Here is a 55,361-nt window from a genome sequence, read left to right as displayed (position 1 = left end):
CAGCAGAGCCGCTGCCCCCGATCCCAGTCGGTAAACGACCCCTCTGGCCCGTGGTCACCGCGGTGCTCGTCGTCGCGCTCATCGTCGCGTCGTCGATCACGGCGTTCATGCAGCGCGACAACATCCGCGACCTGATCACCGTGTGGAACTACGAGACGCCCGCCGAGATCGACGCCTACATCGAGCGCGCCACGATGACGGATCGAGCTGCCTTCCTGTTCAAGGCGAGCGAGCCGCAGATCACGTCATCCACAACGCTGAACGAGGCATGCTCCTCGCACGAAGAGGGCGTTGGGGTGCTCGGCTGCTACATCCCCTCGATCCGATCGATTTTGCTGTTCGATGTCACGGATGACCGGCTCGACGGCATCGAGGAGGTCGTCGCCTCGCACGAGGTGCTGCACGCGGCATGGGCCCGGATGAGCCAGGACGACAGGGATGCGGTGGCTCCCCTTCTCGAGGAGGCCGCCGCGAGCATGTCCGACGACGAGGACTTCACCACCCGGATGGCGGTCTACGCGACGCTCGAGCCGGGCCAGAAACTCAACGAGCTGCACTCGATCATCGGCACCGAGGTCGCGGGGATCCCCGCGGCGCTCGAGACCTACTACGAGGAGTACTTCAGCGACCGCGCGGCGCTCGTGGCGCTGCACCTGAAGTCGCACGCGGTGTTCGTGGACATTCAGGAGCGATCGGACGCGCTCATCGCCGAGCTCACCGAGCTGCGCGAAGGCATCGAGGCGGATGTCGTCGACTACGAGGCGGGCTACGACTCGCTCAATCGCGACATCGAGGGCTTCAACCGTCGCGCCGACAGCGGCGACTTCGGCAGCGCCGGGCAGTTCAACGCCGAACGCAATGCGATCATCGCGCGCCAGGCGGCCCTCGATAAGAACTTCGCGAGCATCAAGGCACGCGAGAAGATCTACGACAAGAAGCGGGTCGAACTCGAAGCGCTCAACGCGCAGGCGGCCGAGTTGAACGAGGGTCTGAACATCGAGCCCCGCACGGACACAGACGTCGAATAGCGCGCAACGAGAGCAACGAATGTTAACGTCGGAAAAATTTTAGTGACACGTCACCAATTTCGGGAATAACCTCCCTTTCAATGCGCTTGCATGGTGTTATGACTACTTCAATTGAAACCCGCCCCGACTTCGTTGCCGGCACCTGGAAGCTCGACCCCACGCACTCGGAGATCTCCTTCTCCGTGCGTCACCTCGCCATCAGCAAGGTGCGCGGCTTCTTCGAGAGCTTCGACGTGACCATCGTCACCAACGAAGACCCGACCAAGAACAGCATCGTCGCCTCCGTCGACGTCGCCTCGGTCAACACGAACCAGAAGGACCGTGACGGTCACCTCAAGACGAGCGACTTCTTCCTCGTCGAGGAGTTTCCCACGATGGACTTCGTCTCCACCGCCTTCGAGGCCGACGGTGACGACTTCACGCTCACCGGCGACCTGACCCTTCGCGGCGTTACCAAGAGCGTTGTGCTCAAGGGCGAGTTTGGTGGAATCACCACCGACGGCTATGGCCAGACCAAGGCCGGCGCCTCCGCGTCGACCAAGATCGACCGCACCGCGTTCGGCGTCAACTGGAACGCAGCAGTCGAGGCCGGTGGCCTCACGCTCGGCAACGACGTGAGCATCAACATCGAGCTCCAGGTCGTTCTGCAGCCCGCCGCGTAGTTCCCCGCACCCCACGGCCGGTCGGCCATCCCCGCATCTTTTCTGCGCGGGATGCCCGGCCGGCCGTTTCGCGTTGCTGCGCGTGCACCGGCAATCGCGCAAGCCCTCCCCCGCCGGGCGGCCGAGTTCTACAGTGGGAAGGGTTCTCCAGACCCCGGGAACAGGATCGAATCGAGGAGCCCTCTGATGACCACCACAGTCAACCGCCCCTCCCGAACGCGCTCCGCCCTCGTGCTCGTCGCGTTTCTTGCCATCTCGTTCGGCGTCGCCGCCTTCGGCAGCTTGTCCACGATCGAGAATGTTGACGGCTGGTACTCCACTGCCGAGAAGGCCTCGTGGAATCCGCCGAACTGGATCTTCGGCCCGGTCTGGACCCTGCTCTACACCCTGATAAGTGTTGCGGCGTGGCTGGTATGGCGCGGTGGAGCTCAGACGATCGCGCCAGCGATCGCGCGACCCCAGCGCCGAGGGAGCCTGCGACCGAGGGAAACCTCGCCCCGCCAGTCCGCTCTCGCGCTCTACGTCATCCAGCTGGTGCTGAATGCAATCTGGACGCCCGTTTTCTTCGGTGCCTATCCGTTCATCGGCGCGCCGGCCTTGTGGATCGCACTGGTCATCATCGTGCTGCTCGACGTGGCCGTGTTGCTCACGATGCTCGCGTTCTGGCCGGTGAGCAGGGTCGCATCATGGCTGCTCGTGCCGTACTGGGCCTGGGTGCTGTTCGCGACGACGCTCAATGGTGCGCTCGCGATCCTGAACTCCTAGGCGGCAGGCTGCTCCTGGGCGGCAGGCTGGAAGAGGGCGCCGATCTCGGCGACCTCCTCGGGCGTCGGAGTCCACTTCGAGGCCGCCACGGCGTTCTGCTCGATCTGCTCGGGGCGCGTTGCGCCCGCGATCACGCTCGTGAGACCGGGCTGGGCGAGCAGCCACGCGAACGTCGCGTCGAGGATCGTAATCCCGCGCGCGGCGGAGAAGGCCTCGAGCGACTCGATCGCGTCCCACGGTGCGGTGTCGAGCAGGTGGGACCGGATCATCATGATGCGGCTGTCGGCGGGGCCACCCGCGCGAGAGAATTTGCCCGTGAACAGGCCGTTGTAGAGGGGGAAGAACGGTAGGAAGCCGAGCCCATACTCGTTCACGGCAGGCAGCACCTCGCGCTCCGCGTCGCGCACGATCAGGCTGTACTCGTTCTGCGCGCTCACGAATTTCGGGTGGCCGCCGATTGCCGCGAGGTACTCGGCCTCAGCGATCTGCCAGCCGGCCAGGTTCGAGTGGCCGATGTAGCGCACCTTGCCCTCCGTGATGAGGTCGTCAAGGGTCGCGAGCGTCTCCTCGATCGGGGTCAGCGGATCGGGCTGGTGCAGCTGGTAGAGATCGATCCAGTCGGTCTGCAGGCGGGTCAGGCTCGCTTCGACGGCGAGGCGGATGTAGCGGCGCGAGCCGCGCGCTCCCCAGTCAGGCCCGTTCGTGCCGGCCATGTCCATGCCGAACTTCGTGGCGAGCACGATCCGCTCGCGCTTGCCCTTGAGCGCGTTGCCCATCAGTGACTCGCTGAGGCCGCGCTCCGAGCCGTAGATGTCGGCCGTGTCGAACAGGGTCACGCCCGCTTCGATCGCGGCGTCGATAACCGCGTTCGTGCCTTCCTGCGTCTCGCTCGCGGTGCCCGCGCGACCGAAGTTGTTGCAGCCGAGGCCGATGGTGGAAACCCGGAGTCCGGAGCGGCCGAGGTTGCGGAATTCGATCGTCATTCTTCGATCGTAGGCCGTCTTGTCCTTCACATTTCCCTTGGACGGGGCGCTCTCCCCCGATGTCCGAAAAGTGCCAGAGGGCGGTCGTGGGTCGCGGCTACAGTTCTAGCTATGTCCACTCGAACCATCACCACAGCAGCGCCGGCGCACCTCATCCGCGTCGACAGCCCGATCGGGCGCATCGAGGTACTCGCCAACCAGACCTCCATCATCTCGCTCTCCATCGAGCGCGACGGCACCCTGCCCCACGACGACCTGCCCGAGAATACGAGCCCCGTGCTCGAGGCCGCGGCCGTGCAGCTGCGCGAATATTTCGCGGGCGAGCGCCACGACTTCGACCTGCCCGTGACCCTCGTCGGCACGGCATTCCAGCAGGCCGTGTGGCAGCAGCTGCGCGAACTCGAGTTCGGCGAGGTCGCCTCCTACGGCAGCGTCGGCTTCGCGACCGGACGGCCCACCGCGGGTCGTGCCGTGGGTGGGGCCGTCGGGGCGAATCCGATCCCGATCATCGTGCCGTGCCATCGCATCCTCGCCTCGAACAATCGCATCACCGGGTACAGCGGGGGCAACGGCATCCCGACCAAGGTGTGGCTGCTCGATCATGAGGGCATCGAGCACCGTGTTTGACGGGCACAAGGTCTAACCATGGTCATCGACACTCCTGCGGTCCAGAGCGCTCCCGGCGTCGTCACCGGCGCCGACGGGCGCGCGCGTTGCGCGTGGGCGGGCGGCAGCGATCCGGAATACCTCCGCTACCACGATGAAGAGTGGGGCACTCCGCTGCACGGCGACCGGTCACTGTTCGAGAAGCTGTCGCTCGAGGGCTTCCAGTCGGGCCTCTCCTGGATCACCATCCTCAAGCGCCGCCCCGGCTTCCGCGCGGCTTTCCATGACTTCGATATCGAGGCGATCGCCGCCATGACTGAGCATGACGTCGAGCGGCTGATGCTCGACGTCGGCATCATCCGCAACCGCGCCAAGATCCTCGCCACCATCTCCAACGCCGCCATCACGCTCGAGCTGGTGCGGGACCACCCTGGCGCCCTCGACGAACTCCTCTGGAGCTTCGCGCCGTCACGGCGCACAATTCGACCCACGACCTATGCCCAGGCGCCCGCGGTCACCGCCGAATCGACGGCGATGAGCACGGCCCTGCGCACACTCGGCTATCGCTTCGTCGGGCCAACGACGCTGTACGCCCTGATGCAGTCCTCGGGAATGGTCGACGACCACTCCGCCAACTGCTGGAAGCCGCCGCCGTGGGAGCTGGGCTAGCGGTGCCGCACGCGGACTAGTCCTGGGCCGGAGGCGCGGTGGGCGCCGCCGGCTGCGTGGGTGGTGCTGGCTGCGCGGGCTGTTGCTGCGCGGGCGCCGGATACTGCGGCTGCGTGTACGCCGCCTCGGGTACCGCGCCGTGACCGATGTACGGCGGGCACAGGCCGGCCTGCGCGATGAGCTCCGGCTCGTAGCGGTCCCTACCAAAGCCGAGGATGCAGATCCAGACGATCGGCAGCAGGATGCCGAGGATCAGAAAGCCGGTGTCCTTGCGGAACGCTTTGCCGGTCGAGTGCATGCCGATGAACAGGAAGATCGACGGCACGATGCCCGCCCCGATGAGGGAGAACCAGGCCCAGTTGCCGTTCTGGCCGCCCAGCCGCAGCCACTCGTGGGTGCTGTAGATCGGCACCCAGGCCTTCCACTGCTCCACACCGGTCTTGCGGAACAGGGCGCCGAGGCTGATGCCGGTCGCCACATAGGCGACTGCAAAGGAAACGGCCAGGGCCACCAGGTAGACGACCAGGAAGATCCCGAGCATCGCGCCGACCGGTCCCGAATAGTCGGATTCGTACCCGTCGTAGTCGTAGTCGTTCATGGCAGATCCGATCTGGTGTGTGCTGCGTGGGTGGGACTGCTAAACGGTGAGCTCGAGCTCGCCGGGAGCGCCGGCGGCGAGCCGGATGCCTCGGGTGTCGGCCCAGGACAGCAGGGACGGGACATCCTCGTGAAAAAGGCCCGACAGGGCGAGGGCACGCACGAACTCGCCCTTGCCCTTCTTATTGAAGTGATTGAGCGCACGCTTCGTGCCGTCGGGGCCCTCGGTGACGACGCGCAGGTAGACGCTGTTCTCACGGACGGGCGCCGGGCCGAGGCTCGCGTACGACTCCGAGCGCAGGTCGAGAATAAGCCCGTCGTGCGCCTCGAGAGCCGCAGCAATGCTCGACGACCAGTGCCGCTTGAGGGGCAGGCCGGCGAGACGCGAATCATGCGACAGGCGATATGCCGGGATGCGGTCGCCCGCGCGCAACAACCCGAACAGCGCCGAGTGCACCACCACGTGGTTCGCGAGCCATTCGCGGGGCGCGTCCTCGAGTTCGGTGGCGGCGAGACCGTCGTAGAGCACCCCGGTGAACCGGTCCATCACCGGCATGGTCGGCGACTTCGAGATCGCGCGATTGCGGTCGATCTCGAAACGCTGCGCGGCGCTCAGGCCAAGTGCGGCTGACGCCTCGGACAGGTTGCGGGAAAGCGACTTCACGGCGCTCAGCACCGGCTTGCGCGCGGCGGTCAGCTGCGGGAAGGAGAGCGCGGCGAGGTCCAGGGACGAACCCTCGTCCCCACCGTCACGCTTCGTCTCGGACGGGGGAAGCAGAACCAGCACTGCGGCGGTGCTCGGCTACTCGGCGAGGAACGCGAGCGCCTGCTCGACGTTCACGCCGAGCGGCTCGACGGAATCCAATACGAGGCGCGGCACGAGGGCACTGGGGCCGGTCCATTCCGCGTACTCGTCGAGGCTCTGCTCCACGGCGTGCCAGGTCGGCTCGTCCATGTGCGGCAGCTCGCGGTTGCGGGCGGCCAGTCGCGACTTGTGCAACTCCACGTCGGAGCAGATGACCTCGATGAACTTGAGCGGCTCGTCGAGCGAGTTCGCCAGGTTTACCCACTGCTCGCGAGCGGGCAGCACGGCGTTCACGGCGTCGACGATGAGACCACGGCCGGATCGGATGATCGACTCGGCGAGCGTCTCGGCCACCAGGTACGCGGCGAGGCCGGTCGGCTGGTCGCCGTCGATGCCCGCGCGCAGGATCGACGACTCGATGGGGTCGACAGAGACGACCGGCTTGTGCAGCCGGGCGCCCACGAGTTCGGCAATAGTGCTCTTCCCGGTGCCGGGAAGACCCGCCATCGCAACGAGCATCTACCTAGACCAGTTCTGCGTTGCGGGCCACGATCGTCACGGTGTCGTGCTCGACCGAGAGGAAACCGTCGGTGGCGTTCGCCGTGATGACCACGCCATCCGTGCCCGTGACCCGAACTTCACCCGCGCCGAGAATGGCGAGGATCGGTTCGTGACCGGGCAGGATGCCGATCTCGCCCTCTGTGGTGCGTGCGATGATCTGCTTCGCCTGGCCGGACCACACCTCGTGGTCGGCCGAGACGACACTCACCGTAAGCGCTGAAGCGTCGGCCATGGTTAGCCGTTCTCCTTCTGGATGCGCGCCCACTGCTCTTCGACGTCGGAGATGCCACCGACGTTGAAGAAGGCCTGCTCGGCCACGTGGTCGAAGTCACCCTTGACGATCGCATCGAACGACTCGATGGTCTCCTTGAGCGGAACCGTCGAGCCCTCGACACCGGTGAACTTCTTCGCCATGTAGGTGTTCTGCGACAGGAACTGCTGGATGCGACGTGCCCGCGAGACGGTGATCTTGTCCTCTTCGGAGAGCTCGTCAACACCGAGGATCGCGATGATCTCCTGGAGTTCCTTGTTCTTCTGGAGGATCGCCTTGACGCTCGTGGCAACACGGTAGTGGTCGGCGCCCAGGTAGCGGGGGTCGAGGATACGCGAGGTCGAGGTCAGCGGGTCGACGGCCGGGTAGAGGCCCTTCGACGCGATTTCACGGGAAAGCTCGGTCGTGGCGTCGAGGTGGGCGAACGTCGTAGCCGGCGCGGGGTCGGTGTAGTCGTCGGCCGGGACGTAGATCGCCTGGAGCGACGTGATCGAGTGACCACGCGTCGAGGTGATGCGCTCCTGCAGGACACCCATCTCGTCCGCGAGGTTGGGCTGGTAGCCCACGGCGGAAGGCATACGGCCCAGAAGGGTCGACACCTCGGAACCGGCCTGCGTGAAACGGAAGATGTTGTCGATGAAGAGCAGAACGTCCTGCTTCTGCACGTCGCGGAAGTACTCGGCCATCGTGAGTGCGGAGAGGGCGACGCGGAGACGCGTTCCCGGCGGCTCATCCATCTGTCCGAAGACAAGGGCTGTCTTGTCGAAGACGCCTGCTTCGTCCATCTCGGCGATGAGGTCGTTGCCCTCACGGGTGCGCTCGCCGACACCGGCGAACACGGACACTCCACCGTGGTCCTGCGCAACGCGCTGGATCATCTCCTGGATGAGTACGGTCTTGCCGACACCGGCACCACCGAACAGTCCGATCTTTCCACCCTGGACGTACGGGGTGAGGAGGTCGATGACCTTGATGCCGGTCTCGAAGAGCTCGGTCTTCGACTCGAGCTGGTCGAAGGGCGGGGGCGTGCGGTGGATGGGCCAGCGCTCGGTGATCTCGATCTTCTCGCCGTTGATGGTTCCATCGGCGTCGGCGTTGAGGATCTCACCGATGACGTTGAAGACCTTGCCCTTGGTGACGTCACCGACGGGCACGGAGATCGCCTCGCCGGTGTCGCGCACCTCCTGGCCGCGGACGAGTCCGTCGGTCGGCTTGAGCGCGATGGCGCGGACGAGGTCGTCGCCGAGGTGCTGTGCGACCTCGAGCGTGATCTCGTTCGACTCACCGTCGATGGTGATCGTCGTCTTGAGCGCGTTGTAGATCGAGGGGATCGACTCGTGCGGGAACTCGATGTCGACAACGGGACCGGTAACCCGGGCGATGCGGCCGACTCCGGCGACAACGGCCGACTTAGCGGGTGCCTTCTTCGTTGCGGTAGCCATGTTTCTCTTCCTGTCCGTGTTACTTAGCCGAGCTCAGGGCGTCTGCGCCGCCCACGATCTCGGAAATCTGCTGGGTGATCTCCGACTGGCGAGCGTTGTTCGCGAGTCGGGTGTAGTCCTTGATGAGCTTGTCGGCGTTGTCGCTTGCCGACTTCATTGCCTTCTGGCGTGCCGCATGCTCGGACGCCGCTGACTGCAGCATCGCGTTGAAGATGCGGCTTTCGATGTAAACCGGCAGGAGTGCGTCGAGAACGTCCCCGACCTCCGGCTCGAACTCGTACAGCGGGAGGATATCCGTCGAATCCGGAGCATCGACGCCTTCGACCACCTCGAGGGGCAGCAGGCGAACGACCTCGGGAACCTGGGTCACCACGCTGACGAAGCGGTTGTAGACGATGTGGATCTCGTCCACGCCGCCCTCGCTCGCCGGCTGCAGGAACTTGGCCACTACGGCTTCACCGATCGCCTGAGCTCGCTCGAACTCGGGCTTCTCGGTGTCACCCGTCCAGATCTCCTCGGCCGCACGCTTGCGGAACGAGAAGAAGGCTGCGGCCTTGCGACCGACGATGTAGTAGACGACGTCCTTGCCTTGGCTCTTCAGCAGTGCGGCGAGCTCGTTGGCTTCCTTGAGCACGTTGCTGCTGAAGGCACCGGCGAGACCACGGTCGGACGTGAAGATGACGATCGCTGCGCGCTCGACCTTCTCCGGCTCGGTCGTGAGGATGTGGTCGACGTTCGAGAACGTCGCCACAGCCGAGACCGCGCGCGTCACAGCGCGCGAGTACGGCCCTGAAGCCGCCACCCTCTGCTGCGCCTTCTGAATGCGCGAAGCGGAGATGAGCTCCATGGCCCGAGTGATCTTCTTGGTCGTCTGGGCAGCCTTGATCTTCTGCCGGTAGACCCGAAGTTGCGCTCCCATGTTTCTCTTCCTGTGTCTTTACGAGTGTGTGATGTCGAGGGAGCGCTTAGCGCTTGCCTTTGACGATCTTTTCCTGGTTGACGTCCTCGGCCGGCAGTTCCTCGAACTGCTCGGAGCCGACGGAAGCCAGCGGCTTGCCCTCACCGGTCTGGAACTCGAGCTTAAACTGGTCGACGCCGGCATCGAGTGCCTTCGCGGTGTCGTCATCCAGAACATTCGTGTCGCGCAGGGTGTCGAGGACCTTCGTGTTACGGGCCAGGTAGTCGTGCAGCTCGGTCTCGAACCGCAGCACATCCTGAACCGGAACCTCGTCGAGCTTGCCGTTGGTACCGGCCCAGATCGAGACGACCTGCTTCTCGACGGGCATCGGCGAGTACTGCGGCTGGCGCAGCAGCTCGGTGAGGCGTGCACCGCGAGCAAGCTGGCGGCGGCTGGTCGCGTCGAGGTCGGATGCGAACATCGCGAATGCCTCCAGCGAACGGTACTGGGCCAGTTCGAGCTTCAGGGTTCCGGAGACCTTCTTGATCGACTTCACCTGGGCGTCGCCACCAACACGCGAGACCGAGATACCCACGTCGACCGCCGGGCGCTGGTTGGCGTTGAAGAGGTCGGACTGCAGGAAGATCTGGCCGTCGGTGATCGAGATCACGTTGGTCGGGATGTACGCCGAGACGTCGTTCGCCTTGGTCTCGATGATCGGAAGACCGGTCATCGAGCCGGCGCCCAGCTCGTCGGACAGCTTGGCGCAACGCTCGAGCAGACGCGAGTGCAGGTAGAACACGTCACCGGGGTACGCCTCGCGTCCCGGCGGGCGACGCAGTAGCAGGGATACCGCGCGGTAGGCCTCTGCCTGCTTGGACAGGTCATCGAAGATGATGAGAACGTGCTTGCCGCCGTACATCCAGTGCTGGCCGATGGCCGAACCGGTGTAGGGGGCGAGGTACTTGAAGCCTGCGGGGTCAGAGGCGGGCGAGGCGACGATGGTCGTGTACTCGAGTGCTCCGGCGTCTTCGAGCGCGCCCTTGACGGCGGCGATCGTGGAGCCCTTCTGGCCGATGGCGACGTAGATGCAGCGAACCTGCTTGTTCACGTCGCCCGAATCCCAGTTGGCCTTCTGGTTGATGATCGTGTCGATCGCGATGGCGGTCTTACCCGTCTGGCGGTCACCGATGATCAGCTGGCGCTGGCCGCGACCGATCGGGATCATGGCGTCGATGGCCTTGATACCGGTCTGCATGGGCTCGTGCACCGACTTGCGCGACATAACGCCGGGAGCCTGGAGCTCGAGGGCGCGGCGGCCCTCGGAGACGATCTCGCCGAGGCCGTCGATCGGGGCGCCGAGCGGGTCGACGACGCGACCGAGGTAGCCGTCGCCGACGGGCACGGAGAGGACCTCACCCGTGCGGGTGACCTCCATACCGGCGACGATTCCGCTGAACTCACCGAGGACGACAACACCGATCTCGTTCTCGTCGAGGTTCTGCGCGAGTCCGAGGGTGCCGTCGGCGAACTTGATGAGCTCGTTGGCCATCACGCCCGGGAGGCCCTCGACGTGCGCGATGCCGTCTGCGGCATCCGTCACGTAACCGACCTCGGTCTTCGAGGCCTTTCCGGGCTCGTACGCCTTGACGAAGTCTTTCAGCGCCGCGCTGATCTCAGCGGGGCTGATGGTGAGTTCTGCCATTTGTTCCTCTTTCGTGGAAAGTCTGCTGGTAAGGACTTCGCGCGCTAGCCAGCGAGCTGAAGTCGAAGTTCTTTGAGTCGCGAAGCGACGCTGCCGTCGATGATGTCGTCACCGATCTGCACGCGCACTCCACCGAGGAGGGTGGGGTCGACGACCTGGTTGATGCGCAGCTCACGGCCGTAGCTCTTGGCGAGCCCCTTGCCGAGACGGTCGAGCTGAGCGGCGTCGAGCTTCGTCGCGGTGGTGACCGTGGCGATGCTGAGTCCGGACTGGTCTGCGACGATGGATGCCGCTGTGCTCAGCAGCTCGGCGATGCGGCGGCCTCTCGGCTGCTGCACGAGGTGACCGACGATCGCGATCGTCTGCGCGCTCGCCTTGGAACCGAGCAGGGTCTCGACGAGCGCGACCTTCGCCGCGTTCGAGCCGAGTTTGCTGCTGACGGCGAGTTCGAGCTCGGGGTCCGAGCTCACCGCGGTGCCGAAGGTGAACAGCTCCGCCTCGATGGGCGCAGTGCCCGCGGACGAGGCGAGAACACGGAAACCGAGCTCCTCGATGCCGGCGAGCAGGTCGTCGTCATTCGACCAGCGGTTCTCCGCGACCGTGGACAGCAGGTCGCGAGCGCCCGTGCTGAGCGTCGAGAAGACGTTGGTGATGATCGACTTCTTCGCGTCCGCGGGTGCGGACGGGTCGGCGAGAGCCGCACGCAGGGGTGCGGAATCGCCGATGACGCGACCCGCGGCCAGCAGCTCCTGGCCCACGGCCAGTCCGCCCTTCGTACCGAGCGTGGCAAGAGCCGAGCGCGATGCGGAGAGTGCTTCTCTCGTTGCCGATCCCACTACTTGGCCGCCTTAGCCTTCTCGTCGGCTTCCAGCTCCGCGAGGAACCGGTCCACGATGCCCGCAGCCTTCTTGTCGTCGGTGAGGCTCTCACCGATGACACCGGAGGCGAGGTCGATCGCGAGCGATCCGACCTCGGCACGCAGCGAGACGACAACGCTCTGGCGCTCCGCCTCGATCTGGGCCTGTGCGTTGGCGACGATGCGAGCGGAGTCGACCGTGGCCTGCTCCTTGAGCTCGTTGAGGATCGCTGTTCCGTCGAGACGTGCCTGCTCGCGAATCTTCGCGGCCTCGGCACGCGCGTCGGCGAGCTGCTTCTTGTACTCCTCGAGAGCAGCGTCGGCCTCGGCCTGGGCGTTCTCGGCCTTCTTGATGCCACCCTCGATGAGGTCGGCACGGGCGTCGAGCGTCTTGTTGACGTTCGGCAGCACCTTCCAGATGAAGAAACCGACGATGACGACGAAGCACACCGCCGACCACAGGATGTCGTAGCTGGCGGGGAGCAGCGGGTTGACCGCTTCGGTCTCCGCAGCGGCGATCAGGATTGCGTTAAGCATTCCTGCCTCCTAATTTCTGTGGGGTGCTTACGGGAACGGGATGAACGCGACGGCGATGGCGATGAACGCGAGCGCCTCGGTGAATGCAATACCGAGGAACATCAGGCCGGTGAGGCGACCCTGCAGTTCGGGCTGGCGGGCGACCGACTCGACGGTCTTTCCGACGACCAGGCCTACGCCGATCGCGGGGCCGATGGTTGCGACGCCGAATGCGAGGGGTGCGATGTTGCCGGTGAGTTCAGCAACTGTCGTAATGGGGTCCACGTGTGGGTTCCTTCCGTGATGGTCGACTGGCGGATGCCGAGTCGGATTAGTGCTCTTCAGCCAGCGCGAGCTGGATGTAGGTTGCGGTGAGAAATGTGAAGACGTAAGCCTGCAGCACGGCGACGAGAATCTCGAAGATCGTGAAGGCGAAGCCGAAGGCGAGGGTTCCGATGCTGAAGAAGCCGAAGATGCCGCCAGCGGTGAAGAGGAAGAACGAGGTGGCCGAGAAGCACAGCACGAGCAGCATGTGGCCGGCGACCATGTTCATCAGAAGACGAATGGCGAGCGTGACCGGGCGCAGGATGAAGGTCGAGAGGAACTCGATCGGCGTCACGATCAGGTACAGGTACCAGGGAACGTTCGGCGGGAAGAGCGAGGACTTGAAGAAGGTGCCCGGGTGCTTCTTGATTCCCGCGTAGAGGAAGGCTCCGTAGGACACGAGCGCGAGCACGATCGGCATACCGATGACGGAGGTGCCGGCCAGGTTGAGGCCGGGTATCACGCCGGTGATATTCATGAATGTGATGAAGAAAAACATGCTGATGAGCAGCCCCGCGTAGCGGGCGCCATCCTTCTTGCCGAGTGCCTGCTCGACCACGTTCACGCGCACGAAGTCGATGGCCATCTCGAGCACAGACTGGCCGCGACCGGGAACGACACGCATGTTGCGGGTGGCGAGCCAGAACAGCAGCACGATCACGACGACGACCAGGAACCTGATCAGCATGAGGCGGTTGATCTCGAGCGGCGTACCTTCGAGAATTCCGAACAGCGACGGGGGCGTGAATTCTTCTAGTGAGGGACCGTGGAATCCCCCTTCGCCGGACTCGTCGTCAGTGGCGAAAGGGAGAAGCAGGCCGAAAGCGTGGTGTAGCAGCGCGATCTCCAAGATCGGGGCGTGGGGAACACGCGGCGATGAAAACTGGGGGTGTTGTGCAGGTCAACCCTATCAAGAGTTAGGCCGACCTTTGTACCTCAGGGGTGGTCTGAGCGGCTGGATTGCGGACCCGGCAGGGTGATTTCGCCGACATACGGCTCGCGAGCGCGCACAAAGGCGAGAACATCCACGGTCAGGCTCCCGATCACCGCGGCGAGGATCGAGACGAACATCACGATGGGGTCGATGAACGGCTGGTTGCGCAGCAGCACGAGGATGGTGATGAAGACCACGAACTTGAGCAACCAGGCTCCGAGCACCACGCCGAAGAACAGAGCGCTCGAATCCTCGTCCTTCGCGAGGCGGCCTGCCAGAAGGATGCTCGCGGCGGTGAGCCCCATAAAGAATGCCGTCAGGCCCGCCCCGACGAGAGCGCTGACCAGGCCGGGGGTTCCGGCCACGAGGGATCCGACGAGCGAGCCCGCCAGGGCGATGAACAGGGTGAGCACTCCCCCGTACTTGAGAGCGCGCGACAGAACGGGGGACGACATCATGATGCTGTGCCTTTCGGGGCGGGGGTGGTGTTCGGGGAATCCAGGGTGCTGTCCACGGCGTCGAGCTCGACCGCGGACGACTTCTCCTCGGCGAGCTCGGTGATCGCTTCATCCGTCAGTCCATCGATCGGACGCGGCTTGCCACCACGGCGCAGCGGCCCGAAGGTGACGACGGCACAGGCCACGACCCCGACGAGCGTGAGGCTGATGGCCCAGACGGCGGGCACGAACATAAACGACAGGCAGCCGAGGGCGACGACAGCGGTCCAGGCGTAGAAGATGAGCACCGACTGCAGGTGGCTGTGGCCCATGTCCATCAGGCGGTGGTGCAGGTGCAGCCGGTCGGCGGCGAACGGCGATTTGCCTGCCCGCAGGCGCCGGATGACGGCGAGGCCGAAATCGAGTAACGGCACGACGAGCACCGCGAACGGCAGCAGGATCGGGATGAACGCGGGCAGCAGCGACGCGCTGAACACGTCGGGGCGGTCGAGGAACGCGGGGTCGACATCGCCGGTGACCGAGATGGCGGAGACAGCCATGAGCAGGCCGACGAGCAGAGCGCCCGCGTCGCCCATGAACATCTTCGCCGGATGGAAGTTGAGCGGCAGGAAGCCGATGCACGCGCCGATGAGCAGCGCGGTGATGAGCGAGGCGAGGTTGAAGTACTGCGACTGGCCGGTCTCGAAGGCGAGCTTGTAGCTGTAGATGAAGAACACGCCGTTGGCGATGAGGGCGACGCCGGCTACGAGGCCGTCGAGGCCGTCGATGAAGTTGATCGCATTCATCACGAGCACAACGGCGAGAACCGTGATGATGAGCGAGATCGTCGGCGAGAGGATGATCACTCCCCCGATCGGGAGCGTGAAGATCTGGATTCCGGAGGCGGCGAGCACCCATCCGGCGATGACCTGGCCGGCGAGCTTCGTCATCCAGTCCAGGTCCCAGATGTCGTCGGCGACACCGATCAGCACGATGATGAGCGAGGCGGCGAGGATGCCCCAGATCTTCGGGGGGTCCGAGAAGATGAGGCTCAGCTGCGGCAGCTGCCAGGCGACCGCGAGGGCCACGAGAATACCGAGGTACATCGCGATGCCGCCGAGGCGCGGGGTGGGGCGCGAGTGCATGTCGCGCTCGCGGATCTTCGGGTAGAGCCGGTAGCGGTGGCTGAGCTTGAGCACGACCCAGGCCAGCGCGTAGGTGACGACCGCCGCGATGACCGTGATGAGGACGTAGAAGATTATGCGCACTTCTCCTCCCCCACGATCCTGATGATCTCCGAGTCCGGAATGACGCCGTGGCGCACGATCCTGAGCTTCCCCTCGGGCGTGAGCAGGCCGGTCGCGTCGACGATCGTTGATCCGGTGCCGGGCTCTGCGCCGCCGTAGTTCACACCGGCGGGGCCGTCGTCGAGGTAGACGGTGACACTGGCGCCGAGCATCCTCTCTGCGTCCTGTGCGGTCATCGCGGCGGGTTCACCGGTGAGATTCGCGCTCGACACGGCGAGGGGGCCGGTTTCGGAGAGGATCTCCAGGGCGATGCGGTTGGACGGCATGCGCAGTGCGACGGTGCCGCGGGTCTCGCCGAGGTCCCAGGCGAGGGAGGAGCGGGCGGGCAGGATGACGGTCAGCCCGCCGGGCCAGAACACGTCGACGAGTGCGCGCACCTCGTCGGGTACCGTCTCGGCGAGGGCGTCGAGGGTCGGGATTCCGGGGATCAGCACGGGCGGCGGCGACTGGCGGCCGCGGCCCTTGGCAGCGAGGAGGCGCGCAACGGCCTCCGGGTTGAAGGCGTCGGCGGCAATGCCGTAGACCGTGTCGGTCGGGATGACGATGAGCCCGCCCTTGCCGATGGTGAGACGCGCGAGCCGGGTGCCGGTCAGCAGCTCGGCGTCGTTCGAGCAGTCGTAGATGGTCGCCATGTCCCGTTTATGATACCGGCCCGGGCGGGGAGAACTCCCTGAGCGCTGTAGCGTTGAAGTGCCGTGAACCTCTACCTCTTTGACTTCGACAAGACCCTGTACCAGTACGACTTCCGCCGACGACTCCCCGAGTTCGCCCGCCTGACCGGTGTCTCGCAGTACCGCCTCGCGAGTTCGTGGTGGGCTGCCGGCTACGAGCGCCGCGCCGAGAGCGGGGAATGGCCGACCGCCGACGAGTACCTCGACGAGTTCGCGAGGGTGACTGGTGGACGCCGGTTGAGCCTCGACGAATGGGCCGACGCCCGGTCTCTTGCGATGACCCGCATCGACGGAAGTGTCGCGGCCGTGGCTCGAGCCGCCTCGCTCGGCACCGTCTCGCTGATGTCGAACAACCCCGCACCGTTCGCCGAGGCACTCCCCCGCCTGGCCCCCGACGTCTGCGCGCTGGTCGGCGACAACCGACTGGTCAGCTGCCAGCTCGGGGTGCGCAAGCCCGACCCGCTCGCGTTCGAACGCGCCCTCGACCGCTACGGATTCGCGGCTGCGGATACCTTCTTCGCCGACGACTCGCTCGAGAACGTGCTCGGTGCGCGCTCGATCGGCATCCACGCGCACCACTTCACCTCGGTCGACGGCCTCGACGCCGCCATGGCCGCCTTCGCGGAGAGAACCCGATGACCCTGCTGTTCATTTTCGACATGGATGACGTTCTCTACGACTACGACTGGCGTACCCGCATGACCGGCATGACGGCCATGACCGGACTCTCGCTCGACCAGCTGCGCCAGCGCTGGTGGCACGACAAGGGTGAGTGGGCCGCCGAGGCCGGCGTGTACCGCACGGGTGAGGAGTACCTCGAGGCCGTCGAGACCGCGCTCGGCCAGCCCATCGACGAGCACGAGTGGGTGCGCGTTCGGGCAGCGGCGATGACCGCACGGCCCGAGGCCCTGGCCGCGGTGCGCCGCGCCTCCGAGCTCGGACAGGTCACGCTCCTCACCAACAACGGCGCCCTCGCGCACAAGCACCTGCGCACCCTGGCCCCCGAGCTCGTCGAGCTGTTCGGCGACGAGCACCTGTTCACCTCGAGCTACTACGGGGCGCGCAAGCCGAACCCGGCCGTCTTCCAATCGGTGCTCGACGCTTACGGTGTCGACGCGGACGACGCCTTCTTCGCCGACGACATGACAGTCAATGTCGAGGGCGCCCGCAGCATCGGCATCACGGCGTACCACTACGGGTCGGCTGCGGGCATGCTCGCCGCTATCGAGTCGTTCGCGGCAACGCGGGCGCGGGTCTAGCCGCTCCCCGCCCCTCACCCAACCAGCGAAAAATGCTCCAACCTCGCGCCTGTGGAGCACTTTTCACGGGTTGAGCGCACCCGCCAGCTCGTCAACCAGCAGAAAGTGCTCCAACGCGAGAGTTTTGGAGCATTTTCTACCGGTGGGCTACGGACGCCAGCCAGCCGCGATCAGACCCTCGCGGATAAGGGCTAGGGCAGGCGCCCCGTCACCGGCGAGATGCAATCGGTGTATCTGGATGACGCGCCACTCTGCTCGACGAAAGCGGTCGACCCGGTCGAGGTCGTGCACCCGCTGCGCATCCAGGCCGAAGTGGTGCTCGCCGTCATACTCCACGATTGTGCGGTACTCGAGGTAGGTCAGATCGCCGAATCCCAGAAATGCTCCGCGCGCGTCGGTGATTGCTGCATTGACGACCGGCTCCGGGAGGCCGCCATGGGCGATGAGCAGTCGAAGCTCGCTCTCCCTGGGCGAGTCAGTGCGCGGTCGGATCTGTGCAAGCGCCTGTCGTGCCGATCGAGCTCCGGGACGCGAGCCGCGGGCCCGTACTGCGGCGGCGAGACGGTCCGACGTGGTCAAGGGGTTCTTTCGCCGCAGGAGGGCATCGCCCAGGACCACCAGTTCGGGTATCGGGAGCGAGACGCAGCATTGCAACCAGGCCTGGACGGGCGAACACGCGGGCACCCCCGCAACTCGATGGATGTCCAATCCCGAGTAATAGTGCGGACGAGTGCCGCGGGCTTGTGGTGGACAGGCAGGCTCGTTTGCTCCCACGTGCAGTGCCGACTCATTGCGGCGGGAGTAGGCCACCAGTCCGGTCCACAACACAAGAGCCGTGAGCTCACAAAAGAATTGCCCGGGGCGCAGACGGGGAGCGTAATCCGACACACGCCGGAGCGCGGCGGCTTCGGGGGAACCCACGGGCTCGCGATCGGCCGGCACGCGCACACCGTGGAACGGAGCGCCCAGATCAGAGCTCCGCGTGCGGCCGTACCCGACCCCGCCCATACGCGCCTGGGCGGTAACGAACGGGAGTCCCAGGAGCTGAGTGGGGAGATCGACGCGACGGGGCATCCCACGACCATGTCGAGAACGGGAGCCTTACGTGCGGCCAGCGTGCCGAACTGTGGAAAAGTGCGCCAACCGGAGTGTTGTGGAGCAATTCTTGTTGGTTGGGTGAAGAAGGAGGGAGCTAGGGCCGCAGGGCGGTCGTCGCGCGGTCGCGGCCGAGGAGGTCGCGGTGTGAGGCGACGGCGAGCCAGCCGTCCTCGCGGAGCAGGGCGGTGATCGCGGCGGACTGAAGTTCGCCGTGCTCGAGCACCAGGGTGCCGCCCGCGTGCAGCAGGCGCAGGGCGGTCGTCGAGACCTGGCGCACCACGTCGAGACCGTCCGGTCCGCCGTAGAGTGCGATCTCGGGGTCGTGCAGGCGAACCTCGGGGTCACGAGGAATCGCACCGAGCGGAATGTACGGCGGATTCGAGATCACGACGTCGGCCGTGCCATCCAGTTCGGGCAGTGCGATGGCGAGATCGGTGAAGATCGGCGTCGCGTTCGTGGCGCCGCTCTCGCGGAAGTTCTGCTTCGTCCAGATGAACGCGCGCGGCGATACCTCGACACCCCATACGCGAGAGTGAGGCACCTCAGTTGCCATGGCCAGGGCGATGGCTCCGCTACCGGTCCCGAGGTCGATACCGATCGGCGACCCGGGCACGGCGCGTAGGGCGTCGATCGCGAACTGCACAACGGTCTCGGTCTCGGGTCGTGGCACGAAGACTCCGGGGCCGACGGCGAGCTCCATCGACCGGAACGGCGCCCGACCGGTGATGTGCTGCAGCGGTTCGCGCGCGGCTCGCCGCTCGACGAGCTCCGAGACGGTGATCACGTCGTCGACACTCAGGGGCGAGGATGTCGCGACCCGCGCCTGCACACCACCCCTGCTGAGGCCGAGCACGTGCCCGATCAACAGTTCGGCGTCGACCTGGGCTCCGAAGATCCCGGCGCGCTGAAGGGACTCGGTAGAACGCTCGAGTACCTCGGTGATCGTGGTCTGGGTCATGGCGGCGGGCAGCGCGCGGTCAGTTGTCCGAACCGAGGTCGGCAAGCTGGGCTTCCTCGTCGGACGTGATGCACGACTGGATGACAGCCTCGAGCGCGCCGTTCATCACGGCGTCGAGGTTGTAGGCCTTGTAGCCGGTGCGGTGATCGGCGACGCGGTTCTCGGGGAAGTTGTAGGTGCGAATGCGCTCGGAGCGGTCCATGGTGCGGATCTGCGTCTTGCGGTAGGCCGATGCCTCGGCGTCCGCCTCCTCCTGGTACCGGGCGAGGATGCGGGCGCGCAGCACGCGCATTCCTGCCTCACGGTTCTGCAGCTGCGATTTCTCGTTCTGCATGGCCACGACGATTCCGGTCGGAAGGTGGGTGATGCGCACGGCGGAGTCGGTCGTGTTGACCGACTGGCCACCGGGGCCGCTCGAACGGTAGACGTCGATCTTGAGATCGTTCTGGCTGATCTCGACCTCTTCGGGCTCGTCGACCTCGGGGAACACGAGCACGCCGGCCGCCGAGGTGTGGATGCGTCCCTGCGACTCGGTCGCCGGCACACGCTGGACACGGTGCACACCGCCCTCGTACTTGAGGTGCGCCCACACACCTTCGGCGGGATCGCTCGAGTTGCCCTTGATGGCGAGCTGCACGTCCTTGATGCCGCCGAGGTCGCTCGAGGTCTGCTCGATGATCTCGGTCTTCCACTTCTTCGACTCCGCGTAGTGCAGGTACATGCGCAGGAGGTCGCCGGCGAAGAGCGCCGACTCGGCGCCACCCTCACCCATCTTGATCTCCATGATGATGTCGCGGGCGTCGTTGGGGTCGCGCGGGATGAGCAGGCGGCGGAGGATCTCCTCCGCCTTCGCGAGATCCTCGACGAGCGAGGGCAGCTCGGCAGCGAAGGACTCGTCGTCGGCGGCCATCTCGGTCGCGGCCTCGACGTCATCCGTCAGCTGGCGCCACTCGTGGTACGCGGCCACGATCCGGCTCAGCTCGGCATAGCGCCGGTTGACCTTCTTGGAGCGCGCCGGATCCGAGTGCAGCTCGGGGTCGGCGAGTTGCTCCTGGAGGGCTTCATGCTCCTCCAGGAGCCCCTGCACGGACTCGAACATGCTTAGTCTTCCTTGGTCGCACCCGTGCTGGGCATCGACTTCTGGATCTGCATGAGGAACTCGACGTTGGAGGAGGTCTCCTTGAGCTTGCCAAGAACGATCTCGAGGGCCTGCTGCTGGTCGAGACCGGCGAGGGCGCGACGCAGCTTCCAGGTGACCTTGACCTCGTCGGCGCCGAGGAGCATCTCCTCGCGACGCGTGCCGGAGGCGTTGACGTCGACGGCCGGGAAGATGCGCTTGTCGGCGAGCGAACGCGAGAGGCGCAGCTCCATGTTGCCGGTGCCCTTGAACTCCTCGAAGATGACTTCGTCCATCTTGGAGCCGGTCTCGACGAGAGCGGTCGCGATGATGGTGAGCGATCCACCCTCTTCGATGTTGCGTGCGGCTCCGAAGAAGCGCTTCGGCGGGTAGAGGGCCGAAGAATCGACACCACCCGAGAGGATGCGCCCCGAGGCCGGCGCCGCGAGGTTGTACGCGCGGCCGAGTCGGGTGATCGAGTCGAGCAGCACAACGACGTCGTGACCAAGCTCGACGAGGCGCTTCGCGCGCTCGATGGCGAGTTCGGCGACCGTCGTGTGGTCCTCGGCGGGACGGTCGAAGGTAGATGCGATGACCTCACCCTTGACCGTGCGCTGCATGTCGGTGACCTCTTCGGGGCGCTCGTCGACGAGAACGACCATGAGGTGGACCTCGGGGTTGTTCTTCGCGATCGAGTTCGCGATGGCCTGCAGCACGAGCGTCTTGCCGGCCTTGGGCGGCGAGACGATAAGGCCGCGCTGGCCCTTGCCGATCGGGGCGACGAGGTCGATTATGCGGGTGGAGAGCTTCGACGACTCGGTCTCGAGACGCAGGCGCTCGGTCGGGTACAGCGGCGTCAGCTTGCCGAACTCAACGCGGTTGGCCGCATCCTCGATCGACAGGCCGTTGATGGAGTCGATGCGCACGATGGCGTTGTACTTCTGGCGGCCCTGGCCCTGGTCGCCTTCGCGGGGCTGGCGGATCGCGCCGACGACGGCGTCACCCTTGCGCAGGTTGTACTTCTTGACCTGGCCGAGCGAGACATAGACGTCGTTGTTGCCGGGCAGGTAGCCCGAGGTGCGCACGAAGGCGTAGTTGTCGAGTACGTCGAGGATTCCGGCGACGGGGATGAGCACGTCGTCTTCGGTGATCTCGGGCTCGAAGTCGTCGCCGACCGGGCCACGGCCGCGCTTGCGGTCGCGGTAGCGGTTGCGACCATTGCGGTCGTCGTCCTCGAGCATGCGGTCCTGCTCGCGACCCTGGTCGCGGCCGTTGTTGTTCGCCTGCTCGCGGTTGCCCTGCTCGCGGTTGCCCGCTGCACGGTCGTTCTCGCCGCGTGCGGGCTGGTTGCCCTGTCCACGGTTGCCGCGCTGCTGGCCCTCCCGCTGCTGGCCCTCGGCCTGCGGCTGGCGGTCGCCACGCTCGTTGCGGTTGCGGTTGCGGTTGCGTCCGCGGGACTGGCCTTCGCGGCCCTCACCCTCGGACTGCTCGCCGTTCTGGTCGGATCCGCTCTGCTCGGAGCCGCTCTGGTCTGAGCTGGCCTGGTCAGCGTTGCCCTGGTCAGCGTTGCGCTGGTCGCTGTTCGCCTCGGCCGGAGCCTCGGTCGGTGCGTCTGCGGAAACCTCGGCGGGAGCGGCGTCGGCGCTGCTCGCGCGGCGGCTGCGCGTGGCGCGTCCCTTGGCGGGAGCCTTTGCAGCGGGTGCCTCGGTGTCGGATGTATCGGTGGCCGCAGCGTCAGAGGGTGCGGGCGCCTCAGTCGAAGTTGCCTCGGACAGGCCGGACTCGGCACCGTTCACGTGGCTGACAGCCGACTTGGGGGCGAAGGACTCGGCGGGAGCGGCGGGGGCGTCGGCCTGGGCTGCTGCTGCTGCAGCTGCGGCCTTCGCCTCGGCGTCTGCCGTGGTCGCGCGACGCGGTGCGCGCTTCTTGGGGGGTGCGACAGCGGTCTCCGCTGCGGCGGCTGGGGCCTCGGTCGGTGCGGCTACTGCCGCGTCGGGTGAAGCCGGGCTCTGGATCTCGTTGATAGCGTCCACGAGTTCTCCTTTACGAAGTTTGGATGCGCCCTTGACGCCCAGTTCGCTCGCCAGAGCAAGAAGCTCGGGAAGACGAAGGGCGCTTAGGGAAGCGTGTGAGCCCACACTCGTTGCGTGGGCGTTGACATCAGTCACTACTGGGGTTCCTTTCCCCTACCGAAAAATAACGTGATTCCGGTGGAGAGCTGATCGGCCTGTCCGTGTCTGAGAGGTTGCTGTATGTTCAACCGCACAGGAATCGACGGGACAATACCGATTGCTGGGTGAAGTGCAACCCGGGCCTGATGATTCGGCCGGACGATTCAGGCTGGGCCTGGACTCATCGGGCGTGGCGCTGGTTAGGCCAGTGCTTCTGCCGGGTGCGCAATCACTGTAGCACCTTTGAAGTCGACGGCCAGCATGAGCGATTGCCAGGGTGTCGTGGCGTGCTCGGCCACGAGTTCCGCGGCCTCCGCGCGCTGTCCGGGGTCGCTGCCGAGCACGAGGATCGACGGACCCGCTCCCGAGACGACTGCCGCGTGGCCGTGAGACCGCAGCAGCTCGATGAGGTCGCCGGTCTCCTGCATGGCGCTCGCACGGTAGCTCTGGTGCAGTTTGTCCTCGGTTGCGTCGAGCAGCAGTTCAGGGCTCTGGATGAGTGCCGCGATGAGCAGCGACGACCGCGAGACATTGAAGATCGCGTCGGCGCGCGACACGTTCTCGGGCTGGAGGCTGCGCGCGAGCTCGGTCGACATGGTGCTCTGCGGCACACAGACGAGCGGCGAGACACCGCGGTGCACCATGAGCTTCTTGTGCCGCGGGCCGGTGACACCGGTCCACGCGATAGTCAGTCCGCCGAAGAGGGCGGGAGCCACGTTGTCGGGGTGACCCTCGAGATCGGTCGCGATACGCAGCAGGTCGTCGGAGTCGATGTCGACGATGCCGTCGAGGAGCCCCTTCGCGGCCATGATGCCCGCGACGATCGCGGCGCCGGATGACCCCATCCCGCGCCCGTGGGGAATCGCGTTGCGCGCTACGAGGTGCAGTCCGGGTACCGGCTGGCCGAAGACGCCGAAGGTGTGGGCGATGGTGCGCACCACGAGGTTGGACGCGTCGGTCGGCACCTCGCCCTGGCCGACGCCGATGACGTCGACGAAGGCTCCGGGCTCGTCGCGAACGGTGACCTCGAGGTCGTCATAGAGCGAGAGGGCGAGTCCGAGGGTGTCGAATCCTGGTCCCAGGTTGGCAGAGGTCGCCGGAACCTTGACCTGGACCGAGCGCCCCGCAGGCAGACCGGTCATGCCCGGACGAGACCCAGCACGGAAGCGATCTCGGCGGTGTCGACGGGAACGACGGTCGGGGTGACGTCGGAGCCGTCCGCGGCGCGCAGGGCCCAGCTCGGGTCCTTGAGGCCGTGGCCGGTGACGGTCAGCACGATGGTCGCGCCTTTCGGGATAAGTCCCGCGTCTGCACGCTCGAGCAGGCCGGCGACGCTGATCGCGGAGGCGGGCTCGACGAAGATGCCGACCTCGGCGGAGAGGATGCGGTGCGCCTCGAGGATCTTCTCGTCGCTGATCGCTCCGAAGTAGCCGTCGCTCGTCTCCCGGGCGGCGAGGGCGAGCTCCCACGAAGCGGGGTTCCCGATGCGGATTGCGCTCGCGATGGTGTCGGGGTTCTTGACGACGTGACCGAGCACGATCGGCGCGGAGCCCGCGGCCTGGAAGCCGAACATGCGCGGCAGCTTCGTGGTCTCGCCGCGGGAGAGTTCCTCGCTGTAGCCCCGGAAGTACGCGGTGTAGTTGCCGGCGTTGCCGACCGGGACGATGTGGATGTCGGGGGCGTCACCGAGAACCTCGACGACCTCGAAGGCCGCGGTCTTCTGGCCCTCGATGCGGTCGTTGTTGACCGAGTTCACGAGGTGCACGGGGTAGTTGGCGGCGAGGTCACGCGCGATGTCGAGGCAGTCGTCGAAGTTGCCCTGCACCTGCAGCAGCTCGGCGCCGTGGGCGATGGCCTGGGCGAGCTTGCCCATGGCGATCTTGCCCTCGGGCACCAGCACGGCGGCCGTGATGCCGGCGTGGGTCGCGTAGGCGGCAGCGGAGGCCGAGGTGTTGCCGGTCGAGGCGCAGATGATGGCCTTGGCGCCGGCCTCGACGGCCTTGGAGACAGCCATGGTCATGCCGCGGTCCTTGAACGAGCCGGTCGGGTTCATACCCTCGAACTTGACCCAGACCTTCGCGCCGGTGCGCGCGGAGAGCGCGGCAGCGGGGATCAGCGGGGTGCCGCCCTCACCGAGGCTGATGATCGGGGTGGCATCCGTCACGTTCAGACGGTCGCGGTATTCGTGGAGAACTCCACGCCACTGGTGTGCCATTACAGACCCTCAACTCTCAGAACGGAAACAACTGCGGTAACTACGTCGTTCGCAGCGAGGGCCTCGACCGTGGTGGCGAGGCTCGACTCGGTGGCGACGTGTGTGACGATTACAAGGGTAGCGGCGGGCTGGGTGTCATCCTTACCGTCGCGAACGGTCTGCGAGACGGCTTCGACGGAGACGCCGTGGTCGCTGAACAGGGTGGCGATGGTGGCGAGCACGCCCGGCTGGTCGACGACCGTGAGCTCGATCTGGTAGCGGGTGAGCACACTCGCCATCGGCAGGATCGGCAGGTTGGCGTGCGTCGACTCGGCAACACCGGGCCCGCCGATGACATGGCGTCGGGCTGCCGAGACGAGATCTCCCAGAACAGCGGATGCCGTCTCCGGCCCGCCCGCTCCCGCGCCGTAGAACATCAGGCTGCCGGCAGCCTCGGCCTCGATGAACACCGCGTTGTTCGCGCCGTGAACGGCGGCCAGCGGGTGCGCGAGTGGAATGAGTGCGGGGTGCACGCGCGCGCTCACGCCGTACTCGCCCGTTCCGTCGATCTCGATGCGCTCGCAGATTGCAAGTATTTTGATGACGTAGCCGGCCTTGCGCGCAGCCTTCACCTGGCTGTCGGTGATCTCGGTGATGCCCTCGCGGTAGACGGCGTCGAGCGGCACGGTCGTGTGGAAGGCGAGGCTCGCGAGGATCGCAGCCTTTTGCGCGGCGTCGTATCCCCCGACGTCTGCGGTGGGGTCGGCCTCGGCGTAACCGAGGCGAGTGGCCTCGGCGAGAGCGTTCTCGAACGTGTCGCCCGTGGCATCCATCGCATCGAGAATGTAGTTCGTCGTTCCGTTGACGATGCCGAGGATGCGGGTGACGCGGTCGCCGGCAAGGCTCTCGCGCAGCGGGCGGATGATGGGGATCGCGCCGCCGACCGCCGCCTCGTAGTAGAGCTGAGCGCCGACCTGCTCGGCCGCCTCGAACAGCTCGGGGCCGTGGGTCGCGAGCAGCGCCTTATTGGCGGTGATCACGTCGGCGCCCGAGTTGATGGCCTGCAGCACGTAGGTGCGGGCCGGCTCGAGCCCGCCCATGAGTTCGACGACGATGTCGGCATTCACGATGAGGGCTTCGGCGTCCGTCGTGAGCAGGTGCTTCGGGATCGCGGGCGTGCGCTCGGCGTCGATGTCGCGCACGGCGACCCCGACCAGTTCGAGGCCGGCGCCGGCGCGGTTGGCGAGCTCCTCCCCGTGGGTCAGCAGCAGGTCGACGACGTTCGCGCCGACGGTGCCGCCGCCGAGGAGGGCGACGCGGAGGTTGCGGTACTCGATCATTCAGTGTCCAATCCGGCGTCCCTGGAGAGCAGGTCCGCTTCGGTCTCGCCGCGCACGATGACTCGTGTACGGCCGGTCTTCACGGCGACGACGGGTGGTCGCGCGAGGTAGTTGTAGTTGCTGGCCATCGCCCAGCCGTAGGCACCCGTCGCGGGTATCGCGAGCAGGTCGCCGGGTTGCACGTCGCCCGGCAGGTAGTCGGCGTGTACGAGGATGTCCCCGCTCTCGCAGTGCTTGCCCGCAACCCGCACGAGCGCCGGGGCTGCGGTCGAGGAACGGTTCGCGATGCGCGCTGAGTAGTCTGCGGCGTACAGAGCCGGGCGGATGTTGTCGCTCATCCCGCCGTCAACGCTGACGTACTTGCGCACGGCGGTCGCTGAGCCTGTCGAAGCGTCCGAGACCACCACGTCCTTGATCGTGCCGACCGTGTACAGCGTGGTCATCGACGGGCCGATGATGGAACGGCCGGGCTCGATCGCGATGACCGGAACGGGGATCCCGCGCTCGGCGGCCGCCGTCGCCACGATGGCGGCGAGCCTGCGCGCGAGCTCCGGGATGGGCAGCGCGTCATCCACCGATGTATAGGCGATGCCGAACCCGCCGCCGAGGTTTAACTCGGGAACCGGGCCACCGGCCAGCAGTTCGGCGTGCACGGCGAAGAGGCGCGAGGTGGCCTCGGCGAATCCGTCGGACTCGAAGATCTGGGAACCGATGTGGGAGTGCAGGCCGAGGAACTCGAGCGAGTCGTGCGAGCGGATGCTGGCCACCGTCGCGGCGACCTCGGCGAGCGGGATGCCGAACTTCTGGTCCTCGCGGGCCGTGGCGAGGTACTCGTGAGTGTGCGCGTGCACGCCGCTGTTGACCCGCAGGCGCACGGGCTGCACACGACCGTGCCGCGCCGCCGCCTCGGCCACGCGTTCGATCTCGATGAGGCTGTCGAGCACGATCGCCCCGATGCCGACGCCGACGGCACGGTCGATCTCGGCGACGCTCTTGTTGTTGCCGTGCAGGCCGAGACGCTCGGGCGGCGCTCCCCCGGCGAGGGCGACGGCGAGCTCGCCTCCGCTGCAGACGTCGATATTGAGGCCGTCCTCGATCATCCACGCCGCGACCTGGGTGGAGAGGAACGCCTTTCCGGCGTAGTAGACCTTGACGCTCGAGCCGATCGCGGCGAACTCCGCGTCGAATGAGTCGCGGATGCCCCGGGCGCGAGTCCTGACATCCGCCTCATCGATCACGTACACGGGTGTGCCGTACTCGGCCGCGATAGCTATCGCCGAGGCGCCCGCGATGAGCAGCTCACCGTCGGCTGCGCGCTCCGCGTTCTGCGACCAGACGCTCGGCGCGAGCGCGTTGGCGTCGTGCGGGCGGACCAGCCACGACGGGGCGAGCGGATTGTCAGACACGTGCGGACCTCTGAACGAAGGATCGGATAACAGGATCGAAGGAACGAAAGCGGGACGCCGGGGAGGCTCCCGAAGCCGATCCAATCGTATCGGTAGCGCGAGGAGGGGGTGATCAGGCCGCCGGAGCGCAGGTGCCGCGCGAGGACAGCCCGCCACCCGCGAGGGGAACCTTCTTGCCGTCCGCCGTGAGGATCACCGTCGCGGGCGTGACGGTGAGGCCGGTGAGGGTGAGCTTCTCGGGCAGGAAGGTCGCGACGCACAGCGTGCGTGGGTTGAGCAGCACCTTACCGACCTTGCCGTACTTGCTGGCCGCGAACTCCTCAGTGGTCATCGGTGTCTCGCCCACGGTGATGGTCTGCGGGGTGAGCACGAGCGCGCCCTCGACGACGCTCGGCACGAATGCGACGAGCAGGGGCACCCGCTTGCCGCCGGCCTTGACGGCGGAGCTGAGGGTCATGGTCCCGTCGCCGAGGGTGACGGGTGTTGTGGCCGCACCCTGCAGGGCGGTCGCGAAGGCGAGCGCGCCCTCTTCATCGAGCGTCAGCGCGATGGCCACGCTGTCAGAGGGAACGGAGGGGCTCGTCGGCACACCCTTCGCCTCGAGCGCGAGTGCACCGGTGAGGCCGCCGAAGCTCGCCTTCGAGACGTCCACGCTCACGTTGTCGATCGAGCCGCTCGCGGCCTGGGCGAGGAACAGCCCGCCGCCGAGGTCCACGTCGACCTTCGCGTCGTCCTCGACCTTGAGAGCACTGCCGACCAGGTCGCCGATGAGGTTGGATGCCGAGTCACGCAGGAATCCGTCGACCGCGATCGTACCGCCGACGACGATACCGCCGAGGATCGCGAGCGTGACCACGACAGGGAGGAGGCGGCGCAGGAAGCCCTTCGGGGCGATCTCGACCTCCTGGAAGCCGAGGTCCACCGGGTTGTAGCTCACCGAGGGGTCGTAGTAGCGGTCGACCTTCTTGACCGTCTCCCGCTGGCGCTCAACGGGAGGATTCTGCACGAGCTGGGCGCGGGCCGCGGCATTTGCGCGAACAATGGCTGCCTCGCGGGCTATGGCCGCCTCGCGGGCGGCCGCACCATCACGAGCGAGGGACTCGTCAGAGGTCGGCTGGGCGGGGTTCGATGCGCCGAGGCCCCAGTTGAACGGTTCTGGTTCGCGGTCCATGAGCCCATACTGGCCTGTCTACCGTGCGATACGCGCGCGGCGTGCCGGTTGATACCGTGCTGTTACCCGGTCCGTCGCTATGCGGCGGGGCAGGTGCCGACCTCGGAGAGCCCGGCTCCGCCGAGCGCAGCGCCGTCTCCGCTGAGCTTCACCACGAGGCTTCCCGATACGACGTCGACATCGGTCAGGGTGAGGGCGGCGGGCAAGTACTCGCCGACGCAGAAGGAGCGCTGGCCGAGCAGGTCGCGCGCGATTCCGGCGAACGGACCCTCGCGCAGCGCCTCGACCGAGATGTCGGCGCCATTGACGGTGATGACGCTGGGGTCGAAGGCGATCTCGCCGTTGACAACCGCGGGCAGCAGCTCCACGCCGACCGGCACCGCGAACCCGAAGACCTGGAACTCGGTCGCGATGGCAACACGATCCTCGACGAGGGAGATGTCCGTGAGCTCTGCGCCGCTCAGGTACGACGAGAGGGCCGAGAGGTTCGCTTCCGGAACCGCAAGGGCGACCCGCATCGTGTCGACGGGAAGGGCCGTGTCAAGCGGGATGCCGGTGAGCGCCAGGTCGAGATCGCCGGAGATGGCACCGAAGGAGACGTCGGGAACAGAGACATCCACCGAATCGATACTGCCGGTGAGCGCTTGCGCGAGCAGGGATCCCGGGCCGATGGTGACATCCATGTCGGCGCCGGGCTCGAGGTTGAACACCTCGGTGACCTTCTCGCGCACGAAGTTCTGCGCGAAGTCGCGGGCCACGATGTCGCCGACGATCCAGCCGACCACCCCGAGCACGATGACCACGCCGAGGGCGATGAGCCAGCCGAGGCCGCGACGGCGCTTCTTCTCCTTCTTGGGCACGGTGAGTACGTCGCCCTCGCGCACGATCGGCAGCTCGCCGAGCTCGACGGTCTTCGCGAGGTCGTTGTTCTGTTCGTCGGCCATTACATGCGCTCCGGCGCGCTCACGCCGAGCAAGCCGAGGCCGTTGCGCAGCACCTGGCCGGTCGCGTCGTTCAGCCACAGGCGGGTGCGGTGCACGTCGCCGACCGGCTCTTCGCCGAGCGGAGTGACACGGCAGTTGTCGTACCAGCGGTGGTAGGCGCCGGCGACTTCCTCGACATAACGGGCGACGCGGTGCGGCTCGCGCAGCTCGGCGGCCTGGCGCACGATGCGCGGGAACTCGGCGAGGATGCCGAGCAGGATGCTCTCGGTCTCGTGGGTGAGCAGCGAGGCGTCGAACACGTCGCGCGTGACACCCGAGGCGGCGGCATTGCGTGCCACCTGATGCGTGCGGGCGTGGCCGTACTGCACGTAGAAGACGGGGTTGTCGCTCGTCTTGCGGCTCCACAGGTCGAGGTCGATGTCGATGGTCGAGTCGATCGAGCTGCGCACGAGAGCGTAGCGTCCCGCGTCCACCCCGACCGCCTCGACGAGGTCTTCGAGGGACACAACGGTGCCGGCGCGCTTCGACATGCGCAGCGGTTCGCCATCCCGAAGCAGGTTGACCATCTGGCCGATGAGGATCTCGAGGTTGTAGTAAGGCTTGTCACCGAAGGCCTCGGTCATGGCCATCAGGCGCTTGAGGTAGCCGTGGTGGTCGGCGCCGAGCATGATGAAGTTGCGCTCGAAACCCCGCTCGCGCTTGTTGAGGTAGTAGGCGAGGTCGCCCGAGATGTAGGCGCCCTCCCCGTCGCTCTTGATGACAACGCGGTCGCGGTCGTCGCCGAAGGTCGTGGTGCGCAACCAGGTGGCGCCGTCCTCCTCGAAGATGTGACCGAGCTCGCGAAGGCGGGCGACGGCGCGGTCGACCGCGCCCGACTCGTGCACCTCGTTCTCGTGGAAGTAGACATCGAAGTCGACGCCGAAGTTGTGCAGGCTCGCCTTGATGTCGCCGAACATGAGCTCGACGCCGACTGAGCGGAAGACCTCCTGCAGCTCATCTGCGGGCAGCTTGGTGAGGTCGCCCGGGTAGTCGTTGATGATGCGGGCCGTGATGTCGAGGATGTACTGCCCCGCGTAGCCGTCCTCGGGGGCGGGCTCGCCGTGGAACGCCGCAACGAGACTGCGCGCGAAACGGTCGATCTGCGCGCCGTGGTCGTTGAAGTAGTACTCGCGGGTGACGACGCCGCCCTGCGACTGGAAGATGCGGGCGAGGCTGTCACCGACGGCCGCCCAGCGCACACCACCGATGTGAATCGGGCCGGTCGGGTTGGCGGAGACGAACTCGAGGTTGATCGGCACACCGGCGTAGAGGTCGCCCTCGCCGTAGCTCGCTCCGGCCTCGACGATGGTCTTCGCGAGGGCACCGGCGGCGGCCGCATCGAGGGTGATGTTGATGAAGCCCGGGCCCGCGACATCCACCTTCGACACTCCGTCGACGGCCGAGAGTGCCTCGGCGATCTCAGTCGCGAGCTCGCGCGGGTTCGTGCCGAGCGGCTTCGCCAGTTTCATGGCGATGTTGGATGCCCAATCACCGTGATCCCGATTGCGCGGGCGCTCCAGCACAACGTCGCCGAGCGTCACGGACTGAGTGGCTCCACGGCGCTCGAGCACGGTGGAGACGGCGGCGAGCAGGGAGGCGGAGAGATCGGCGGGATTCACGGTAGTCAAGCTTATCGTCGCCGGTCGGCGAGGTCGGGCTAACCCAATTGCAGCTGCTGGATGCCGTCATCCGTCGGCAGCTCGTCGACGATGGCCAGCACCGTGAGCTTGTTCAGCACCAGGTCGGCCCAATGGTTGGTGAGGAACGCGATGTCCGCGGCATCGCGGCCGGTCGAGATGCGCACCATCGACTGGCGGGGAGCCAGACGCGTGGCATCGACGACCCACCACTCGCCGTCGATGAACGCCTCAGCCACGGCGTGGAAGTCCATCGGGCTGAGCCCGGGCGCGTACACCGCTGCCATGCGGGCGGGCACGTCGAGCGCGCGCAGCAGGGCGATCACGAGATGGGCGTAGTCGCGGCAGACACCCCGACGGGCCATCAGGGTCCCGGCGGCACCGTCGGTGACCCGGCTGGAGCCGGGGACGTAGCTGAGCTTGTTCCACACCCAGAGGGTGACCGCGCTGAGAAGCTCGTGGCCGACCAGGCCGCCGAACTCGGAGCGCGCCGTGGGCAGCAGGCTGTCGGACTCGCAGTAACGACTCGGCCGCAGGTAGATGACCTGGTCGAGGGGGTCGACCGGGGCGGGCTCGCTGCGTCCCTCCACCACCGCACGGTAGTCGACGACGAGGGAGCCCGGGCCCGCCGCAAGGCGGTGGAGTCGCGTTCCGTGGCGGTCGGTCAGTTCGGTGAAGTCGAGGGGCGTGCCATCCAGAACATAGGTGGCCGACTCACTCGCGAGCTCGGCGCTGGACACCGCCGCGATGCTGAAGACCATGTCGGTGTTGCCGGCGAGATTCATCTCGAGGTGCGAGGAGACAGTGCGCTGCATGGGTCGATCTTGTCACGGCCAGAGCAGGTCCCGTTGCCAGTCGCCGCCTGACTTCTCGTAGCGCAGCCGGGTCTGCTCGCGGTGGCGCGCTGCCTGCCAGAATTCGACGGTCTGTGGGCGGAGAATCCAGGCCACCCACTCCTCCGGCACGAACCGGTCATCGGCATCGACGCGGGCCTGTGCATCGGCCTGAAGTTCGTCATGATCGTCGCCGATCGGCTCGCTCTGGTGGCCGGCTATCGCCGTCGCCCTGGCTTTGGGATGACGTTGCAGGAAATCCGCCCGTGCCACGTCGCGTGGCCCCTTCTCAATGGCTCCCGTGACCCTGATCTGGCGCCCCTGCTCGCGCCAGTAGAGCACCACGGCGGCTCGCGGGTTGGCCTCGAGGTCACGCCCCTTCGGACTCGACGACAGGCTCGCGAACCAGACGCCCTCCGGTGTGAGGTCCTTGAGTAGCAGGGTGCGGGCACTCGGCGCTCCGGCGGCGTCACTCGTCGCCAGCGTCATGGCGTGCGGTTGGGCGACACCCTGCGCCAGCGCTTCCTCCAGCCAGGTGCGCAGGAGGTCGAGGGGATCGTGCGGTGCGGCATCCGGAACCAGCTCGGGCATGTCCTCGCCGAAGACCTTCAGGGCTCTTAGTCGGTCGCGCAGGCTGGGCTCGCTCATGTGGCCAGCCTACGACTGGTAACCTTGGAGACGTTCTCCGGGCCCCCATAGCTCAGGGGATAGAGCACTGCCCTCCGGAGGCAGGGGCGGCAGTTCGAATCTGCCTGGGGGCACAGTTCGATCTGGCGAAAGTTTGTCGATGAATACCGTCGGTCCGCCCCGCGCAATTCGTGCGTCCGATCTATCGGCCTCCTGGGGTGACGAATGTACCGTTCGTCAGAACGCGAATGCCCGCCGAGAATACTCGGCGGCCCACTTTTGAAGCGGTTCGAAAACAGGCAGGGTTTTGATCACCGAGGAGTCGACCGCCGAAAAAAGCCCGATCGTAAGGCTTTTTGGACTTACTCCGCTTGCTCCGCAAGCCCGCAGCAAGCCCGCAGCAACCGACAGCAGGTCATGACCCCCGCAGTCCTTCGAAGTCAATATGACCTCGGCGTTTACGAGGTCTGTCGCCATGTCCTCGAGATCGTGAATGGTGCCCGATCTCGAATTTGCGATCTTGAGCACGTCCTCGATCGCAGGAATAGTCAGGTCGGTTTGTATGACCGCTTCGAACGGAAATTTCCGAAGTTTAAGACCCAAAACTCTCTGCTCATTGACCAGGCGAAGCGGTGCTAGAACCATCGCGACCAAATAAATAAGATCCATAGGACGTCCTCCGGAGCCAGTGCTTAGCGCCGCGTACGCTTCTGTGGAATGAACGCTCATGGTGCGCATGAGCAATTCAGGCCGCTGTCGGATGACATCTCCGACCAAGTCGTACGAAGCGGTGGCCACGATCGTTGGAGGGTATGAAGCAGAAATACCAAGATGATCGTCCAGGTCTCGATCGATCACGGCCACGGCACCCTTTAGGCGGTTTGCATGAAGAAGCAATCCCGCGCCGTATACAGCGGCCTTTCCGCCGCCAATTAGAGGCGTCAGGTCGGATTCATTGAGATGACCCGTCAGCAGACGGTCTTCGTCGCTGCCTTCGAAGATGGCGAAAATCATCTGAGACGTCTGACGCTGCATCAGTACGTGTGCGTAAAGAGAATCAGCAGTAAGTAATTCCATCATTGAAATTCAGCATTTTCCGGTCCGAGTTGTTTCGCGTTCGTCCACCAGTTGTTGATCACCTGTGGTGAATGAGTCGCAACTATGAATTGGAATCCACTCAGCTTCGCTATCCGAGCAACATCGCTGACAAAACTGAGTTGCCAGCTGACATGGAGAGAAATCTCCGGTTCGTCGATCAGCACAAGCGAGCCTGCCTTTACGTTGAATAACAGGCCATACATGAGGATGATCTCGTGTTGCTCGCCGGAAGACAAGGAGTCGAGGTCGATGGTGCTGCCGTCTTCAGTTGACGTTACTGCGAGGCCGTCATCGGCGTTCACGTGAAGTATCTTTCGCAAGAAGCGAGTGTTGACGATGTCCTCGAAGAGCTCGATACGCGCAAGCAGTTCCTCGAAGGACTCCAGCTTGCGATCCGCGTCTCGCAGATAAAGATCGAGCATTGCTATCTCGAAAGGCGAAAGCTTTCTCTTCGGGAGCGAGAGTTCCGGCTCAAGCCCAATAAGAGCAATCTGAGCCAGCCTGCTCCGGAAGCGGTCCTGAAGGTCGTATTTCTGCCGAATTTCATTCTCATTGATTGCAGGGCGCTCCTCCTGGCCCAGCATCCTATTCGGGAACGTTCGATCGAGCTGCTGAGTAATTTTTGAGTTTTCTGCCAAGGCTTCTGAAAGAAGCTTTTTTGTCCGATTCGCATAGTTGACGATGGTGCTTATTGGACGTCTTTGTCGTCCATTTCGTCCCATTGCGCGGTCTCGGCCGGCAGAATACTCCTCGATTCGAAGACGCTGCGTTTCAATCAAATGGGACTGTAATTCGGCAGAGAAATCTGACAAACCATCTGGCATCGGTCTCGCCATTTTTGCGTCTGTTAACGAGCGACCCGAACTGAATCGACGCTGAAGATCGACGAAATCTGCGATCTCGCCGTCCGCGTTGTCCTGCCATTCCGTAGTTCCAGCGATTGGCGACCACGTTGTCTCTGTGCGGAGAAATCTCTCGAACTGCGCTATTCCGCGATCATCTGTGACCCAATGAATGGGCCGATTGCCACGCCGTTCTAGTACGAAGCGCAGCTCGTAGATCGTCTCGACGTTTAGGCTGCTAAATTTTCCACTTCGCGACACCGAGAAATGAGACCCATCGTCGAAAACGATGTGCGCGCGATCAAACGGAAGCTGCGTGAGTTGAGCGGTGTCGAGCCTCATTAAGCCGTCGATGGCTTCGAGAAACTTAGTTTTGCCGACGCCGTTCGGGCCGTAGACGATTGCGAAGTCGCCCGAGCCCGGCAAGTCGAGGTGGTGGTCATACTGGCCCAGGACACCGGTGACACTTAGGTTACTAACTCGCATTGCGCTCCGCTCATACCGCTTTTTGGCTACGAACCACTCATCAGTCGCCGTGGCGACAGCCGCAAGGCAAACCTAGTGCGTGCTTGGTCTCTTCAAGCTATCGCCATGAGACGACGTGTGCGACCATCCAGCCGTCGCATGACACCTTCTTGCGAGTAACATTTCGCCGCTAGAAGGAGTGGGTGAGTCACTCAGAAGAGCGCCGGCTGCACCCGGTCCGGCGTCGTCAGCCCGGTCAGGGTGACCCGAAGGCCAACCAGTGGCTTCGGCGCGTCGACGAGCTGCGGCAGCAGCGCGGCTGTCCAGGCATCCACCGAGGCCGACGCATCCGCGAGCCCGTGCTTGAGCACTACCTGCTCACCACCCTCGGCCCGCAGCGCCACCGCAAGACCCGTCGCCACGAGCCCCGCCCGCTCCGCCCGACGACAGACGCGGGCGATGCACGCTTGCATGAGCTCCGCCGGGTTCCAGTCGCGGCGGTTGTAGCCCGAGATCGTGCCCTCGGTGGTCAGGCTCGTGCGACTTTCCACCGAATGGATGACGGCATCGTCCGTCCCCTCCCGAATCCGCCAAAGCTTCCGGGCCATGGTCGTGCCACAGACGCGTTGCACCTCCTCGCGCGGCCGGGAGTCCAGGTCGCCCAGCCGGATCACGCCGATCAGCCGCAACTTCTCCACCGTCTTACCGCCGATCCCCCAGACGTCGTCGATAGGTATAGAAATCCTTAGCTGCGCCTCATCGACCGGGGAGATGACATGCAGCCCATCCGGTTTCGCGGTACGCGACGCGAGCTTGGCCATCAGCTTGGTTCGCCCAACGCCCACGCTCACGGAGATGCCGAGTTCACGCTTGACCCGCGCGCGAAGCTGCTGGCCGAGGGCGGCGGCGAGATCAGGATCCGAGGTGCCCGAGTCGATGAAGGCCTCCTCCATCGAGCCGGGTTCGACAGCTGCGAAGTCCTCACCGAAGATGTCGAACAGCTGGTCGCTGACCTGCTCCACCTCTTCGCGCGGAACGTCGATGAGCTGCAGCTCGCCGCACAGGGCCAGGGCCTCCTGAGCGAGCATCCCGCCGCGCACACCGAACGCGCGAGCCGGGTAGTTGGCACTCGCGATGAACACGTGCGCCACGACCGCCATCGGACGGTGCACCAGCTCCGGGCGCCGCCGCAGCACGACCGACGCAAAGAAGCTGTCGGCGTCCACATGTAAGAGGAGGGATCGTGCCACGACTCCATCGTACATATGTTCGAATATGGGGGATCAGTGCCCGTGCCGGTGATCACTGTCCGGGTAGTGCTCGTGCGAGTGGGTGAGCGCCTCGTGACTGTGCTCGTGCCGGTGCCGAATACCCGCCGCGACCGGCTCGAGGTGCTCGTGCTGGTGATGCGCGTCGTGAACGTGCCAGTGATCGTGAACAAGGGCGGGGTGGGAGTGGGCGTGCTCGTGCCGCTCGGTGAGGTGCAGCCAGACCCCAAAACCCATAAGCAATCCGGCAGCGACCAGCGGCAGCGTGAGCGACCCTCCCAGCATGAGGGCGAGGATGGCGCCGAAGAACGGGGCGATCGAGAAATAGGCGCCGGCTCGAGCGGTTCCGACGTGGCGCATCGCGACGATGAACAGCACGAGGCTGACCCCGTAGGCGAAGAAGCCCACTGCCATGGCCGCGGCGATGTTGCCGGGCGCCGGCAGCTGCGCACCGAGAGCGAAGGCGAGAACAAGGTTGACGGGCCCCGCGACGCCGCCCTTGATCGCCGCCAGCCAGGTCGCATCGTTCAGGGCGACCTTGCGGGTGAGATTGTTGTCGATGCCCCAGCACAGGCACGCGCCGAGCACCGCGAGCGACGGAAGCACGTTGCCGAACTCCGCCCCGGTCGGCACGCTGAGGATCGCCGCTCCGGCAACGATCGCGAGCATGCCGAGAGCGATGCGGCGGTCGACGTTCTCGCGGAACACGAACCACGCGAGCAGTGCCGTGAACACGCCCTCTGCGTTGAGCAGCAGCGATGCACCGGATGCCGGCATTCCGACAAGACCGACCATCAACAGCACCGGGGCGAGGATGCCGCCGAAGAGGATCGCCCCGCCGAGCGGCAGGTACTCCGAGCGCTCGAGCCGCACCCGGGGCGAGCGACGGAGGAGCCGGATGAGTCCCAGCCCGACACCGGATCCGGTGTACAGCAGCCCGGCGAGCAGCCACGGATTGACAGAGTCGAGAAGCAGCTTGGCTGCGGGAGTGCCCATCCCGAACAGCACGGCAGCGAGCAGCGCGGCCTGCACCCCGCGGTGTCGAAGGCTGGACAGCATGCTCCGAGGGTAGCGCGCGGTCAGTGCCCGCCCGCGAGGATCTCCCGCACCGACGCCGCGAAGCCCGCCGGGTCGACGAGGAACGCGACGTGATCGCCCGGCATGTGCGTGACCCGCTCGCCCAGCTCCTCGGCGAGGGCGAGGGACGTCTGCTCGGTGAGCTGCCCGGTCGAGTCGCGGCCGACGCCGATCACCACCCGCGTCGTCGAGGTGGTCAGGGCGTGGATGTTCGGCACGAATCGGGTTGTGGCCTGCAGCTCGTGGCTGAGGAAGCGGGCGCCGTCGAGCGCATCCTGTTCCGACATCTGCGGGGGCGGCCCCTGCGTCTCCTCGTCGAGACCGGCGACGCCCATGAACTTCGCGAACGCCGGCCCGAGCCCATCTCGGTGATAGGTCGCCACGATGTCGTCGGTGTTGGCGCGGTGCGCGGCGGCATCCGGCAGCAGTTCGAGCACCGGAGGCTCGTGCGCGATGAGGGTGCGAATGCGGCCGGGATGACGCTCCACGAGCGCAAGCCCGGTGACCGCGCCACCACTCGTGCCGAAGGCGTCAGCCGACTCGGCGCCGAGATCGTCGAGGATCGCGGCGACGTCATCCGCCCTCAGATCGGGGGTCGAGTCCTGGTCGGCATTGTCGATCGTGCTCTTCGCGATGCCGCGCGGATCGAAGGTCACAACGGTGTGATCGGAGGCGAGCTCGTCGGCGAGCGCCGCGAAGTTGGGGGAACTCATCGGCGAACCGAAGACGAGGAGCAGTGGGCCGGTGCCGCGTGTTTCGTAGTACAGCCGTGCTCCGGGGACCTGGAGTGAATGGGTGTCTGTCATGTGGACACCGTACACATCTACACTGACATTCATGGCGCAACTCATCTATTCGTCCATCGCCTCGCTCGACGGCTACATCGCCGATGCCGACGGCAACTTCGACTGGAGCATGCCCGACCACGAGGTGCACTCTGCGGTCAATGAGCAGTTCCGCAGCATCGGCACGCAGCTGATCGGGCGCCGGCTGTACGAGATCATGAGCTTCTGGGACACGGCCCAGGACGACGATCCCACGATGGCCGAGTTCGCCGCGCTCTGGGCCGACTCCGACAAGATCGTGTACTCGTCAACGATGCCCGAGGTCACCGCGCCGCGCACCCGCCTCGAGCGCGACTTCCGGGCCGACGACGTGCAGCATCTCAAGCGCGTGGCCGACCGCGACCTGTCGATTGGCGGGCCGGAACTGGCGGCCCACGCGCTGCGCGCAGGTCTCGTTGACGAGATACGGATCTACACGAGCCCGGTGATCGTCGGGGGTGGCACGGCACTCTGGCCGGCCGATCTGCGCCTCGACCTCGAGCTGATCGAGGAGCGCCGCTTCGGCAACGGTGTGGTCTACACCGGCTATCGAGTGAGGTAGACCGCGGCCCGGAATCCCGCGGTACTATCACCAGATGCACAGAAGGCGGGCCCTCGATACGGTGCTGCGCCAGCTGGCCGCAGGCGACTCGGCGGGGGCGAACGAAACCGCCGCATCGACGTCCGACGACACAAACGACCCCTACCTGCTCGGGCTGCTCGCGTTCGGCCAGTTCATGAGCCAGGACTTCGAGCTGTCCGCCCGCACGGCCGCCCGCGCGCTCGATGCTGCAGCCGATCCGGCGGCACTGATGCTCGCACGCGCCGCGGCCGGTCTCGCCGCTACCGGCTGGGCGAGCGAGGGGCCGGACACACTCATCGCGGCACGGGATGACCTTGCTCTGCTCGACGGCACCGACCCCGACTCGGAAACGTTCATCCGGTATCTGCTCGCCGAGGGCGCGCTCAGCGGTGGTCGCCTACGTCTGAGCGGCGAATTCCTTGCGGCCTCACCCGACCTGTCGCCCGACTTTCTCGCCACGGACGCCGGGCCGCACCCGTTTCTCACCATCATGAGGATCATGCGGGTGCGACTCCATTGCTTCCAGGGCCGGATCACCGAGGCCATCGAACTCGGCGAGGCTGCGCGGGAACTGGCGACGGAGACTCGCGCCGAGCTTCTGGTCGACGCGACACTGTGCCTCCTCCGCGGCAACGCGGCGCAGAAGGGGCAGGTGCGCGAGATCGCCGACTGGCTGGAGCGTGCTCTGCCCGACCCCACCGACCATCTGTCGAGCGGGTGCTACCTGCTCGTCGCGTTCGGACTCATTGCGACTGCCGACGTCGCCCGAGCAGCGCGTTTCGTACTGCTCGCGGGCGGCACACCCGGACTCGACAAGCTCACCATCCTCGACCGCGCCCTGGGGCTCGAGATGCTCGTCGCCGCAGCGGTCTCCGACCACGACCTCACCTCGGCCGCGGCGTGGCGGGAGCGGGCGCTGCCCCTGCTCGACGACCGCATCGCCCGCCCCACGATCGAACGCATCCTGAGCCGCGTCGACCTGCTGTCGGGCGATGCGGCGAGCTCCGAGCGATTCGCGGCGAGCGCCGTCGAACACGCTCAGGAGGATGACCGGGCCATCGAGGTCGCGGAGGGCGAGATCGTGCTGGCGCGGGCCCGCATCGCCCTCTCACGACGCGGCGCGGCCAGCGCGAGCCTCGAGGTTCTCGCCAGGAGTTCTGTGGGTTCGGGCCACCTCGCCGCGCGGCAGTCGGCGGCACGGGAACTCCGCAGCATCGGTCGACGGCTGCGGCCAGCGACCGGCTCCGGCTTCGACGGACTGTCAGCCCGCGAGCGCGCTGTCGCCCTGCTCGTCGTCGAGGGCTTCGGCAACCAGGCCATCGCAGCCGAGCTGCACCTCAGCGAGCACACCGTGCAGGTGCACGTCTCGCGGGTGCTCGCCGCATTCGGGGTCCCTTCCCGGTTCGCCCTCGCCGCCCAGCTTGCCCCGCTTCTTCCGCAGACGACGGATGACGCGGCTCCTCCACCCCTCACTCCTCGACAGCACGCCGTCGTCGATCACATCGTGCTGGGCCACAGCAACGAGCAGATCTCCCACCAGCTCGGCGTGAGCGTGAAGACCGTGGAGAAGCACGTGAGCGAGGTGTTTCGGCGCTGGAACGTGGCGTCCCGCATCGGCGTAAGCCGTATCGCCCGCACCCGCGAAGGTTAACGGCTATCCCTACTGCGCCCGCGGCCCGCGTCGCCCAGCATGGGAGCATGGATATCCGTGGAGTTGTGGCCGTTGCATCCGTCCTTCTGCTGGCCGGTTGCGCACCGGGCGCGGCGACGCCCGCCGAGGGTGAGGCGCCGGCGGCCGCGGAAGGGGCAACCGGCTGCGAGGCCTCGACCGACGACAGCTACGCGCCGTTCAGCGACCCGGCGCTGAGCGCGCACCCCGAGGACGGCACCGAGTGGGGCGACGGAACGAAACTCGACTTCACCTACGACGCCTACGACGCCGCGCGTTTCCCGCAGTTCGGCTACGACCTCGGCTACATCCAGGACGACGGCTCGGTCTCACCCATGGGCGGCGGCTTCTTCGACAAGGATGAAGAGGGAAACTTCTCAACCTCGAACAATGTCTTCGATTCGAATGCGTTCGGCAACTACGGCTTTATGACGGTGACGATCACGCAGGAGGCGGAGGGCGGTGGCGACCCGCTCACCACGGAGACGATCGGCGTGTACTGCCTGAAGTTCGTGGAGGGCTAGGCGCGCTTCCGTGATGCTTCGACTTAGGCGCTGATGCGCTTGAGCACGTGGATGGGGATGAATACACCGAGGCTCGACATGATGATGCCGCCGGCAAACATCACGAGCTCGAAGCCCTGAACGGTGTCGGCGTAGCCCATAAGCAGGAAGCCGCCGGCGAAGAGCAGGAAGGATACGACGAAGGCCACGATGTTCATGGGCCCAGCTTATCGTGTTGCTAGCATGCGGTCGTGAGCCGTTCCGTGCTGGTCGCCCCCGATTCCTTCAAGGGCACTCTGTCCGCAGCGCGTGCCGCGAGCGCGATCGCCGAGGGCTGGTCGTCACGTCGCCCCGATGACACCATCACCCTCCTGCCCCTCGCCGACGGTGGCGAGGGCACCCTGGATGCGCTGCGCGCGGCACTCCCCTGGGCCGTGCTGCACGACGTCGGTGCGGTGACCGGCCCCTCGGGCGCCCCCACTCCCGGCCAGTGGCTCGAGCTTCCCGGCCGCATCGCCGTCGTGGAACTCGCGCAGTGCTCCGGGCTTCCGCTCATGCAGGAGCTCGACCCGCTGGGCGCGACCACCGCCGGTCTCGGCGAGGTGATGGCGGCCGCACTCCGGTCGGGCGCCCGGTCGATGGTCGTGACGCTGGGCGGGTCGGCATCCACCGATGGCGGAATGGGCGCGCTCACCGCACTCGGCGCCGTGCTTCGGGATGCAGCGGGCTCCCCCATCCCGCCGGGCGGAGCCGCCCTGGCTCGCGCCGTCGCGCTCGACCGTTCCGGCCTGCTCGCGCCCCCGCCCGGAGGCGTGACGCTCCTGACCGACGTGGATGCGCCACTCCTCGGCCCGCGCGGCGCCGCAGCGATCTTCGGCCCGCAGAAGGGCGCGGATGCCGCCCAGGTCGAGCAGCTCGAGTCGGCCCTCAATCACCTCTCCGCCGTGCTCGGCGGCAACACGGAAGCTCCCGGGGCGGGTGCCGCCGGCGGCACCGGATACGGACTCGCGACCCTGTGGCGCGCCAGCATCGAACCCGGGGCGGCCAGCATCGGGCAGCTGAGCGGGCTGCCCGCCGCGCTCGCCGCGGCGGATGTGGTGATCACCGGGGAAGGCCGCTTCGACGAGCAGTCCCTCGGCGGAAAGGTCGTCGGTCACGTGCTCGGCGAGCTCACGGGTCAGGCGGCTGCGGTCATCGCCGGTTCGCTCGGCGCTCGACCCGAGGGTGCGTGGGCGGCATCCCTCACTGAACTGGCCGGGAGCAGCGCGGCAGCGATGACCGACCCCGAGAAGTGGCTGCGAATCGCCGGAGCCCGGGCGGCCGACGCGCTCTAGTCGGCGTGCGTCTCGAGGAACTCGTACAGCTCACGATCGTCGACACCGGGGAAGGTTCCGGAGGGCAGCGGCGACAGGATGTGCGCGTGCAGCTTCGCGCTCGACCACGCCCGGCCCGACCAGCGGTCGGTGAGATCCTCGGGCGGCCGACGGCAGCACGACTCGTCGGGGCAGCGCGAAGTGACGCGGTTCGTGGTCTCGCGGCCGCGGAACCACTTCGAGTGACTGAACGGCACCCCGATCGTGATGGAGAACTCCTCGGCGCTCGTCGTTCCGGTTTGGGTCGAGTCGAAGAAGGTCCCCTCGGGGGTGTCGGTGTACTGGTAGAACTCGGTCGTGCGGTTGGTGCGTGCGAACGCGGCCCGGGCGCTCCAGTGGCGGCAGACGAGCTGCCCCTCCGTTGAACCCGTGACGTCGACCGGCAGGCGCAGGCCGTCGTTCGAGTAGGCCTTGTGCACCGCGCCATCCCCACCGACCCGCAGGAAGTGCACGGTCATGTCGAGGTGCGCCGTGGCGAGGTTGGTGAAGCGCAGGGCGGCGGCCTCGTGGGTCACACCGAACGCGTCGCGGAAATCCTCGACCGCGATGTTGCGCTCGGCTTTGGCCGCACGCAGGAAGTCGAGCGACTGCTGCCGCGGCATCAGGCACGCGGCGGCGAAGTAGTTGATCTCGAGGCGCTGCTGCAGGAAGTCGGCGTAGCTCTGCGGCTCCGAGTGTCCGAGCAGGCGGTGGGCGATCGCCTGCAGCGCCATCGAGCGCAGGCCGTGGCCGCCCGGGATCGACGCGGGTGGCAGGTAGATGCGGCCGTTCTCGAGGTCGGTGACAGAGCGAGCGGAGTGCGGCAGGTCGCCGACGTGCACCAGCTCGAAGCCGAGCTTCTGCGCCATGCGACTCACCGAGCGGTGGGTGAGAGCGCCGACCGTGTGCCCGACCGAGGCAACTGACTCCTCGGCGAGCGCCTCGATCTCCGGCAGGTAGTTGTCGAGGGCGCGCATGCGCTCGCGCAGCTCCGTGTTCGCGCGGCGGGCCTCCTGGGGCGTCGCGATCGCTTCGCGGGAGCGGCGGGCGAGCTCGGTGTGCAATCCCACGAGAGCCGTGAGGGTCTCGTCCGACATGCTTTTTGTGGGGCGGATGCCCGGAAGCCCGAGTGAGGCGTAGACGGGATTGCGTTGCATCCTCTCGAGGGCGATCTCGAGGCCGGCCCGCACGGTCGGCGGCTCGTCGTCGAGCAGGGCGGACACCGGCACCCCGACGGCGTCCGCGATCTCGCCGAGCTGGCTGAGCCGCGGTTCGCGTTTGCCGTTCTCCATGAGCGAGAGCTGGCTGCCGGCGATGCCCACCACGGCACCGAGCCGGTCGAGGGTGAGCCCGGCCTCGGTGCGGAAGTGCCGGATGCGCTGTCCGAGCGTTGCAAGATCCTTCATAGTGCGATGGTAGCGAAACATCGGCAATTCTTAACCTGATCCACTCCTTCAAAGCGACGAAGGCAGCGCGCAACATGGATAAACCACCACTTCTTGCAGGCAACGAACGGAACGGAACGGTTATGTCACTCGCAACGATGCAGCATCCCGCGGCTCCCCTCTTCGCAGCACGCTCGGTGGTGGCCTGGGTCGAATCGATCGCCGACCTCACCCAGCCCGACGCGATCGTCTGGTGCGACGGCTCGGTGCGCGAACGCGACGAGCTCACCCACCTCATGGTCGACAGCGGAAGCCTGATCCAGCTCAACCCGGAGTTCCGCCCGTACAGCTTCCTCGCCCGCAGCGACCCGAGCGACGTGGCCCGCATCGAGGCACGCACGTTCATCTGCTCGGCCGACGAGGCCGACGCCGGGCCGACGAACAACTGGCGCGAACCGGTGGCCATGCGCGAGACGCTCACCGGGCTGTTCGAGGGCAGCATGCGCGGCCGCACTCTCTACGTCGTGCCGTTCTCGATGGGACCGCTCGACTCGCCGCTCGCCCGACTCGGTGTGCAGGTCACCGACTCCCCCTACGTCGTGGTGAGCATGGGCATCATGACGCGCATGGGCACGGCGGCCCTCGAGCGTATTACCGACCAGACCCGCTGGGTGAAGGCCGTGCACAGCGTGGGAGCCCCGCTCGACCTCGGCCAGGACGACGTGCCGTGGCCCTGCAACGACACGAAGTACGTCTCGCACTTCCCCGAGGACCGCGAGGTCTGGTCGTTCGGGTCGGCGTACGGCGGCAACGCACTCCTCGCCAAGAAGGCCTTCGCCCTGCGCCTCGCCTCGGTGATGGCGCGGGATGAGGGCTGGCTCGCCGAGCACATGCTGATCCTCAAGATCACCAATCCGGTCGGTCGCGTCTTCCACGTCGCGGCGGCCTTCCCAAGTGCGTGCGGCAAGACCAACCTCGCGATGCTGCGCCCCACGATCCCCGGCTGGGAGGTCGAGACAATCGGCGACGACATCGCCTGGCTCGGCCAGGACTCCGAGGGACGCCTGCGCGCCATCAACCCCGAGGCGGGATTCTTCGGTGTCGCTCCCGGCACGGGCGCCTCGACGAACGCGACGGCGATCGACACCCTGTGGGGCAATGCGATCTTCACCAACGTCGCCCTCCGCGACGACGGCGACGTCTGGTGGGAGGGCATGACCGACACCCAGCCCGATCACCTGATCGACTGGCGCGGTGACGACTGGACCCCGGCCTCTGCCGGCACGGCCGCCCATCCGAACTCACGTTTCACCGTGGCAGCCGCCCAGTGCCCGTCCATCTCGGACGACTGGGAAGACCCACGAGGCGTCGTCATCGACGCGATAATCTTCGGCGGTCGCCGCGCGACCAACGTGCCGCTAGTGGTGGAGGCACGGGACTGGGAACACGGCGTCTACCTGGGCGCCACGATCTCGTCCGAGCGGACGGCGGCCGCCGAAGGCACCATTGGGGAACTCCGCAGGGACCCGTTCGCCATGATGCCGTTCTGCGGGTACAACATGGCCGATCACTGGGCACACTGGCTCTCGGTCGGGCAAGCCCTCCGAAGCCGCGGCGGGGTGCCGCGCGTGTTCCAGGTGAACTGGTTTCGCACCGACGAGGACGGCTCCATCATGTGGCCCGGCTTCGGGGAGAACTCCCGGGTGCTCGCGTGGATCCTTGACCGGGTCGATGGCAAGGTCGCGGCGAAGGACGGGCCACTGGGCCTCCAGCCGCTCGCGGGCGACATTCCGCTCGAGGGGCTCGAGCTACGCGCAGGGGACTGGGAGCGCCTGTTCGCCGTCGACCGGGATGCGTGGCTCGCCGAGGCGTCATCCGCAGAGGAATTCTTCGCCACCTTCGGCGACCGCCTGCCTACGGCGATGACCCGCCAGCTGGCCGAGCTGCGGCGCCGGCTCGAGCGCTGACCCAACGTTTCGCCGAAGTTGTGCGTCTATGTAATTAGATAGGTGCACAACCGAGGAGGAACCGTGTCCAACGCAGACAGCGTGCCAGCCGTGCGCTGGGAGACCGTCGTCACACGCCTCGTCGAGGAGCGCGGCGAAGCCCTCACCCGCTACGCCTACTTCGTCTCCGGCAGTCGCGAAGACGCCGCCGACCTTGTGCAGGACGCACTGGTCAAGACGTTCGGGCGGTTGCGCAACGGGTTCACGGTATCGAGCGCTGAGGCGTACGTGCGCCGCGCCATCCTGAACAGCTGGGTGGATGGCGGTCGACGCACCTCCCGCTGGCGTCGCATCGCGCACCTGCAGGCGGCGCCGGAGATCACCGAATCGGGCGCTGCTGACACCGAGGCGCGCCTCGACCTTCACGACGAACTGCAGAAGCTGAGCCCGCGCGAGCGCGCCTGCCTGATGCTGCGCTACTACGAGGATCTCAAGGTCGACGACATCGCCGCGACCCTCGAACTCAGCTCGGGCGCGGTCAAGCGCTACCTGAGCGACGGTCTCTCGAAGATGGCGATCTCGCTGTCGGAGGAGACGGCCGACAACGTGACTGTTTTGAAGCGGAGTGGACGATGAACAACGTGACGAACCTTTTCTCTCCGGATGACGTTCCCGGCCTCGGCGCCATCGATGCGAAGGCGGTCATCCGCGGAGCGAAGCGCCGGAGGCTCCCGATGCAGCTCGCCACCGGAGGCGCCCTCGTGCTCGCCCTCGGCGGCATCGGGCTCACCGTTCAGGGCGTGCTCGGTGCGGAGAACCAGACGGCGACGCTCTCGCAGCCCGACTACGTCACCGAATCCTCGGAGGGGGGCGCCTCGTCGTTCGACGGCCAGAGGGACGCAGTGCTCTCCGCCGACCAGCTCAGCTACTGCGGGGAGCAGATCGCCGACGTGTCGCCCAGCCCGTCGGGCCTTGTGCTGAGTCTCGATTTCCCGAACGGCACGGGCGGCAGCACGCCGATCGAGGGCACCGTGACGATGACCAACAACGGCGACGCGGCGATCCGCGGGTACACGGCGGCAAACCCCGTACTCACGCTGGCCCAAGGCGGCAGGGTCATCTGGCACAGCAATGGGGCCATGATCATGTCGGCCGCCGAGATCGCGCTCGCCCCCGGCGAGACCTACGTCTACACGACTTCCTTTACCCCTGTTGTGTGCGGCGAGGATGACGAGAGGGATGCCGGCTTCCGCGCGGAACTCCCGCCCGCCCCCGCCGGCGAATACCAGCTCCTGGCCGCGATCGACCTCATGGGTGACGTCGACGAGTTGGTGACAGGCTCGGTGGACTCGATCACGCTGGACTGAGCCCACCCGATCCATCCGAATTCACCCGGGTTTCGCAGGGAGCGTTTCAGTAGAATTCGAGTGTCCGCGCCCCCCCGGCGTCACGCAGACATCAGCGGTCCTTCGACGAAAGGCTTCACCCATGGCTAAGCAGTCCATCCTCGGTCGCATCGCACAGATGGCGAAGGCGAACATCAACGCCCTCCTCGACTCCGCGGAAGACCCGCAGAAAATGCTCGACCAGATGGTGCGCGACTACACCTCGAGCATCTCCGAGGCAGAGAGCGCCGTGTCGCAGACGATCGGCAACCTGCGCCTCGTCGAGCAGGATCACGCCGAAGACGTCGCCGCCTCCGCCGACTGGGGTCGCAAGGCTCTCGCCGCGAGCGCGAAGGCCGACCAGCTGCGCACCGGCGGCAACACGACCGACGCCGACAAGTTCGACAACCTCGCCAAGATCGCCCTGGGCAAGCAGATGCAGTTCGAGAAGGAGGCCACCGACGCCGAGCCGACCATCGCGTCGCAGACAGAGGTCGTCGACAAGCTCAAGAAGGGCCTCGACACGATGCGTCTCAAGCTCAACGAGCTTGCGGCAAAGCGCGACGAGCTGGTCGCGCGTTCCAAGACCGCCGACGCCCAGACGCAGGTGTACGAGGCGATCAAGAGCATCGACATCCTCGACCCCACGAGCGAGATCAGCCGCTTCGAAGACAAGGTGCGTCGCGAAGAGGCGAAGGTGCTCGGCCAGCAGGAGCTGCAGGCGTCGAGCCTCGACGCTCAGTTCGAGAGCCTCGAAGACCTCGACAAGCAGACCGAGATCGAGGCCCGCCTCGCGCAGCTCAAGCTCGGTGCGGGCTCCGCTCCGGCCACTGCCATCGAGCAGTAGAACCAACTGGGAATGTGCGCCGTCGGGAATCCGGCGGCGCACATGCCGTTAACTCTTCACATGACAACTATCGGATTCATCGGAGCAGGACACATCGGCAGCCAGGTCGCACGAGCGGCCATCGAGCGCGGGTACGACGTCGTACTCAGCAACTCGCGCGGGCCGGAGACACTGAGCGAGCTGATCGCTGAGCTGGGACCGCAGGCTCGCGCCGCGACATCCACCGAGGCAGCAGCCGCAGGCGACTTCGTCGTGGTGACCGTTCCCCTCAAGAATTACAAGGACGTACCGGTCGCGGAACTGGCCGGCAAGATCGTCATCGACACCAACAACTATTACTTCGAGCGCGACGGGCACATCGCCGAGCTCGACAACGGCACGGCGACGGTCTCCGGCATGCTGCAGGAGCACCTGCCCGAGAGCCGCGTCGTCAAGGCGTTCAACCACATCACATTCGGCGACATCACGACCGACGGAACCCCCGCCGGCTCCGAGAACCGCCGCGCGCTGGCCGTGTCGAGCGACTTCGACGACGCAACCGAGCTCGCCGTCAGCCTGCTCGACGAGTTCGGATTCGACGCCGTCGTCGTCGGCCCGCTCTCCGAGAGCTGGCGCTACGAGCGGGACCAGCCGGCTTACGTCGTGCGCCAGAACAAGGACGAGCTGCTCACCAACCTCGCGCTCGCGAAGCGGGTCGGCGATACTGACTAAGTGCCCGTTGCCTTTGTCGTAGTCCCCCAGTGGCAGGGCTCCGGTTCGTCGCGCGCCATGCGTCTTGTCGATGGCGCGAACGCGATCCGGGGCGACCTGCCGTCCTCCTCGACCCACGTCGTCGACGTGCCGCTCGAGGCGGGCGACGCGCGAGGCACCGGCATCCAGCGCTTCGGCTCGCTCGCCATGGTGCGTGAACGCATGCTGGCCACTCTTTCTGAGATTCCGGATGCCGCGATCACTATCGGCGGCGACTGCGGTGTCGAGCTGGCTGCTGTTGAACACGCCCTCGCGCGCAACCCGGAGACTGCGGTGCTCTGGTTCGACGCGCACCCCGACCTGCACTCCCCCACCACGTCGTCGAGCGGCGCGTTCACGGGCCAGGTGCTGCGGGCACTCACCGGCGACGGGCTGCCCGGGCTCGTGCCGGATTCGCCGCTCGACCCGGCACGTATCATCCTCGTGGGCGCGCGATCGATCGACAGCGCCGAGGAGGATTTCATCGCAGAGCACGGCGTCGCCTCCCTCGGGCTGGCGAGCGCCGAGTCACTTGTTGCGGCGGTCAGGGCGTCGGGCGCGACGTCCGTCTACCTGCATATCGACGTCGACGTGCTGGACCCGTCGGAGTTCGCGGGCAAGAGCGACCCCGTGCCGTGGGGGCTGACCGTGGCGCAGCTGATCGAGCTCATCGGTGCCGTCAAGGCGGAGTTCGGCTTCGCGGGGGCAGGCATCACCGAGTTCGCGCCGTCCTCGCCGGATGCCGCCACCGACGACCTGCCGACCCTGCTGCGCGTCATCGGGGCCCTCGCGCGCTAGCCCTAGGCTGCTTGTTATGTCTGAAAACACCCGGGTCACCGTCGACCGCGACGGCCATGTACTTCTCATCGGCTTCCACCGCCCCGAGAAGCGCAACGCCGCCGACATGCAGTTGCTCGAGGAGTTGTCGCTCGCCTACGGGGAGCTCGAGCGTGATCCGGAGCTGCGGGTCGGGTTCGTCTACGCGCACGGCGACCACTTCACCGGGGGCCTCGACCTCGCCGACGTCGGCCCGCGCATCGGCCCGACCGGCCTCGACATCGTGCCCGAGGGCGGCATCAACCCGTGGCAGGTCTCCGGGCAGTCGCTTACCAAGCCGGTCGTGATCGCCGTGCAGGGTACCTGCCTGACACTCGGCATCGAGCTGATCCTCGCGTCCGACATCGCGGTCGCCGCGGCCGGCACTACGTTCGGCCAGATCGAGGTAGCCCGCGGAATTCTCCCGTTCGGCGGGGCGACGATCCGCTTCCCGCGTGCGGCCGGCTGGGGCAACGCCATGCGCTGGATCCTCACCGGCGACAGTTTCGACGCCGCCGAGGCGCACCGCATCGGGCTCGTGCAGGAGGTGGTGCCCGACGGCGAGCAGTACAACCGCGGGCTCGAGATCGCCCACCGGGTCGCCGCCCAGGCGCCCCTCGCCGTGCAGGCCGCCCTCGCCAACGCCCGCATCGCGGTACGCGCAGGGGATGCCGCGGCCGAGGTCGCGCTGCAACCCGACCTCGTGCGGCTCGCCGGCTCGAGAGACGCCGCCATCGGCATGGAGGCTTTTGTCAGCCGCACCCCGGCGGAGTTCATCGGCGAATAGGCTGGCCCCATGGCTGAAACCGAGTACGACGTCATCATCATCGGAGCGGGCGCTGTCGCGGAGAACGTTGCGGACAGGGTTGTTCAGGGCGGCCTGACCGCCGTGCTCATCGAGAGCGAACTGGTCGGCGGTGAGTGCTCCTACTGGGCCTGCATGCCGTCGAAGGCCCTGCTACGCAGTGGCATCGCGCTGCGGGCCGCGCAGAACGTCGGGGGTGCGAAAGAGGCCATTACCGGCGGGCTCGACGTCGCCGCCGTGCTCGAGCGCCGCAATAGCTTCACGAGCAACTGGGACGACAAGGGCCAGGTCGACTGGGTGCATGGCGCAGGCATCGACCTCGTGCGCGGACACGGACGCATCACCGGTGAGAAGAAGGTGACCGTCGAGCTCGACGGCACCTTCACCGAGCTGACCGCGCGTCATGCGGTGGTCGTGAGCACGGGGTCGGACCCCGTGCTGCCCGACATTCCGGGACTCACCGAGGTGAGCCCCTGGACGCCACGTGAGGCGACGAGCGCACGGGACATCCCGAACAGTCTCGCCATCATCGGCGGAGGCGTCGTCGCCGTCGAGATGGCGACCGCCTACGCGAGCTTCGGCTGCGAGGTGACCATCATGGCCCGCAGCGGCCTGCTCGGCGACCAGGAGGACTTCGCCGGCGAGATCGTCGGCGAGGCACTCAAGGAGCTCGGAGTGACGATCGTCAACGCGGCCCCGAGTGTGGTGAGCCGCGCCGGCCCGGTCACCATCACCGTCGACGGGCGCTCGTTCGAGGCGCAGGAGATCCTCGTCGCGACCGGCCGCCAGCCGCGCACCACCGACATCGGCCTCGAGACTGTCGAACTCACCCCTGGTGACTGGATGACGGTCGACGACACACTCCGCGTCCCGGACTCCGACTGGCTCTACGCAACCGGCGACGTCAACCACCGAGCCCTGCTCACCCATCAGGGCAAGTACCAGGCCCGGGCGGCCGGCGATGTGATCGTCGCGCGCGCGCTCGGCAAGCCGGTCGCCAACGCCAAGTGGGGTGCGCACGTCGCGACCGCAGACCACGCGGCCGTGCCGCAGGTGACCTTCAGCGACCCCGAGGTCGCCTCGGTCGGACTCACGTCGACGGCCGCCGAGAAGGCCGGATACTCGATCCGCGTCGTCGACTATGACATCGGCAACGTCGCTGGGGCGAGCGTGCACACCGACGACTACAGCGGCAAGGCCCGCATGGTCGTCGACGAGGACCGCCAGGTGATCCTCGGAGTGACCTTCGTCGGACCGGACGTGAGCGAGATGCTGCACGCCGCGACTATCGCTGTCGTCGGCGAGATCCCGATCTCGCGGCTGTGGCACGCGGTTCCGGCCTACCCGACCATCAACGAGGTCTGGCTGAGACTGCTGGAGACGTACGGGCGGCCCTAGCGCTTGTTCAGCGAGGCGTACACGCCGAGCAGGCTCGTCGCCGTTGACCCCCAGCTGAGCCCCTCGGCATGCAGCCGTGCCGAGCTGGCCATGCGGGCGCGCAGCGCGTCATCCCCGAGCAGGGTGGCGATCGCACGAGCCCAGTCCTCGGGTTCGCGGGATGCGACGAGCAGCCCCGTCTCCCCATCGAGCACCGACTCGACGAGGCCGCCCGCGGCGCTCGCCACCACCGGTACACCGGTCGCCGCAGCCTCGAGGGCGACGAGTCCGAAGCTCTCCGAATACGACGGCACCAGCGCGACGGACGTGGCGGCCAGCAGGCCCGCGAGTTCAGCACGGTCGAGCACCCCGAGAAAGCGCACGTCGGCGTTCACGTCGAGGTCGGCGGCGAGGGTGCGCAGGCCGGCCGCGTAGTCGGCGCTGCCCGGCTCGCCGACGACCGCCAGTAGTGGGCGTGGCTCGGGCATCGTCGCAAGAGCCTGGATGGCCAACTCCTGCCCCTTGGCCGGCTCCAGTCGCCCGATCACCGCGATCACCGGGCGCTCGGCAGCAATGCCGAGGAACGCGTGCACGCTCAGCGACGTGGTGGCGCGACCGGCGCGGAAGGCGTCGCCGTCCACCCCCGGCGGCACCACCCAGAGCTTGGCGATAGGCGCCCCCACCCGGTCGATGAGCATCGTCGCCTCGGCGGCCGAGACGGCGACGATGGCGTCGGCCTGGCCTGCGAGGTAGCGCTCGCTCCACAGTCGGCGTTCGCTGTCCGGCGCAGCCCCCGGAACCGGGCTCGCGCTGTGCAGGGCCGCGAGGCTGTGGAAGGTCTGCACAAAAGGCACGCCAAGCTCGATCGCCACCGGCAGGGTCGCCAGGCCGCTCAGCCAGTAGTGCGCGTGGATCACGTCGTAGCGCGGTCCGTCGCGGCCCGCGAGTCGGGCGAACTCCTCCCCGAACTCATCGGAGAACACCCCCAGGTCGTCGCGCGCCACCACCCCGATCGGTCCGGCGCGCACAGCGTGCAGGGTGACGCCCGGAGCCACGGCCCGCGATCCGGTCTCGCCGGTTGCCCGCGTCACGAGGTCGACCTCGACGCCTCGGGTCGCGAGTTCGCGCGCCGTTTCGAGCAGGGAAACGTTTATGCTGCCCGCGTCGGCGGAGCCCGGTGCCGCGTCCGGGGACGTGTGCATCGAGACCATGGCGACCCGCCGAATTTCCCCCGTCACACTGCCACTGTATTCTGCGAAGTATGCAGCCAGTCCGACCGGAGCACCCCAACCTGCCCGCGCGGGCGATGCAGCGGTGGGCGGATGCCACGGTGCGGGTCCCCGGCGCGCGGCGCGTGCTGTTGCATCCCGTCATCGCACGCCCCGGCTACTGGTTCGCGACCGGCGCCGGCCTGCTGTGGGGAACCGTGCTCAGCCTCGGCAGGATCCGAAGCGAGGGCGGCGTGATCGTCGCCCGCAACTGCCCGCGCTGGGCGTTCGGCCGCGGGGGCACCACGATCGGCGCCGTCTACCTGACGCACAACAACATCTCCTCGAACGTGCTCGAGCACGAGGCCGTGCACCGCGCGCAGTGGAAGAAGTACGGAATGACGTTCATCCCGCTCTACATCGCCGCGGGAGCCGTCGCTTCGACCAACCGCTTCGAAGTAGAGGCAGGACTGACAAAGGGCGGATACGCATGAAGACACTCGTACTCACGGGAGCAAGCGCAGGCATCGGGGCCAAGGCAGCGGCGGTGATAGCCGAGCAGGGCTGGCACGTTGCCGTCGTCGGACGCAACGCGGAGCGCACGCGCGAGGTCGCTGCCCGCGTCGGCGGCGAGGCGTTCATTGCGGACTACGACCGCCTCGACGACGTGCGCTCGCTCGCGGCGACACTGCTCGATCGCTACCCGGTGATCGACGTGCTCGCCAACAACGCGGGCGGCCTGATCGGTGAACGCGGTCTCTCGAAGGACGGCCACGAGCGCACCTTCCAGCACAATCACCTGGCGCCGTTCCTGCTCACCAACCTGCTGCTGCCGCGCCTCGAGGAATCGAACGCGCGAGTCGTGTCGACCTCGAGCATCATGAACCTGGTCGGGAGCGTCAAGCTCGACGACCTCGACTGGAAGAAGCGCGCCTGGCAGGGCGGCTGGCGCGCCTACGGCACGTCGAAGCTCGAGACGATCCTGTTCATCCGTGAGCTCGTGCGACGCAGCTCCCTCGAGGCGTACTCGTTCCACCCCGGCTACGTCTCCACGGGCTTCGGCACGGACTCGCCGCTGATGCGGCTCTCCACACGCATCCGCCCGGGCGGATTCGGCATCCCCGCCGACCAGGGTGCCGTGCCGCTCATCCGCCTGGTCACCGAGGAGACCGTGGACGCGCCGAACGGCGCCTACTTCGACCAGCTGAAGGCCAATGGACGCACGCGCAGCGCGGCGGACGACATCGAACTAGCGTCGGGGCTGTGGGAGAAGAGCGCTGAGCTGGTCGGGCTCTAGTAGCTCGTCATCACGCGGGCTGAGCCCTCGTGACTGATCCACGCGTACACGGTGTGGTCTTCGGCCCCACTGGTGGGAAGCATCTCGCTCAACCACGCGTCGACCGAGCGGCGCAACTGCTGTCCGCGGTCGCGCACGAGCCAGCAGATCGAGAAGCGACCGGGGGCCTCGAGGGTGGTGACGTCTTCGGCGGACTGAACCTCGATGAAGACCTGGCCGCGAGCCTTCGCGGGAAGCGTGGCGAGGGCGGTGCGGATCAGGTCGAGGTCGAACTCGTCGCCGGCAAGCAGGATGCGATCGTCGGCGCTGGGATTCCAGCCGATGGACGCGGTACTTTGCTCGGGAAATTTCACGCCTTCAGTATAGGCATGCCTTACCTAAGAATGGGCTGCCAGTTCTGACCGGAAAGTTATGATTTCGACATCCCGCCAGCGCACGCCGATCCCTACTCTGGGAGGCATGCGTTCGATGACTCTCCCCGTGACCGTTGCCCTCGCCGTGCTCCTCGGCCTGACCGCCTGCGGCACACCCGAGGTCGCGGCCCCGACGAACACCCCGACGGCCGAAGCGCCATCCCCCACACCGACGCCGACCACCGAGCCGCCCGCGGCCTTCACGCCGGCCTGCGACACGATCGTCACCGCCGCCACCCTTGCAGAATTCACCGCTGACGGTGTCAGCATCACCCCGCAGGCCGAGTTCGTGGCGAAGATGAAGGGCGAAGGCCAGGACACTTACGTGCAGTTCGACGACAACGGCGGCGCCATCTGCCAGACCGGAAACGGCACTGCCGCGTTCGAGATCTACGGCTATGCGAAGTTCCCGGCCGACCAGGCTGACGCGCTCATCGACAGGCTCTACGGCAATGACTACAAAGTCGACGGCTTCGGCGACGCCGAGGGCCAGTGGTTCGAGCTGCCCGACGACGCCGACGGGGTGGACCGCGTCTACCTCGTGCTCACGACGGGCACGGTCGTTGTCGGTGGCTCGCGCGATCGGGTCGAGGAGATCCTGGAGATCGCCGAATAGTCACCACTGCTGCGGGTGACGTCGC

General features: G+C 66.7%; 60 protein-coding genes and 1 tRNA gene (2 of these 61 only partly in view). 23 read left to right on the top strand and 38 right to left on the bottom strand.

Going from position 1 to position 55,361, the window contains the following annotated elements:
* The 3 genes from EYE40_RS02355 to EYE40_RS02345 form a co-directional block, all read left to right on the top strand.
* Positions 1-1,028, top strand: partial view of a hypothetical protein gene (locus EYE40_RS02355; RefSeq protein ID WP_130980439.1) — the 3' portion only. Its footprint begins 31 nt before the window's first position; 1,028 of the gene's 1,059 nt are visible here — the last part of the coding sequence; its start codon lies off the left edge, out of view; its stop codon occupies positions 1,026-1,028.
* A gap of 98 nt (positions 1,029-1,126) precedes the next feature.
* Positions 1,127-1,690 (top strand): YceI family protein, encoded by a 564-nt coding sequence (locus EYE40_RS02350; protein ID WP_130980438.1) that lies wholly within the window; start codon positions 1,127-1,129, stop codon positions 1,688-1,690.
* Positions 1,691-1,876: 186 nt separating this feature from the next.
* Entirely contained in the window at positions 1,877-2,455 is a 579-nt protein-coding gene (locus tag EYE40_RS02345; protein ID WP_130980437.1) for a TspO/MBR family protein, read from the top strand.
* Here the strand turns inward: EYE40_RS02345 and EYE40_RS02340 are convergent.
* Positions 2,452-3,438, bottom strand: a complete 987-nt coding sequence (locus EYE40_RS02340; protein WP_130980436.1) for an aldo/keto reductase — start codon at positions 3,436-3,438, stop codon at positions 2,452-2,454. The two genes, EYE40_RS02345 and EYE40_RS02340, sit on opposite strands and share 4 nt — an antisense overlap.
* A gap of 111 nt (positions 3,439-3,549) precedes the next feature.
* Here EYE40_RS02340 and EYE40_RS02335 point away from each other — a divergent pair, with 111 nt between their 5' ends.
* Both EYE40_RS02335 and EYE40_RS02330 read left to right on the top strand, forming a co-directional pair.
* Entirely contained in the window at positions 3,550-4,065 is a 516-nt protein-coding gene (locus tag EYE40_RS02335; RefSeq protein ID WP_130980435.1) for a methylated-DNA--[protein]-cysteine S-methyltransferase, read from the top strand.
* Positions 4,066-4,083: 18 nt separating this feature from the next.
* Positions 4,084-4,713, top strand: a complete 630-nt coding sequence (locus EYE40_RS02330) for a DNA-3-methyladenine glycosylase I (RefSeq protein ID WP_130980434.1) — start codon at positions 4,084-4,086, stop codon at positions 4,711-4,713.
* Positions 4,714-4,729: 16 nt separating this feature from the next.
* Here EYE40_RS02330 and EYE40_RS02325 read toward each other — a convergent pair whose 3' ends face one another.
* From EYE40_RS02325 to EYE40_RS02260, 14 genes are all read right to left on the bottom strand, one after another.
* A complete protein-coding gene (locus EYE40_RS02325) occupies positions 4,730-5,311 on the bottom strand; it encodes a DUF5684 domain-containing protein (protein ID WP_130980433.1) in 582 nt (193 codons plus the stop codon).
* A 39-nt stretch (positions 5,312-5,350) separates the two neighbouring features.
* Positions 5,351-6,097, bottom strand: coding sequence for a YaaA family protein (locus EYE40_RS02320; protein ID WP_130980432.1), 747 nt, complete (start codon positions 6,095-6,097; stop codon positions 5,351-5,353).
* 15 nt (positions 6,098-6,112) lie between these two features.
* Positions 6,113-6,634, bottom strand: coding sequence for a P-loop nucleotide/nucleoside kinase family protein (locus tag EYE40_RS02315; RefSeq protein ID WP_130980431.1), 522 nt, complete (start codon positions 6,632-6,634; stop codon positions 6,113-6,115).
* A 4-nt stretch (positions 6,635-6,638) separates the two neighbouring features.
* A complete protein-coding gene (locus tag EYE40_RS02310) occupies positions 6,639-6,908 on the bottom strand; it encodes a F0F1 ATP synthase subunit epsilon (protein ID WP_130980430.1) in 270 nt (89 codons plus the stop codon).
* 2 nt (positions 6,909-6,910) lie between these two features.
* On the bottom strand, positions 6,911-8,389 hold the full coding sequence (gene atpD / locus EYE40_RS02305; RefSeq protein WP_130980429.1) for a F0F1 ATP synthase subunit beta: 1,479 nt from the start codon (positions 8,387-8,389) through the stop codon (positions 6,911-6,913).
* Between the two features lie 19 nt (positions 8,390-8,408).
* Positions 8,409-9,308 carry a F0F1 ATP synthase subunit gamma gene (locus EYE40_RS02300; RefSeq protein ID WP_130980428.1) on the bottom strand — a complete coding sequence of 300 codons (900 nt, stop codon included), beginning with the start codon at positions 9,306-9,308 and terminating at the stop codon, positions 8,409-8,411.
* 46 nt (positions 9,309-9,354) lie between these two features.
* Positions 9,355-10,992 carry a F0F1 ATP synthase subunit alpha gene (gene atpA / locus EYE40_RS02295; RefSeq protein WP_130980427.1) on the bottom strand — a complete coding sequence of 546 codons (1,638 nt, stop codon included), beginning with the start codon at positions 10,990-10,992 and terminating at the stop codon, positions 9,355-9,357.
* A 44-nt stretch (positions 10,993-11,036) separates the two neighbouring features.
* Positions 11,037-11,828: a F0F1 ATP synthase subunit delta gene (locus EYE40_RS02290; RefSeq protein WP_130980426.1), complete on the bottom strand. Its 792-nt coding sequence runs from the start codon at positions 11,826-11,828 to the stop codon at positions 11,037-11,039.
* Positions 11,828-12,385, bottom strand: a complete 558-nt coding sequence (locus EYE40_RS02285; RefSeq protein ID WP_130980425.1) for a F0F1 ATP synthase subunit B — start codon at positions 12,383-12,385, stop codon at positions 11,828-11,830. Before EYE40_RS02285 ends, EYE40_RS02290 begins: the two co-directional genes overlap by 1 nt.
* Positions 12,386-12,412: 27 nt before the next feature.
* Positions 12,413-12,649 carry an ATP synthase F0 subunit C gene (gene atpE / locus EYE40_RS02280; protein WP_130980424.1) on the bottom strand — a complete coding sequence of 79 codons (237 nt, stop codon included), beginning with the start codon at positions 12,647-12,649 and terminating at the stop codon, positions 12,413-12,415.
* A 46-nt stretch (positions 12,650-12,695) separates the two neighbouring features.
* Positions 12,696-13,532, bottom strand: coding sequence for a F0F1 ATP synthase subunit A (gene atpB, locus EYE40_RS02275; protein ID WP_420810061.1), 837 nt, complete (start codon positions 13,530-13,532; stop codon positions 12,696-12,698).
* A 92-nt stretch (positions 13,533-13,624) separates the two neighbouring features.
* Positions 13,625-14,080 (bottom strand): Cg1360 family ATP-synthase-associated protein, encoded by a 456-nt coding sequence (locus tag EYE40_RS02270; protein WP_130980423.1) that lies wholly within the window; start codon positions 14,078-14,080, stop codon positions 13,625-13,627.
* On the bottom strand, positions 14,077-15,321 hold the full coding sequence (locus EYE40_RS02265; RefSeq protein ID WP_130982710.1) for an MraY family glycosyltransferase: 1,245 nt from the start codon (positions 15,319-15,321) through the stop codon (positions 14,077-14,079). Before EYE40_RS02265 ends, EYE40_RS02270 begins: the two co-directional genes overlap by 4 nt.
* Positions 15,318-15,998 carry an L-threonylcarbamoyladenylate synthase gene (locus tag EYE40_RS02260; RefSeq protein ID WP_130980422.1) on the bottom strand — a complete coding sequence of 227 codons (681 nt, stop codon included), beginning with the start codon at positions 15,996-15,998 and terminating at the stop codon, positions 15,318-15,320. The genes EYE40_RS02265 and EYE40_RS02260 overlap by 4 nt, the downstream gene beginning before the upstream one ends.
* A gap of 63 nt (positions 15,999-16,061) precedes the next feature.
* Between EYE40_RS02260 and EYE40_RS02255 the strand changes: the two genes are divergently transcribed.
* Both EYE40_RS02255 and EYE40_RS02250 read left to right on the top strand, forming a co-directional pair.
* Positions 16,062-16,676, top strand: a complete 615-nt coding sequence (locus tag EYE40_RS02255; RefSeq protein ID WP_130980421.1) for an HAD-IA family hydrolase — start codon at positions 16,062-16,064, stop codon at positions 16,674-16,676.
* Positions 16,673-17,296 (top strand): HAD-IA family hydrolase, encoded by a 624-nt coding sequence (locus tag EYE40_RS02250; RefSeq protein ID WP_130980420.1) that lies wholly within the window; start codon positions 16,673-16,675, stop codon positions 17,294-17,296. The genes EYE40_RS02255 and EYE40_RS02250 overlap by 4 nt, the downstream gene beginning before the upstream one ends.
* A 147-nt stretch (positions 17,297-17,443) precedes the next feature.
* On the opposite strand, the gene EYE40_RS02245 is transcribed toward EYE40_RS02250, so the two are convergent.
* From EYE40_RS02245 to EYE40_RS02185, 13 genes are all read right to left on the bottom strand, one after another.
* Positions 17,444-17,875: a hypothetical protein gene (locus tag EYE40_RS02245; protein ID WP_130980419.1), complete on the bottom strand. Its 432-nt coding sequence runs from the start codon at positions 17,873-17,875 to the stop codon at positions 17,444-17,446.
* A 613-nt stretch (positions 17,876-18,488) separates the two neighbouring features.
* On the bottom strand, positions 18,489-19,352 hold the full coding sequence (prmC, locus tag EYE40_RS02240; protein ID WP_130980418.1) for a peptide chain release factor N(5)-glutamine methyltransferase: 864 nt from the start codon (positions 19,350-19,352) through the stop codon (positions 18,489-18,491).
* A gap of 19 nt (positions 19,353-19,371) precedes the next feature.
* Entirely contained in the window at positions 19,372-20,451 is a 1,080-nt protein-coding gene (gene prfA, locus EYE40_RS02235) for a peptide chain release factor 1 (RefSeq protein ID WP_130980417.1), read from the bottom strand.
* A 2-nt stretch (positions 20,452-20,453) separates the two neighbouring features.
* A complete protein-coding gene (gene rho, locus EYE40_RS02230; RefSeq protein WP_193554471.1) occupies positions 20,454-22,637 on the bottom strand; it encodes a transcription termination factor Rho in 2,184 nt (727 codons plus the stop codon).
* A 203-nt stretch (positions 22,638-22,840) separates the two neighbouring features.
* On the bottom strand, positions 22,841-23,782 hold the full coding sequence (thrB, locus tag EYE40_RS02225; protein ID WP_130980416.1) for a homoserine kinase: 942 nt from the start codon (positions 23,780-23,782) through the stop codon (positions 22,841-22,843).
* Entirely contained in the window at positions 23,779-24,855 is a 1,077-nt protein-coding gene (gene thrC / locus EYE40_RS02220; protein ID WP_130980415.1) for a threonine synthase, read from the bottom strand. The genes thrB and thrC overlap by 4 nt, the downstream gene beginning before the upstream one ends.
* On the bottom strand, positions 24,855-26,174 hold the full coding sequence (locus EYE40_RS02215; protein ID WP_130980414.1) for a homoserine dehydrogenase: 1,320 nt from the start codon (positions 26,172-26,174) through the stop codon (positions 24,855-24,857). The genes thrC and EYE40_RS02215 overlap by 1 nt, the downstream gene beginning before the upstream one ends.
* Entirely contained in the window at positions 26,171-27,580 is a 1,410-nt protein-coding gene (lysA, locus tag EYE40_RS02210) for a diaminopimelate decarboxylase (protein ID WP_130980413.1), read from the bottom strand. The genes EYE40_RS02215 and lysA overlap by 4 nt, the downstream gene beginning before the upstream one ends.
* Positions 27,581-27,692: 112 nt before the next feature.
* Complete coding sequence (locus EYE40_RS02205) at positions 27,693-28,751, bottom strand: LmeA family phospholipid-binding protein (RefSeq protein ID WP_130980412.1); 1,059 nt, start codon at positions 28,749-28,751, stop codon at positions 27,693-27,695.
* Between the two features lie 77 nt (positions 28,752-28,828).
* Positions 28,829-29,695 carry an LmeA family phospholipid-binding protein gene (locus EYE40_RS02200; protein ID WP_130980411.1) on the bottom strand — a complete coding sequence of 289 codons (867 nt, stop codon included), beginning with the start codon at positions 29,693-29,695 and terminating at the stop codon, positions 28,829-28,831.
* Positions 29,695-31,353 carry an arginine--tRNA ligase gene (gene argS / locus EYE40_RS02195; RefSeq protein WP_130980410.1) on the bottom strand — a complete coding sequence of 553 codons (1,659 nt, stop codon included), beginning with the start codon at positions 31,351-31,353 and terminating at the stop codon, positions 29,695-29,697. The genes EYE40_RS02200 and argS overlap by 1 nt, the downstream gene beginning before the upstream one ends.
* 38 nt (positions 31,354-31,391) lie before the next feature.
* Positions 31,392-32,186, bottom strand: coding sequence for a transglutaminase-like domain-containing protein (locus tag EYE40_RS02190; RefSeq protein ID WP_130980409.1), 795 nt, complete (start codon positions 32,184-32,186; stop codon positions 31,392-31,394).
* 12 nt (positions 32,187-32,198) lie between these two features.
* Positions 32,199-32,852, bottom strand: a complete 654-nt coding sequence (locus EYE40_RS02185) for a pyridoxine/pyridoxamine 5'-phosphate oxidase (RefSeq protein WP_130980408.1) — start codon at positions 32,850-32,852, stop codon at positions 32,199-32,201.
* A gap of 41 nt (positions 32,853-32,893) precedes the next feature.
* Between EYE40_RS02185 and EYE40_RS02180 the strand changes: the two genes are divergently transcribed.
* Positions 32,894-32,965: transfer RNA gene (locus EYE40_RS02180), tRNA-Arg, on the top strand.
* A gap of 103 nt (positions 32,966-33,068) precedes the next feature.
* Here the strand turns inward: EYE40_RS02180 and EYE40_RS02175 are convergent.
* The 5 genes from EYE40_RS02175 to EYE40_RS02155 all read right to left on the bottom strand — a co-directional run bounded on the left by EYE40_RS02175 (position 33,069) and on the right by EYE40_RS02155 (position 38,387).
* Entirely contained in the window at positions 33,069-33,911 is an 843-nt protein-coding gene (locus tag EYE40_RS02175; RefSeq protein ID WP_130980407.1) for a hypothetical protein, read from the bottom strand.
* Positions 33,908-35,257, bottom strand: a complete 1,350-nt coding sequence (locus tag EYE40_RS02170) for an AAA family ATPase (protein WP_130980406.1) — start codon at positions 35,255-35,257, stop codon at positions 33,908-33,910. Before EYE40_RS02170 ends, EYE40_RS02175 begins: the two co-directional genes overlap by 4 nt.
* Before the next feature lie 191 nt (positions 35,258-35,448).
* On the bottom strand, positions 35,449-36,486 hold the full coding sequence (locus EYE40_RS02165) for a DNA polymerase Y family protein (protein ID WP_161972334.1): 1,038 nt from the start codon (positions 36,484-36,486) through the stop codon (positions 35,449-35,451).
* A 33-nt stretch (positions 36,487-36,519) separates the two neighbouring features.
* Positions 36,520-37,563, bottom strand: coding sequence for a DMT family transporter (locus EYE40_RS02160; RefSeq protein ID WP_130980404.1), 1,044 nt, complete (start codon positions 37,561-37,563; stop codon positions 36,520-36,522).
* A 20-nt stretch (positions 37,564-37,583) separates the two neighbouring features.
* On the bottom strand, positions 37,584-38,387 hold the full coding sequence (locus EYE40_RS02155) for an alpha/beta fold hydrolase (protein ID WP_130980403.1): 804 nt from the start codon (positions 38,385-38,387) through the stop codon (positions 37,584-37,586).
* 31 nt (positions 38,388-38,418) lie between these two features.
* Here EYE40_RS02155 and EYE40_RS02150 point away from each other — a divergent pair, with 31 nt between their 5' ends.
* From EYE40_RS02150 to EYE40_RS02140, 3 genes are read left to right on the top strand one after another with little or no spacing between them, the layout of a single operon-like run.
* Positions 38,419-38,967, top strand: a complete 549-nt coding sequence (locus EYE40_RS02150) for a dihydrofolate reductase family protein (RefSeq protein WP_130980402.1) — start codon at positions 38,419-38,421, stop codon at positions 38,965-38,967.
* Between the two features lie 34 nt (positions 38,968-39,001).
* Complete coding sequence (locus tag EYE40_RS02145; protein WP_130980401.1) at positions 39,002-40,639, top strand: LuxR C-terminal-related transcriptional regulator; 1,638 nt, start codon at positions 39,002-39,004, stop codon at positions 40,637-40,639.
* Positions 40,640-40,686: 47 nt separating this feature from the next.
* Positions 40,687-41,181 carry a hypothetical protein gene (locus EYE40_RS02140; RefSeq protein ID WP_130980400.1) on the top strand — a complete coding sequence of 165 codons (495 nt, stop codon included), beginning with the start codon at positions 40,687-40,689 and terminating at the stop codon, positions 41,179-41,181.
* 23 nt (positions 41,182-41,204) lie between these two features.
* Here EYE40_RS02140 and EYE40_RS15480 read toward each other — a convergent pair whose 3' ends face one another.
* Positions 41,205-41,378 (bottom strand): hypothetical protein, encoded by a 174-nt coding sequence (locus tag EYE40_RS15480; protein ID WP_193554470.1) that lies wholly within the window; start codon positions 41,376-41,378, stop codon positions 41,205-41,207.
* A gap of 33 nt (positions 41,379-41,411) precedes the next feature.
* On the opposite strand from EYE40_RS15480, the gene EYE40_RS02135 reads away from it, so the two are divergent.
* Positions 41,412-42,494 (top strand): glycerate kinase, encoded by a 1,083-nt coding sequence (locus EYE40_RS02135; protein ID WP_204742205.1) that lies wholly within the window; start codon positions 41,412-41,414, stop codon positions 42,492-42,494.
* Here EYE40_RS02135 and EYE40_RS02130 read toward each other — a convergent pair.
* Positions 42,491-43,918, bottom strand: coding sequence for a helix-turn-helix domain-containing protein (locus EYE40_RS02130; RefSeq protein ID WP_130980399.1), 1,428 nt, complete (start codon positions 43,916-43,918; stop codon positions 42,491-42,493). The two genes, EYE40_RS02135 and EYE40_RS02130, sit on opposite strands and share 4 nt — an antisense overlap.
* A gap of 122 nt (positions 43,919-44,040) precedes the next feature.
* Here EYE40_RS02130 and EYE40_RS02125 point away from each other — a divergent pair, with 122 nt between their 5' ends.
* The 8 genes from EYE40_RS02125 (at position 44,041) to EYE40_RS02090 (ending at position 51,823) form a co-directional block, all read left to right on the top strand.
* A complete protein-coding gene (locus EYE40_RS02125) occupies positions 44,041-45,864 on the top strand; it encodes a phosphoenolpyruvate carboxykinase (GTP) (protein WP_130980398.1) in 1,824 nt (607 codons plus the stop codon).
* Between the two features lie 63 nt (positions 45,865-45,927).
* Positions 45,928-46,479 (top strand): RNA polymerase sigma factor, encoded by a 552-nt coding sequence (locus EYE40_RS02120; RefSeq protein WP_130980397.1) that lies wholly within the window; start codon positions 45,928-45,930, stop codon positions 46,477-46,479.
* Positions 46,480-46,484: 5 nt separating this feature from the next.
* Positions 46,485-47,210 (top strand): hypothetical protein, encoded by a 726-nt coding sequence (locus EYE40_RS02115; protein ID WP_130980396.1) that lies wholly within the window; start codon positions 46,485-46,487, stop codon positions 47,208-47,210.
* Between the two features lie 121 nt (positions 47,211-47,331).
* Positions 47,332-48,075, top strand: a complete 744-nt coding sequence (locus tag EYE40_RS02110) for a PspA/IM30 family protein (RefSeq protein ID WP_130980395.1) — start codon at positions 47,332-47,334, stop codon at positions 48,073-48,075.
* A gap of 42 nt (positions 48,076-48,117) precedes the next feature.
* Complete coding sequence (locus tag EYE40_RS02105; protein ID WP_130980394.1) at positions 48,118-48,786, top strand: NADPH-dependent F420 reductase; 669 nt, start codon at positions 48,118-48,120, stop codon at positions 48,784-48,786.
* Positions 48,787-49,602, top strand: coding sequence for an arginase family protein (locus EYE40_RS02100; protein WP_193554469.1), 816 nt, complete (start codon positions 48,787-48,789; stop codon positions 49,600-49,602). It begins immediately after the preceding gene.
* Positions 49,603-49,618: 16 nt separating this feature from the next.
* Positions 49,619-50,407: a crotonase/enoyl-CoA hydratase family protein gene (locus tag EYE40_RS02095; protein ID WP_130980393.1), complete on the top strand. Its 789-nt coding sequence runs from the start codon at positions 49,619-49,621 to the stop codon at positions 50,405-50,407.
* Positions 50,408-50,416: 9 nt separating this feature from the next.
* Positions 50,417-51,823 carry a dihydrolipoyl dehydrogenase family protein gene (locus EYE40_RS02090; protein ID WP_130980392.1) on the top strand — a complete coding sequence of 469 codons (1,407 nt, stop codon included), beginning with the start codon at positions 50,417-50,419 and terminating at the stop codon, positions 51,821-51,823.
* Here the strand turns inward: EYE40_RS02090 and EYE40_RS02085 are convergent.
* Complete coding sequence (locus EYE40_RS02085) at positions 51,820-53,040, bottom strand: glycosyltransferase (protein ID WP_130980391.1); 1,221 nt, start codon at positions 53,038-53,040, stop codon at positions 51,820-51,822. The two genes, EYE40_RS02090 and EYE40_RS02085, sit on opposite strands and share 4 nt — an antisense overlap.
* Before the next feature lie 23 nt (positions 53,041-53,063).
* Between EYE40_RS02085 and EYE40_RS02080 the strand changes: the two genes are divergently transcribed.
* Complete coding sequence (locus EYE40_RS02080) at positions 53,064-53,504, top strand: hypothetical protein (RefSeq protein ID WP_240034677.1); 441 nt, start codon at positions 53,064-53,066, stop codon at positions 53,502-53,504.
* Positions 53,501-54,307, top strand: coding sequence for an SDR family NAD(P)-dependent oxidoreductase (locus EYE40_RS02075; RefSeq protein ID WP_130980390.1), 807 nt, complete (start codon positions 53,501-53,503; stop codon positions 54,305-54,307). Before EYE40_RS02080 ends, EYE40_RS02075 begins: the two co-directional genes overlap by 4 nt.
* Here EYE40_RS02075 and EYE40_RS02070 read toward each other — a convergent pair.
* Entirely contained in the window at positions 54,304-54,660 is a 357-nt protein-coding gene (locus tag EYE40_RS02070) for an SIP domain-containing protein (protein ID WP_130980389.1), read from the bottom strand. The genes EYE40_RS02075 and EYE40_RS02070 overlap by 4 nt on opposite strands.
* Before the next feature lie 106 nt (positions 54,661-54,766).
* On the opposite strand from EYE40_RS02070, the gene EYE40_RS02065 reads away from it, so the two are divergent.
* Complete coding sequence (locus EYE40_RS02065; RefSeq protein ID WP_130980388.1) at positions 54,767-55,336, top strand: hypothetical protein; 570 nt, start codon at positions 54,767-54,769, stop codon at positions 55,334-55,336.
* Here EYE40_RS02065 and EYE40_RS02060 read toward each other — a convergent pair whose 3' ends face one another.
* Positions 55,337-55,361 carry the 3' end of an amidase gene (locus tag EYE40_RS02060; RefSeq protein ID WP_130980387.1) on the bottom strand. It continues 1,391 nt past the right edge of the window, so the window shows 25 of its 1,416 coding nt (coding positions 1,392-1,416); its start codon lies off the right edge, out of view — the gene reads right to left on this strand; its stop codon occupies positions 55,337-55,339.

The sequence above is a fragment of the Glaciihabitans arcticus genome, assembly GCF_004310685.1.
GTDB lineage: Bacteria > Actinomycetota > Actinomycetes > Actinomycetales > Microbacteriaceae > Conyzicola > Conyzicola arctica.
This window is presented reverse-complemented; position numbering and strand designations above follow the sequence as displayed.

Bases quoted from the DNA above. Each gene is read 5' to 3' on its own strand.
- EYE40_RS02345 (WP_130980437.1), top strand. From the start codon at position 1,877: ATGACCACCACAGTCAACCGCCCCTCCCGAACGCGCTCCGCCCTCGTG.
- EYE40_RS02215 (WP_130980414.1), bottom strand. From the start codon at position 26,174: ATGATCGAGTACCGCAACCTCCGCGTCGCCCTCCTCGGCGGCGGCACC.
- atpD (WP_130980429.1), bottom strand. From the start codon at position 8,389: ATGGCTACCGCAACGAAGAAGGCACCCGCTAAGTCGGCCGTTGTCGCC.
- EYE40_RS02330 (WP_130980434.1), top strand. From the start codon at position 4,084: ATGGTCATCGACACTCCTGCGGTCCAGAGCGCTCCCGGCGTCGTCACC.
- EYE40_RS02090 (WP_130980392.1), top strand. From the start codon at position 50,417: ATGGCTGAAACCGAGTACGACGTCATCATCATCGGAGCGGGCGCTGTC.
- EYE40_RS02310 (WP_130980430.1), bottom strand. From the start codon at position 6,908: ATGGCCGACGCTTCAGCGCTTACGGTGAGTGTCGTCTCGGCCGACCAC.
- EYE40_RS02140 (WP_130980400.1), top strand. From the start codon at position 40,687: ATGGATATCCGTGGAGTTGTGGCCGTTGCATCCGTCCTTCTGCTGGCC.
- EYE40_RS02315 (WP_130980431.1), bottom strand. From the start codon at position 6,634: ATGCTCGTTGCGATGGCGGGTCTTCCCGGCACCGGGAAGAGCACTATT.
- EYE40_RS02340 (WP_130980436.1), bottom strand. From the start codon at position 3,438: ATGACGATCGAATTCCGCAACCTCGGCCGCTCCGGACTCCGGGTTTCC.
- EYE40_RS02325 (WP_130980433.1), bottom strand. From the start codon at position 5,311: ATGAACGACTACGACTACGACGGGTACGAATCCGACTATTCGGGACCG.
- EYE40_RS02300 (WP_130980428.1), bottom strand. From the start codon at position 9,308: ATGGGAGCGCAACTTCGGGTCTACCGGCAGAAGATCAAGGCTGCCCAG.
- EYE40_RS02260 (WP_130980422.1), bottom strand. From the start codon at position 15,998: ATGGCGACCATCTACGACTGCTCGAACGACGCCGAGCTGCTGACCGGC.
- prfA (WP_130980417.1), bottom strand. From the start codon at position 20,451: ATGTTCGAGTCCGTGCAGGGGCTCCTGGAGGAGCATGAAGCCCTCCAG.
- EYE40_RS02145 (WP_130980401.1), top strand. From the start codon at position 39,002: ATGCACAGAAGGCGGGCCCTCGATACGGTGCTGCGCCAGCTGGCCGCA.
- EYE40_RS02185 (WP_130980408.1), bottom strand. From the start codon at position 32,852: ATGAGCGAGCCCAGCCTGCGCGACCGACTAAGAGCCCTGAAGGTCTTC.
- EYE40_RS02155 (WP_130980403.1), bottom strand. From the start codon at position 38,387: ATGACAGACACCCATTCACTCCAGGTCCCCGGAGCACGGCTGTACTAC.
- EYE40_RS02350 (WP_130980438.1), top strand. From the start codon at position 1,127: ATGACTACTTCAATTGAAACCCGCCCCGACTTCGTTGCCGGCACCTGG.
- EYE40_RS02270 (WP_130980423.1), bottom strand. From the start codon at position 14,080: ATGATGTCGTCCCCCGTTCTGTCGCGCGCTCTCAAGTACGGGGGAGTG.
- thrC (WP_130980415.1), bottom strand. From the start codon at position 24,855: ATGGCACACCAGTGGCGTGGAGTTCTCCACGAATACCGCGACCGTCTG.
- EYE40_RS02335 (WP_130980435.1), top strand. From the start codon at position 3,550: ATGTCCACTCGAACCATCACCACAGCAGCGCCGGCGCACCTCATCCGC.
- EYE40_RS02105 (WP_130980394.1), top strand. From the start codon at position 48,118: ATGCCGTTAACTCTTCACATGACAACTATCGGATTCATCGGAGCAGGA.
- EYE40_RS02095 (WP_130980393.1), top strand. From the start codon at position 49,619: ATGTCTGAAAACACCCGGGTCACCGTCGACCGCGACGGCCATGTACTT.
- thrB (WP_130980416.1), bottom strand. From the start codon at position 23,782: ATGACCGGTCTGCCTGCGGGGCGCTCGGTCCAGGTCAAGGTTCCGGCG.
- EYE40_RS02160 (WP_130980404.1), bottom strand. From the start codon at position 37,563: ATGCTGTCCAGCCTTCGACACCGCGGGGTGCAGGCCGCGCTGCTCGCT.
- EYE40_RS02125 (WP_130980398.1), top strand. From the start codon at position 44,041: ATGTCACTCGCAACGATGCAGCATCCCGCGGCTCCCCTCTTCGCAGCA.
- EYE40_RS02205 (WP_130980412.1), bottom strand. From the start codon at position 28,751: ATGGACCGCGAACCAGAACCGTTCAACTGGGGCCTCGGCGCATCGAAC.
- EYE40_RS02080 (WP_240034677.1), top strand. From the start codon at position 53,064: ATGCAGCCAGTCCGACCGGAGCACCCCAACCTGCCCGCGCGGGCGATG.
- atpA (WP_130980427.1), bottom strand. From the start codon at position 10,992: ATGGCAGAACTCACCATCAGCCCCGCTGAGATCAGCGCGGCGCTGAAA.
- EYE40_RS02200 (WP_130980411.1), bottom strand. From the start codon at position 29,695: ATGGCCGACGAACAGAACAACGACCTCGCGAAGACCGTCGAGCTCGGC.
- EYE40_RS02110 (WP_130980395.1), top strand. From the start codon at position 47,332: ATGGCTAAGCAGTCCATCCTCGGTCGCATCGCACAGATGGCGAAGGCG.
- EYE40_RS15480 (WP_193554470.1), bottom strand. From the start codon at position 41,378: ATGAACATCGTGGCCTTCGTCGTATCCTTCCTGCTCTTCGCCGGCGGC.
- EYE40_RS02150 (WP_130980402.1), top strand. From the start codon at position 38,419: ATGGCGCAACTCATCTATTCGTCCATCGCCTCGCTCGACGGCTACATC.
- EYE40_RS02130 (WP_130980399.1), bottom strand. From the start codon at position 43,918: ATGAAGGATCTTGCAACGCTCGGACAGCGCATCCGGCACTTCCGCACC.
- EYE40_RS02170 (WP_130980406.1), bottom strand. From the start codon at position 35,257: ATGCGAGTTAGTAACCTAAGTGTCACCGGTGTCCTGGGCCAGTATGAC.
- EYE40_RS02075 (WP_130980390.1), top strand. From the start codon at position 53,501: ATGAAGACACTCGTACTCACGGGAGCAAGCGCAGGCATCGGGGCCAAG.
- prmC (WP_130980418.1), bottom strand. From the start codon at position 19,352: ATGACCCAGACCACGATCACCGAGGTACTCGAGCGTTCTACCGAGTCC.
- EYE40_RS02285 (WP_130980425.1), bottom strand. From the start codon at position 12,385: ATGCTTAACGCAATCCTGATCGCCGCTGCGGAGACCGAAGCGGTCAAC.
- EYE40_RS02250 (WP_130980420.1), top strand. From the start codon at position 16,673: ATGACCCTGCTGTTCATTTTCGACATGGATGACGTTCTCTACGACTAC.
- EYE40_RS02190 (WP_130980409.1), bottom strand. From the start codon at position 32,186: ATGCAGCGCACTGTCTCCTCGCACCTCGAGATGAATCTCGCCGGCAAC.
- EYE40_RS02175 (WP_130980407.1), bottom strand. From the start codon at position 33,911: ATGATGGAATTACTTACTGCTGATTCTCTTTACGCACACGTACTGATG.
- EYE40_RS02065 (WP_130980388.1), top strand. From the start codon at position 54,767: ATGCGTTCGATGACTCTCCCCGTGACCGTTGCCCTCGCCGTGCTCCTC.